The organism is Paraburkholderia elongata (assembly GCF_013177735.1).
Lineage (GTDB): Bacteria > Pseudomonadota > Gammaproteobacteria > Burkholderiales > Burkholderiaceae > Paraburkholderia > Paraburkholderia elongata.
The window spans coordinates 1-56,821 of the sequence record NZ_WOEZ01000292.1; the positions used below are offsets into that span (position 1 = coordinate 1).

Sequence of the window (56,821 nt, forward strand, 5' to 3'; positions counted from 1 at the left end):
GATGTGTATAAGGGGATGCGCTGTAACACCAATCCTTTGCGGCTTTTACGCTCGGGAATTTCACAATGACCATTCCTTCAATCGGATCACCTTCAAGGACTTCGTGCTTTCCATCGGCTACGAGCACTTCGATAGGATGATCCTTCATCGTTGCTTTGATTCCAGTCCGATATTTTTCGAACTCTTTGTGATCGATGGATTTAATTCTAGTGAAGACAATGTATGCGGACATGATCGTTCTCCTACTTTGTTAATCGATTACCGAAATTCCAATGAAAACCCTTGGGCCGTAGCCCGCGTTATTAACTAAGAAGGCGTTTTACTTGTTGCCGCCGTTCGCAAAGATGATTTCTCCCGTGAGCCAGCCCGCATCATCCGAGGCAAGAAATACGGACACACGTGCGATGTCCTCGGGTTGGCCGACGCGGCCCAGCGGAGTACTTGCGATTATCTGCTTCTTAAACTCCGTTCCCATGACGCCTGCCGCGTGCGCACCCTCCGTTTCGGTTCCACCGGGACTGAGAGCGTTAACGCGGATTTTCTTGGGGCCGAACTCTTTTGAGAGCACGCGCGTCAAGCCATCGACAGCGCTCTTTGTCGCCACGTAGATCGAAAGGGTCGGGTCGGCAGCGACACTCTCCGTCGATCCGATGTTGATAATGCTGCCGCCTTCCGCGCCGAAGGCCGGCAAAGCGGCTTCGATCATGAGGAACGTGCCAAGCACATTCGTGTTGAACTGACGGTGAAACTCCTGCTCGCTGAACTGCTCGAAGGGCGCAAACGAGAAGACGCCCGCGTTGTTCACGAGCACATCCAGACGGCCGAAGGTATTTTTCGCCTCCGCGACGAGGCGTTGCGCGTCGGACCTCTGCGCCACGTCGCCTTGCACGGCGATAGCTCGCCCGCCTTTGCCGGTGATCTCGCGCACCACCCGTTCCGCGCCCGCTTGATCGCGCGCGTAATTCACGATCACCACCGCGCCTTCCGCGCCGAAGGCTTTTGCAATGCCCGCTCCGATTCCTTTTGAAGCGCCTGTCACTATCGCAACCTTATTGTCGAGCCGTTTCATGATGCATCACCTCGTTTGAACACCTCGTTTGTCGGTGATGCAAATCTATCAATTCCACCAAGCGCGGACTAGACGTTAATATTGGATAGCATCGATCCCATTGGGGAATGGATCAGTCGTCCATTTCGGCGAGCAGCTCAGCCAGAAAGTCAACAAACACGGCGACTTTGCTGGGCAGACTGCGGGACGCGGGTCGCACGGCACTGATCGGAATTCTGGCCGGCTCACAATCGCGCAGGATTCGCCGCACGGTTCCGGCGCGTATGTCGGCCGCAAAAAGCCAGTATGGCGCCTGGGTGATACCGAGGCCGGCAAGGACCGCGGCGCGTTGCTCTTCGCCATCATTGGTGCGAAACGATGCCGCCGCCTGATGGGATACCACCCCGGCGCGGCTGGCGAAGGTCCAGGGTCGCGGTCCATCCCGTGAGACAAAAAACACGCCGTCGTGGCGGTCGAGATCGCTCGGTCGCTTCGGCACTCCTCTGCGTTCCAGATAGTCCGCAGACGCTACGGCGACGAGGGCGAACTCGCCGATTTTGCGCGCGATAAGGCTAGAGTCCGCAAGGGCGCCATTGCGAATGGCGAGGTCGATGCCCTCGTCAACGAGATTGATCGTCCGCTCGGAGACGAGCGACTCGACAACGACCTTGGGATAGCGAACGCGGAACGCAGGGAGTTGCGGCACGACATAGAGTCGAGAGAAGGCGGGCGCGGCGCTGACACGCACCACGCCGGACGGCGAGACCTGTCCCGAACCGATGCGGGATTCCGCTGCCTCGAGATCGCTGATGAGTCGTACGGCAGATTCGTAGAAGTCGCGCCCGGCCTCGGTCAGGCTCAGGCTGCGGGAGGTGCGCATAAGAAGCTGCGCACCGAGATGTTCTTCGAGCGCGGCAACCTGTTTGCTGATCGCCGGCTGCCCTGTCCCAAGCTCACGCGCAACCGCTGAAAAGCTCCCGCTTTCTACGACGCGCACGAATATCTTGATGCCTTCGAGCCGATCCATCCGATCCTCCTACGGGGAATTGGTTATCTTACTAAGGAATAGATCATGCATGATCATGGGCAAATCTATTCCGGAATTGAGGGGGCCTCTCCGGGCCGTTTTGCGGCTCTTGTGACGAAGCATGAGGTAGTTACCTTGGGAAAGCTCGGCGAGGAAAGTGCCCAGGCTCTCGGCCGTGCGCCCGTCGCCGCGATGTCCGGCTTCCAGATAGCGGTCGTTCACGACTGTCCGGAACGGGTCGAACTGGGACGGCCATCATGCAGCTATTGCGTCAGCGCGCCCCTCCGCGCCGGTCCGCTTAGCTTATCGAGTCGGCTGAAAACGCGATGTCCTTCTGTGCTTCGAGCACCCGCAGGCGCTCAGCCAACGCAGCCCTGATCGAGTCGTAGGCACCGCCGCCAAGCGTCAGGCGTAACGGCGGATGTACCGAGTCCGCCGCGACGATCATTGCGGCGACCGTCTTACCGGCATCGCCCCGAATTTCAAAGCTGTTGGACGCAATTGCCCGCCTGACGTCGCCCGCCGGGGTGTCGTCGTACTCGGGCATCGGCACCGCGTGATCGAGACCAGCACCGAACTGGGTGCTCGTCGCCCCCGGCTCAACGATCACGAAGTCGATACCGAATGGCGCCACCTCCTTCGCCACTGACTCGACGAAACCTTCGATGCCCCATTTCGTAGTGTGATACAGGCTGAAATTCGGGTAAGCGACCTGTCCGCCTTCGGACGATACCTGAACGATCCGACCGCCGCCCTGGCGGCGAAGGTGAGGTAGCGCGGCACGAATGACCTGAATCGATCCGGTGAGATTGGTGGCGATCTGCCGGTCGATCTGTTCATCAGTCACTTCCTCGGCCGCGCCGAATAATCCGTAGCCCGCGTTGTTCACGACCACGTCGATACGGCCCATCGCTTCGAATGCGGCAGCGATATTCGTGTGCACCGCGCGGGTGTCGGTGACGTCAAGTGTCAGTACATGCAAGCGGTCGCCGTACTGTTTTTTCAGTTCATCGAGCGTTCCCTCGCGCCGCAGCGTTGCGACGACCCGATCGCCGCGTTGCAGCAGACGCTCGGCGAGTAGCCGGCCGAGGCCCGACGACGTGCCGGTGATAAGCCACGTCTTCATCATGGTGTGTCTCTCCATAAAGTGGATGAAATGGCATTGCCTGACTACCAGTCTAGGTACCCGTCATTGGTCAGAGAAGGCTCTATAGTGCGTATGACCCCGTGAAAATTCGCCACCAATGACCAAGCCGACACTTGCCGATCTCACCGCGTTTTCCACTGTCGCAGCGCATCGGAGCTTCCGCCGTGCCGCCGATGCACTCGGCGTTTCGCGCTCCTCGCTAAGTCACGCCATGCTCGCACTGGAGCGCGAATTGGGCGTGCGCCTGCTCAATCGCACGACGCGTAGCGTGGCGCCGACAGAGGCCGGCGAAGCATTGCTCGCGCGGCTTGCGCCCGTGCTCCGCGATCTTGACGAGGCACTGGATGCCGTCGCCGATTCGCGTGGCAATCCGAGCGGGACGCTCAGGATCAACGCCAATGAGAGTGCGGCGCGGCTGTTGCTGAAAACGGTGGTGCCGTGTTTTCTGAAGCGCTTCCCCGGCATGGCGCTCGATCTGGTCGCAGAGGGACGGCTCGTCGATATCGTCGAGCAAGGTTTCGATGCCGGAGTACGGCTTGGCGAGTCGATCCCGCGCGACATGGTGGCGGTGCGCATCAGCGATGATCTTCGCTTCGTAGTCGTTGCCGCGCCTTCGTATCTCGCAGGACGAACGCCGCTCATCACGCCCGACGACCTTCATGGCCACGACTGCATTCGCCAACGGCTGCCGAGCGGCAAGCGCTACCGCTGGGAGTTCCGCAAGCACGGGCAGGAAGTGGCGATCGATGTTCCCGGTGTACTCACGCTGGATCACAACGGGCTGATGGTTGAGGCCGCGTCCGATGGTTTGGGCCTCGCGTATGTACCGGAGTCCACGGCCCGCGACTGGCTGGACGACGGCCGGCTGGTTACCGTGCTGGAAGATTGGTGCCCGTTCATCCCTGGGCTCTGCCTGTACTATCCTGGGCATCGCCACGTGCCTGCTGGTCTGCGGGCGTTCATAGACGTGCTTAGGGAGGTAAATCACTAACGCATGTGAATGTCCGTCGTGGAGGATCCTGACCGACCGCTCAGCTCGCGTGCCGCAGATCGTCGACGGGCAGGGGGCGGCCATCTCCGGCCGCTCGCCCACGCTTTCACACGGACGTTCGAGCGCCGGCTCCACCGAGACTGCGGACCGTCGCACGCCGACAGTCACCAGCGCATCGTTCGCCATACGCTTTCTCGGAAGTAGTCCTTTCGCAATGACCGCTCCCGAGCAAAGCGAACAGGCGCTATCGACTCGACGGGCACTGGCGCTGCAGTCGAGGGAATATTCGAAGTGCAGGCTCAGACTTACAGTCAGCCACCACCTTGGCGACGCCCGCAAGTCGACTTAATAGGGCACTCCATGAAGCAACGGCTGGGTTTTCTACGGAACCGGAGTCAGAATTCACCTCGCTTTTGTCCGATATTTCTCTAGATGCAGCCTATGATGATTGTCGCGACGCAATCTTAATGCGCGGCTGACTCACAAAGTCGCCAATGCGCTGGCTTTCGTGAGGCTCGTCGGCACGCGTCTGCCGAGACCAGTCGGCAAATGATCGTTGGTGGAGCAATTCACTATCACAACGTCGGTCGCTGTCGCGACTGTGTTGCCTCGATCGAGTCACCGACGATATTGACTTGCATTCCCGAATAGACGGCCGTGTTGGTGGCCTTCCGTCCTTTAATCGCTGCCTGCGCAAACGGCGAGCCAGACATACGCAGGGCATCGTCGGCGTGCTGTCGCTCGCCGACGTAATCGACGAACTCGGCTGCGACCGGGCGCTGCTCGCGAGCATCGGCCACTTCCATCAGAACCGCGAGAGTCCGGACAGCGTGCAGTCATTGCCGCATGCGCGACACTGGAGCGAGCGGCCGTTTGTTAAGCACTGGATTCAGGCGCCTCAGCACCGCGCGGCCCGCCGCCGGTGCGTCTGCCGAAATCGTGCGACGGGTGCAACAGATGGGGACCCGTCGCGACACGCTGAGGGAGCGACCATGCGCGCACTCGACATCATGACGCCGTCCGTCGTCACCGCCACACCGGACATGACGATCCACGACGCGGCAAGACTGTTCGTCGATAATCGTATCAGCGGCATGCCGGTCGTCGACGCGAACGGACAGGTCGTCGGCATCGTCAGCCAGGGCGACCTGCTGCATCGCGTGGAGACCGGCACCTGCCGCGGAAAGCGCGCGTGGTGGCTCGAACTCCTGTTGTCGTCGCCCCGCGAGCAGGCTGCGAGGTATGTGAAGGAGCACGGACATGTCGTCGGCGACGTGATGTGCGACCAGGTGATTTCGATTACCGAGGACATGCTGCTCCAGCAGATCGCGGACCTCATGGAGCGCCGGCATCTCAAACGCGTGCCGGTGCTGAAGGACGGCAAGCTGGTCGGAATCGTGAGCCGCTCGAACCTGATCCGCGCACTCGCGAGCGTCGCGCTGGCCGTGGACTCGGCTTCGCACGACGATGTGAGCCTGCGCGACGCGATAGTCCTGGAAATGCACGGGCAGCGCTGGGGGTTGCCGAAACAAGGCGTGCTCGTCAAGGACGGCGTCGCGCATCTATGGGGCGTGATCGAGTCCGAGGAGGAAAAGCGCGCGATCCGCATCGCGGCCGAGGGCGTGCCCGGCGTCAAGCACGTGGAGAGTCACTTGGTGTTTCCGAGCGTGATGCCGTCGCTATAGTCCGCAGGCGGTCGCAAGACGCGTGCAGGGCCGTTCGACCAGGAGCTGCGCCGGCTCGTCGACGCCGAAGGCGTGTGGGCCCATTGCATCGGGATGGCCGACGCGATGAACGGTGCGAGTTGGCCGGCCGCTTGCGACAGAGGCTCAATGGCGCGTGGCGGTGCTCGAGATCGCGCGTGCCGGACGCGAACAACGAATGCGGCGAGCGGCTCGCGCGATCACGCAAAAACAGCGCGACCGCCTGTACATCGTCACCGACAGCGAATGTGTTCGTCGCGCTCGCGACGAACTGCCGCCTCCATATTCGGCAGAGACAGGCCTGTTTCGGTCGTTCATCGGAACGCGCTCAGATAGCCGCTCATTTACTGCATGCGTTAGACCAGTATGGACGATGAAGGGAACGTCCGTTGTACTCCGAGAGCCGTCGTAATTCTGTTCCCGTTTGGAACGGCAGCTCCGGGTCGATAGGACTCATTCGTCGCACGCTGGATTCCGACCGCCGTCCAGAGACCGACAGTAGCCACGAAACGCCCGGGCGTCTAACTCCTCCATTGCCGCCCAACTCCCCGATTGCAATGTTCGCGATACGAATCTAGACATTACAAATATGAAGTCGCAGGTCGATCGGCAGAAGCCTAATGATTGTGTCGCGATAACACAAATGAAGCGATAGAATTTATGAATGAGTAGGAATGCTTACATGACCAGCGAATAGCATTGCTCCGCTGCGGTTTTTGTGCCGCCGTCGTTCTGCATCGGCCCTTTGCGGATCATGTGCGTTGCCGGCGCGGCGCCCGGCACCGCTACGTTTTTCAGTGGCGATCAACGTCGATCTTTTTGACCATTGATCTGCGCGGCGCAATCAGGCGGTAACCGCTAGAATTGCGGCTTTAGCCCGGAATACGCCAATGTCTTTTGCCTCGCTTGGCCTGATCGATTCCTTGCTGCGTAATGTGCAGGACCTCAATTACCAGACACCTACGCCGGTGCAGGCCAAGGCGATTCCTGCTGTGCTCAGTGGCAAGGACGTCATGGCTGCGGCACAGACCGGCACTGGCAAAACGGCGGGTTTTGCGCTGCCGCTGTTGCAACGGCTAGTGCAACACGGCCCGGCGGCGTCCAGCAACCGCGCGCGTGTTCTGGTGCTGGTGCCCACGCGTGAACTGGCCGAACAAGTGCTGCAAAGCTTTATCGATTACGGCAAAGGCCTCGACTTACGATTTCTGGCCGCCTACGGCGGTGTGAGTATCAACCCGCAGATGATGAAGTTGCGCAAAGGCGTGGATGTGCTCGTTGCCACGCCGGGCCGTTTGCTAGATCTCAATCGCCAGAACGCAGTGCAGTTTGATCAAGTACAAACGCTGGTGCTGGATGAAGCCGACCGCATGCTGGATCTGGGCTTTGCGCGCGAACTCAACGCCGTCTTTGCTGCCTTGCCCGCTCAGCGCCAGACCCTGCTGTTCTCTGCCACGTTTACCGATGATATCCGCGCCATGGCGGCGGGCATTCTGCGCGGCCCGGTCAATATCAGCGTCAGTCCGCCCAATGCCACGGCCAGCAAGATCAAGCAGTGGGTGGTGCCGGTGGATAAAAAGAACAAGCCTGACCTCTTCATGCACCTTGTGGCTGAGAACAACTGGGAGCACGCGCTGGTGTTCGTCAAAACCCGCAATGGCGTGGATTACCTAGCGGCCATGCTGGATGAAGCGGGCTATGCGGTCGACACCATCCACGGCGACAAACCGCAACCCGCGCGCCTGCGTGCGCTGGAGCGCTTCAAGACGGGCGAAGTACATATGCTGGTAGCCACCGATGTGGCTGCGCGCGGGCTGGATATCGACGACCTGCCGCTGGTAATCAACGTTGATCTGCCGATCGTGGCGCAAGACTATGTGCACCGTATTGGCCGTACCGGCCGCGCGGGCGCCAGCGGCGTGGCGGTGTCCCTTGTGTGTGCCGATGAAGCGCCGCAACTGGCCGCGATTGAAGCGCTGATCCGGCAAACGCTGCCCCGTGAAGAAGAGCCGGGTTTTGAAGCCGAACACCGCGTGCCGCAAACTAGCGCGACGGGCCAGATCATCAAGAAACCCAAAAAGCCTAAGAAGCCCAAAGTGCCGCAAGCTGCGCCGGGTGCCATGCAGGTGCTCAGCAAAAAAACGCGCCCGCAAAGTGGCGAAAACAAACGCAAGCCAGCTGCAGGTTCACGTAAGCCGGCTGGCAAACCTGCTGGTGGCCGCGGCAAACGCCAACCCTGATCCGTGGGGACGAGTAACGCCAACCCTGGAACAGGCTGGCGGTTTGCGGCCCGCTGGCAGACAGCGGCGCGGCTTCGGCGTGCATCAGGTCGGCGGGTAACGGCGCACTGAATCCAGGATCCATAACAACCTCGGGGCCGAACGGACGTTGAAATCGTGCGTAGCGAGCGACCGATCGAGGTCGTCTCTGGCGAATGTGTCCGCTTCTCACGCGAAAGCCGTCATTTGATCGGCTCATCGCGAACTACCGCTTTGGGTTGCAAGTACGCATCCGCTTGCAGCGAAACCTGGCATTTGCGGTTGCTGAGGTGCGAACGTCCGGAGAGCACCCTGTAGCCGCCTCACCAACACCGTTACCTGAATGTCGGTAATGGCCGAGTTGCTTCCACCGGATGTCCAGCAGGTTCCGAAGTGCACCGGCCGTTGGAATGATGGCTTGGTGTGTCTCGCGGACGACAACGATTGGCCGGCTGCCGTCTCACGCGTCCGGGCGAACCCGACCCACAAGGCGCAGTCGGTCGTCCTGGTAACGGACAGTCGCACGTGGTGCCGAGAAACGGTTCATAGTTTTAATTCGTCTCACGCCCGATTTCAGTGGAAGTAGGGAGCCTCCAGACGTTCGCGCCACAACGGGGGGCGCGACGACCAACATCGCGTGCTCACCACCGGTGTTTCTGGTGTTCGATTCACGACGCTCGACAGGTGATCGCATAAAATGAACTAGTCCGTTGCAATACGCCCAAACGCAATCCCCAGGCATACAAATCCAGATGACTCAGGCCTTTGCAATCTGGGATGCCATCTGATTTCGTTCGCCATCGTTTCTCTCCAGTCGGGGCACCACGTCCTTATGTCGAGAATGACCACAAATGCGATGAGCCGCCGGCACCTGCTGACGCTGATCGGCAAGAACCTCGGCGCGGCCGCCATGATGCAAGGCATGGGCACGTTGGGGTTCGCCGCTACCTCGACCTACGCCGGACCGATCAGACTCGATGGCGCGCCCAAAGGAACGCGAATTCTCGTGCTCGGCGCGGGCATGGCTGGCCTCGTCGCGGCCTTTGAGTTGAGGAACGCGGGCTACCACGTGCAGGTGCTCGAGTACAACGACCGCGCAGGCGGTCGGGCCTGGACTGTCAGGGGCGGTGATCGTTATACAGAACTTGGCGGTGCCATCCAGTACTGCGATTTCGCTGACGGGCTTTATCTGAACCCAGGGCCGTGGCGCATTCCGTATCACCACCAGGGCGTACTCGACTATGCAAAACGCCTGAAGGTGTCGCTCGAGCCGTTCATCCAGGTCAATTACAACGCATACCTGCATTCGACGGAGGCTTTCGATGGCAAGCCGCAACGATTCCGGGCGGTGCAGACCGACTATCAAGGCTATATCGCCGAGCTGCTTTCCAAAGCAATCCGCAAGGACGCGCTCGACGATGCGTTGTCAGTCGAAGATGCGCATCTGCTACTCGAATCGCTGCGCCAATGGGGTGCGCTCGGTCCGGATGGTCGCTATCAGGCGGGCCGGCGAAGCAGTGAACGCCGCGGATTCGCGACCGCGCATGGCGGTGGGCTGATGCTCGAGGCCGTGCCGTCGAATCTGCTCCCGCGCGACCCCTTGCTTGCATCGCGTTTGTGGCAATGGCTCTCGTCTGGAAACGAGCAGGACTTCCAGAGCGCCATTTTCCAGCCCGTCGGCGGCATGGACAGGATTGCCCATGCGCTTTATTCGCAGGTCGCGGGCGCTGTAGTGTTCAACGCCAGAGTCACGGCCATCTTGCAGGACGAGCAAGGCGTCACAGTGCGCTACACCGATACGACCACCCGGACCGAACGGAACGCGCACGCGGATTGGCTGGTGTGCACCATCCCGCTCTCGATTCTGAGTCAGATCGACATTGCGGTCGGGCCGGCCATGCGCGCCGCGATCGATGCGGTGCCCTACGAGACATCGGTGAAAATCGGGTTGCAATTCGGCCGGCGATTCTGGGAAGAAGACGACCAGATCTACGGCGGCATCACGCATACTGACCTGCCGATCTCGACGATCGGCTATCCGGCAACAGGTTACGGATCGACCGGTCCTGCGGTGCTGCTCGGCGCCTACATGTGGGGGCCCGCCAGCTATGAGATGGGTGCACTGCCCCCTGCCGAACGGATCGCGGTGGCATTGAGCCAGGGCAGCCAGATTCATCCGCAGTACGCGCGCGAGTACCAGAACGGTTTCGCGATGAGCTGGAGCCGATCACCGTTCACGAATGGCTGCTTCGCCGCATGGACGGATGCGCTGAGACAAGCGCATTACGCGAATCTCTGTCAGATCGACGGACGGATCGTCCTTGCCGGAGAGCACGCTTCCCATATCCCGGCATGGCAGGAAGGCGCCGTGCTGTCGTCGCTGGATGCGATCACCCGGTTGCATCGGAGAATCGTCAATGGATAGGCCGACGCTGATCCTCAGCGTGATGCTGATGGCCTGGCTGTCGGGAGGCGCGACGGTGTCGGCTCAGGCCGTGGCCGAGGACGCACCACGCACCTTCACGATTTCTCCGGGCGACCGCTTCACCGAAGAAAGCGGCGAAGCGCTTTACAACGCTACCTGCGCCGGATGCCATATGCCGGATGGAAAAGGCGCACAGGGCGCGGGTCACTACCCGGCGCTCGCTGACAACCCGGCAGTCGAAGCAGCACCCTACGTCATCGTCAACGTACTGTACGGCCGAAAGGCGATGCCATCGTTTGGCGACGCGATGAATGACGATCAGGTCGCGGCTGTCGTCAACTACACGAGAACCCATTTCGGCAATCGATTTGCCGGAAGTGTCACGCCGAGCCAGGTTAGAAGTCTGCGCTGAGTTCACGTGGCATGGCTGTCGATGCGCGGCCTCTTTCCCGCTTGCCATCAATCAGGCCGTCACATCACACCGCAGTCCCGTAAGTGCGCCCAAGCAGACGCAGACGACTTTCACGGATGACGCCTGGGGATCGCCGATGGACGCGGGCAATTCGCCGCTGTCCTCGCTGCAGCTCGCGGTGTTGCTTGAAGGATTCAACTGGCAGGCGCTCAACGATGCCGCACAATCTGCATACGCGCGCACTCCGTAACGTCAGGGAGGCTCGCCGCACGGCGGGCCTTTTTCACTATTTCACCGCATACCCGTCAGTGCATGACGCGCTGTCGTCTGCGCGCGTTCACGGCATTCGCGATTTCGCCTGTCGGGATTGAATGCGTTGCGCCTAGTCAACAGCCGATACGCGACGTCATAAAAAGTTCTTATCTCCCACAGCACACCGTCGTGCCGGCCAAGCGGTAAAAGTCTTCGATGGAAATCCGATGCTGCCGGTGATCGCGCAATTCAGTGTTGCTCGAGATTTGCGCAGACTGCAAAGATAGACTCGCTCGATCCCTTACCGGATCTTGCGGCGAGGCACGAGACGCAGCGGCGCGGCCCGGAAGGGAAGTGCGGTTCCTATGACCCAGAGGAGCCGAATTCCCCCACTTCCGATGGATGATCAAGTGAAAGTCAACCCTCTAATTCTTGCGTCTGCAGCAATGTGGGCCACGGTGGCCCATGCGCAGAGCAGCGTGACGCTATACGGTCTTCTCGATGCCGGCGTGACGTATACGAACAATCAACATGTCAGCGGCACGACAGGTCACAGCAACGTGCAGGCGACCAGCGGCAATCTCAATTCCGACCGATGGGGGCTGCGCGGCAGCGAGGACCTCGGCTCCGGTATGCGTGCCATCTTCACGTTGGAGAACGGTTTCAGCATCACCAACGGAAAATTGGGCCAGGGTGGCCGTATGTTCGGCCGCCAGGCCTGGGTGGGTCTCGCGACAGACCAGTACGGCTCAGTGACGCTAGGGCGTCAATACGATTCGGTAGTCGACTATCTTGGACCCATGAGCCTGACGGGCACGCAGTATGGAGGCACCCAGTTCGCTCACCCGTTTGACAACGATAACCTCGATAACTCGTTTCGCGTCGACAACGCGATCAAGTATGCGAGCGCGAACTATAGTGGCCTGAAGTTCGGCGGCGTCTATGGCTTTTCAAACCAGGCCGGCGCCTTTGCGAACAACCGTCTGTACAGCCTGGGCGCGTCATACACCGCTGGTCCGTTGAACGTCGCGGCGGCCTACATGGAGATCAATCAGCCCGGGATGAATAGTGCCGGCGCCCTGGACGGCACCAGCACTTCCGCCGACGCACCGTTCACCGCGCAACGCCAGCGCGTCTGGGGCGCGGGCGCGAACTATTCGTTTGGCGCCGCAACCGTCGGACTGGTATGGACCCAGACGAAGCTCGACAGCGCGACCACGATCAGCACGGGCTCGCCATCGAGCCCCACGAAGTTCGGCAGTGCAAGCGGCCTTAGCTTCAACAACTATGAACTCAATGCACGCTACGATCTGACGCCGGCGTGGCGTATCTCAGGCGCCTATACATTTACCGACGGCCGCCTGAGCAACGCGACGACGAGCGCCAAACCCAAGTGGAACCAGATTAGCCTGCTGAGCGACTATGCGCTCTCCAAGCGGACGGATCTCTATCTCGAAGGCGTGTATCAACATGTCAACGGCGCGAGCGGTACCGTGTTGAACGGTGCGTTGATCAATGGCATCGGCGCACAATCGGCGACAAACACGCAAGTTGCGGTGACCGCAGGCATTCGCACCCGCTTCTAACTCCCGGCCCTGACAAGACGCGGCCCTCCCGCCGCGCTTCCTCACGATTTTTCATGATCGAAAACGCACATGATCCAGAAAAAATTAGTCATCCTGTCGAGTCTGATTGCAACGCTATCCGCATGCGGTGGCAACGGCTCATCGACGCCAGCCGCGACATCGGCGGCTATACCTGTCCCCGCTTCGGTGACCGCCGCTCAGTCGGGCTACAAGATTTCGGTTTTTGCCAAGGCGCCCGGCACGCTTCTGCCCGACGATCTCGTCCAGCACGGCAGCAACATCTTCGCCATTGCGCAGGACAACAATAACAATCCGGACGGAACAACCGTCGCCGGTACGTCGCCGCAGAGCCAGGTGATCGAGTACGATCTGAACGGCAATGTCGTCAAGACGTTCAACATACCGGGGCACCCGGACGGCATCATGGAGTTCGATTCGCAGACGGTGTGGGTCAGCACCAATGAAGACGCGAACCCGCTTCTGATCGTGATCGATACCTCGGCCAATACCCAGACAACGCTCGCGCCCGACGTTACGCCGGCACATGGTGGCGGACTCGATGACATGAAGAAGCTCAATGGGGTGGTGTATGTGTCCGCATCGCATCCCACATTGGGAGCCGCTACTGTAACGGCGCCTAAAGGCGTGAGTTCGGTGCCGTCGGCTTACACCGTCACCCTGAATCCGGACAACAAGACGTTTCATCTGACGCCCGCTCTGATGGGCAATGCGACAGCGACGAACATTGCAACGAATACGCAAGTCACGCTTAACATGACCGATCCGGATTCGATGGCGATCGACCCGGCCGGCGACGTGGTGGTCGATAGTCAGGCTGACGCCGAACTCGTGTTCCTGAAGAACCCAGGGGCGAGTCAGTCGGTGAGCGTGTTGCCGCTTACGTTGTCCGGCAACGCTGCACCGGTGGACGACACGCGTTGGGCACCTTCAGGCAGTTCGTTCATGCTGCTGTCGGACAATAAAACTCAGTTGATCTATCGCATCGATGCAAGCGCTGGCTTTACGGCCGGAACGGCGTACACCTCCGGCCAGGGCACGCTGTTGCAGCTCAACACTTCGACGGGGGCAATGACACCGATCTATACCGGGATGGGTTCCCCGCACGGAATGATCTTTGTAGGCCAGTAGCCGGCCCGCTGCTGTCCATTCGGCGCACGCGATGCAGTGCGCTGGATGGACAGCCGAATGGGGGTTCTTCGATGTACGCGATCGCTACCTTCATTGCTTCACCTCGCTAAAAGGGAACATGACGATCGAAACTCATTTGAAGGGAGCCTTCTCCGGTTCAGCTGCATACCTGTCCCGGATCGCGTTCACGCAGTGAGTGAATCGCGTGCGGAAACCAACGGGATCGACGCTCGGCGGTGTGAGTCCATCCGAAGTAACTTTTAATCCATTGGACGTACGGGTGACATCAAGATCGAAGGAACTGCCCGGCTCGTCCTCGAGAATCACCGTCTCGCGCACATCGTGGCTCTCGGAGCGGATGATCGCCTGGCATCCCTGGCGAAGCCCGCCCGGAGCATGAGCGTTGCCGCTGCCCGGGGCGATGTTATCCGGAGCGGCGCCGTACATCCGTAGTGCTTCGAATTGGGCAGGTGTCCCGGCGGCAACGAATGCGACGTCGGCCTCTGATATCCCGCTGCTACAACCGGTTACCAAGCTGGAAATTGCAGCCAGCATGATACAGGCGAAAGCGCATCGGAGACTTGGTGTGTCGTGGCGTAGCATGGTTGATCCAGAAAATCGCGGTACGTGTTGGGTAGCGAGTTATCGAAAATGAACGTCAACAGAGAACAGCTCGGTCAAGTCCGCGCGCACCGTGCAGCGGCGCCCTGTTTCAGTCGTGTTGATGCTGATAAACAGCTGCTTCAACTGATCTCGTTTAGCACTCGGGTTCATGAAGCGAACACTCTCGATCTGTGCGTCGGTGATGTTGTCAGGAGCAGACAGAACCGGACTGCACTGGAGGCTGATCGATTGTCCGTTGTATTCGCTAGCGATTCCAGTTGTTGTTGCGTCATCAATACCTTTTACAACTGTTGAGCGATCAATCCGGACCTCATAGAGATCGTGCGCAAATGAACCTGTCGTGACGCATAGTTCGGCAGACTTACCAACGTGATTGGTGATGTTCACGATACTGCACGTTGCCTTGCCCGGAAGTGGGTCGAGCGTTGGGATACCAGCCGTAGGCGTCGCAGCGTAACCGGAAACGTCAATGAAGGCGACTGAGGTAACAAAAACGCTGAGCGACGCAATTAATTTTCTTTTCATTTGTATTCGATTTGGGAGATATTGAGCAGATCGCTCAGTTGATCGCAGCCGTGATCGCGCTCCAGAAGCTCGCGTCTTCGTCACCCAGGGCCCACATCGACACGCCTGCAAGATCGAGTGTCTTCGCGAACTGCGCTTTCACCTGAAGACCCTGCGCCGTCTCGTACCAGACCTCATGCGCGCTGCCGTCCGAAGCGGTGTAGCTGATATGAGCGGAATTGGTTGTGGCATCCCACTGCGGGGTCGCGCCGGTTGAAACGAGCAGCGTCGGCGTGTCCTTATACGCAACCGAGGTACCTGAACCAGCAGTCAGGTTCCAGTCATATCCATAGGCCGGCAAGCCCAGCAGTATCTTGTTCGCCGGGATCTGGGTAGCGGCGTACTGCAGCGACGCCAGCATCCAGTCGCTACCCGCGACCGGTCCCGGAGCCCGGTTGGGAACGGTTTCGTCGTAGGTCATCACCTGGATCAGGTCTGCGCTCCGGCCTAGCGCCGCATAATTGTATGGCCACGTCCACGTATTGGTTGCATCGTCACTCGTCTTGGCCGGCACGCTCAGTAACAAGGTGGAGTGGATGGCATGTAACTGGACGGCCAGGTCGGTGACAAAGCTGGTGTACGCGTCGCGGTCTGCGGGATCAATGCCTTCGAAGTCGAGGTTGATGCCGGTGAGGTTTGCCGTCTGGGCGAGCGCGACGATATTCTGGAGGGCGGTGGCACGGTTGGTCACCAAGGCGCCGTGGGCAATGACCGGATCAAAGTCCGTCGCACCGAAATTGGAAATGCTGGCATACGACGCCCTCCCCGCAGCCAGGTCGCTGGAGAGGAGATTCACAGGAAGCGCCCCGCTTAGGGTGCCGTCAGCCGCCACCAGGACGACGTCCATCGACACGGCGGTGATCGGTGTGGCAGCGGCTGTGGCGGAGACCATGGAGTCGCTGCTGCCGGTAAAGTATCCGAGTACCTGTTTGGCCTGCGCGGAGACCGGCGTGGATGCGGCGGGGGCACTGACCGCTGGGGTACTGGCCGCTGGAGCATTGGCAACTGGAGCGCTAGCAGTTGGGATGGAGGTGCTTGTCGCCGACGTGCCGCCACTGCCACCGCCACATCCGAATAGTGCGAGCGTGGCGCCGACAGCGCAGATCAGACTGACTACTTTCATGGCGGCCCCGTTAGACTCGTTCGTAGACGAAATTAACGGTCCGTTGAGCAAAAACTTGAATCCGAGGGAGAAACGGCGCTTCGTGACTGGCAAGGCTGTTCCGCGACGCAACGGCCAGCCGGCGACGAAAGTCATCGACCTCGGCTGAGCCTGTTCGATCACAGCAGGGGTAACGTAAGTCTGATGTGCTCCGCGAATACCGTGGTCAGGTGGGAGGGACGCTCCCGCTCGAACTTTAGGGTAATGCCTATGGTGGGCAACGGCGGAAGCGCAGGATCGCCATTGAGTATAGAGAGATCCGGGGCGACGGCAGTCTGTGTGATGACGGCAATGGCCTGCCCCGAGCGGACGAGAGCCGTGAGGCCGGCAAGACTGCTGCTCGCATAGGCGATTCGGTAGGCCCTGCCTGCGCGTTGCAGCGCTTCGCGGGCCGCAACGTGGTCGAGCGTGTCCGGATCGGAAAGCGCCAGCGGCAACGGGTCGAAGTGCGCGGAATCCAGCCCCGGATAGCCAACCCAGACCAGCGGTTCGCGGCGAATGATGTCGTCATTCGGGGCATCCTCCGGCAACGAAATCATGGCAAGGTCCAGCGCATGCATCTCCAGTTGTTCGAGCAATCGTGGGGTGGGGGCGCAAATCACCTCCACCAGGGCATGCGGGTGCTGGCTTGAGAACTGACGCAGTAAATGCGGGAGGAAAACGGCGGCGTAGTCGTCCGGGCAGCCGAAGCGAATCGTCCCCGACAACCCTTTACCGGAAAGATCGGCCATCGCCTCGTCGTGCAGTCGCAGAATGCGTTGGGCGTGGATCAACAGGCGTTCGCCGGGATTCGTCAGCACCACCCCACGACCCGTGCGCTGGAACAGTGGCTGTTCGACGATTTCTTCGAGGCGCTTCATCTGCTGACTCAGCGCAGACTGCGTTCGACCGATCCGGTTGGCCGCACGACAGAGCGCCCGAACTTCGGCAACGACGATAAACGAACGCAGCAGATCGATTTCGAGTGAAAGACTCAAGATATTAGGCTCGCTTCTATCTTCCATAAGAACTATTCGATTCTATGAAAGCAGAGAGCCATCTAGACTGCAAGTTATTCTCGCGACTAACCAAGGAGAAGCAAGGTGTCCCGGAACGACGATGCAACTTTTTGGCGCAACGCCAGGCAGCACCTCATCCGCTATGGCGGCACCTTCGAGCCGATGATCATTGAGCGCGCCCAGGGCAGCTTCGTCTATGACGCGGACGGCCGCGCGATCCTGGATTTCACCTCGGGGCAGATGAGCGCGGTGCTTGGGCACAGCCATCCGGAGATCGTGTCGGTTATCAACGAATACGCCGGCAAGCTTGATCACCTCTTCAGCGGAATGCTTTCGCGACCGGTGGTCGACCTGGCGACCCGGTTGGCCGACATCACGCCTGACGGACTCGACCGGGCACTGTTGCTCAGTACGGGCGCGGAGTCGAACGAGGCCGCCATTCGCATGGCGAAGCTGGTCACCGGCAAATATGAAATCGTCGGTTTTGCGCAATCCTGGCATGGCATGACGGGGGGCGCAGCATCCGCAACCTACAGCGCCGGTCGCAAGGGCGTCGGTCCGGCAGCCGTCGGCTCCTTCGCGATCCCCGCACCGTTCCGTTACCGGCCGCGTTTCGAGCGCAATGGTGAATACGATTACCTGGCAGAACTGGACTACGCCTTCGATCTAATCGATCGTCAGTCCAGTGGCAATCTCGCCGCGTTCATTGCAGAGCCGATCCTCAGCTCCGGCGGGATCATCGAGCTGCCGGAAGGCTACATGGCCGCACTGAAGCGCAAATGTGAGGAGCGCGGCATGCTGCTGATCCTCGATGAAGCGCAAACCGGAGTAGGACGCACGGGCACGATGTTCGCCTGTCAGCGCGATGGCGTCACGCCCGACATTCTCACCCTGTCGAAGACGCTGGGCGCCGGCCTGCCGCTCGCGGCCGTCGTGACCTCCGCACAGATTGAGGAGCGGGCCCATGAATTGGGTTACCTGTTCTATACGACCCATGTGTCCGATCCGCTTCCCGCCGCCGTCGGTCTGCGGGTGCTGGATGTGGTCGAGCGCGAGGGGCTGGTTGCGCGTGCGAACCTGATGGGCGAGAGACTCAGGCGCGGCCTTCTGGATCTGATGGAACGCTTTGAGTGCATCGGCGACATTCGCGGAAGAGGGCTGCTTCTGGGTATGGAGATCGTCAAGGACCGCCACACGAAGGAGCCGGCGGATGGGCTTGGCACAAGGATCACCCGCGAGTGCATGAACCTGGGGCTCAGCATGAACATCGTGCAGTTGCCCGGTATGGGCGGTGTCTTCCGGATCGCCCCTCCGTTGACCGTTCATGAGCATGAGATCGACATGGGCCTGGAACTGCTCGGGCAGGCGATTGAGCGTTCGCTGTAATTACCTTGGTGTCCGTTGATGAGCGACGAGCGGCCGTTCGATAGTCTGCTTTGAGGCCGCGATCGCTACCTTCATTGCTTCGCCTCGCTAAAAGGGAACATGACGATCGAAGCTTATTTGAAGGGGGCCTTTTCCGGTTCAGCAGCATACTTGTCCCGGATCGCGATGAGCGTTGCCGTTGCCCGGGGCGATGCTATCCGGGACGGCGCCGTACATCCGTAGTGATTCGAATTGGGGCGGCGTCCCGGCTGTAACGAATGCGACGTCGGCCTCTGATATCCCGCCGCTACAGCCGGTTACCAGGCTGCAATTCGCAGCCGACATGATGCCGGCGAAAGCGCTTCGGAGACTTGGTGTGTCGTGGCAGATTCTTTAGATAAATAGCAAGTGGCGCAGGGCCGGCTAGCGGAGGTTCGTCAAACCGACCACGGCGGCCCGCGTGTCACCACCCCGTCTACGGAAGCTTCAAATTCATTACACGTATAGCGCTCACTCAATACAGACCATAAATAACTTTTACTTTCCGATTTTCCGTCGCGCCGCCATTGTGTGAACCATACAGCCGGTCTATAGCCACAATTCATGCGCTGCGCAGCAGCATCCATGGGAAACGTGGCTTTCTCTTCACATGACGCTTTCTTAAGATTCCTTAAGAAATCGCTCGGTGATCGTTGTCGATCAAGAGCGGAAGAATTTTTAGTACTCAGGCCGATCCCGAGACCGACGGTCAGGCCAATAAACGGAAAGGAGACAAATCGATGGCAAAGTGCTTCATGACCTTGATGTTGCTCACCGCGGCCGCATTGGCCGGCTGCGGAGGTGGAGATAACGTCAGCGGACCGACACAGCCGAAGCTACTGACGAACATCGCCGTGCCCAATGCTTCGAGCCCACCATTCAGTTTCGACATCGGCTACATCGAGGCCGGCAAGTATTATCTTACCGACCGCAATAACAAAGCAGTCGATGTCGTGGATACCAAATCGAACACGTTGATCGCACAGATCCTGGGACCATTCATCGGCGCCGGCGCCACGACAAACGAGTCCGGTCCCGACGGAATTGTAGGCATCACCGGCACGAACACGATCTATGTCGGCGACGTCGACTCAGTCAAGGTGATCGATACGGCTGCGCAAAAGACGGTCAACACAATTACCATCAGTAATTCCGGATCGCGCGTCGATGAGGGCTGCTACGACCCAGATGATCATCTCGTGATGTACACGAGCCCCGGAGACTCGCCGCCGTTCGTCACGTTCATTTCCACGCTGACACAACAGGCGGTGGTAAAGCTTCCTTTCAACGGCTCGTCGGGACTCGAAGCGTGCACCTATGACCCTGCCTCGAAGAGCTTTTTGATCAACAATGACGGGACCTCCGCCAATCCCAATGGCGAGCTCGATGTCATCACTGCCAGCTCGGCGGTGGCGGGAAGTCCTTCTGTCAGCAAGTCGTTTCCACTAGGGAAATGCGGACCGGCGGGAATCGTGCTTGGCCCGAATAACGACGTGCTCATTGGATGCGATCCACCGGCCGGGAACCCCCTCATCACGCTGATCCTCGATCGTACGAGTGGCGCAATTCAAGCCACCGTGCCATTTGGCGGAGTGGATCAGGTCAACTACGATCCGGCTTCCAACCGCTATTTCCTGCCGGCCCGGCACTACGTCACGAGCGGTACCGCTGCCGCGTCAGGATTTAGTCCGCAGATGGGCGTAATCGACGGCGCGTCACGGCGGTTGCTCTTTCAGATTCCTGTCGGCACCGGCGCACATTCTGTCGCCATCGACAGCACGCTCGGGCAAGTGTATGTGCCCTTCCAGGCCGGCGCGACAGGATTCCCCAACGGCGGCATCTCCGTGTTCTCGACCCACTAGTCTTGCCGATGTGAGTCGTAGTCTAGCGGGCCAGATTGGATGACGATTGCCGCAGATAGGTCTCAACAATGGTTGGATGGGCGCTCCCATCAACGCTCCGCGATCCGGTGGGTTGCCGGTCCGGAGCGCCGGTGGTTCACGCGTATTCCTGCTTCCATTGCCGATAACGCCGCTTTGGCTCGACGAGATCGAGCCAAAACGTGGCGCTCGATAGCTCGCTGCGAGGCAAGCCACCAGCAAAAGATCCTATTTGCGCGAACGGAACAGTTTGACGACTGTGCCCGGATGACCGGCCGAATCAGCGTACGGTGCGCTGCGCTCGGCCTCATCCGCCGCCTCGTAGCTTGCGAACAGCTGGCACACGGCCCCCGCGTCGAGACAGCCATGTAGCAGCTCGCGGAACTGGTGGTCGCAGAAGCGCTGCGCCACGTCAGCCAGCAGGCGCAGATGCGTGGTATTTGCCCATTCCGGGACTAGCAGGATGACCACGTCGCTCACAGGTTTCCCATCTGGAGCATCGAACGGAATCGGCTTCGCGGGCCGGACATAAAACGCCATGGCGTGGCGCAGCATTTTGATTTGACCGTGCGGAACGGCGACGCCCTGGCCGAGGCCAGTCGAACCTAGCGCCTCACGCGCCATGAGCCCCGCGGTCACGCTTGTTGCCGGCAGACCATAGTGTTGTTCGAAGAAGCGGCCAAACCGTGCGAAAAGGGTCTCACGGTCCGCTACGTCCAAGCCAAGCAGAACATGTTCCGGAGAAAGCAGTTGCGCAACGGTGTCCCCTTTTGCTGCAGATTCAGCTGGATCATCCGGTGAATCGACGCGCGGCTGGGGCTGGGCATGCATCAAATCCCGCCAGGCGTCGGTTGGCGCGTCGGGGATTTCAAGCAGTTGCCCTACCTCCGCAGCCGGCGCCAGATGCGCGAGCCGTTGAATGGCCCCGTTGACCGCGTCCTTGGGCAGATAGAGCGATAGCCGCACGCGGCCTGTTCCGTGCAGAGGCGCGACGCGAATGGTCCATTGCTGATCGCCGCAGTCTCGGATCAGCGCCTGGCGCAAGGGTGTGGCGTGTTGGGCGTCGAGAGTAACGCGCATCATCACATTGCGGCTCGGCGCGGACCGCGATTGGCCGTGGGGCGATGCTTTACCCAATCCAAAAAAACTCCGCAGACCAACCAGTGCGCGTGTCATGCCGGCCCCCTGTCCGTTGTTTGTTATCAGGCTACGCGAATCGGCGTTAACCTGGCATAAAAATCGCTGCTATCCGCAGACAGTTTTGCTCGACATGTGCGCGTGTCAACACTTCAGCCAAATCGCCTGCATGACATCGGTGCAGGACGCCATGCAGGCGGATCTAATCATGCAGGCGCTCCATAACGCCGGCGTAGTTCGAGATTGACAGCGAGCACATTCACCAGCGGGTCGCCGACCAGCCCGCCGATCGGCGCATGCTCCTGCTGATGCAACACGGCATTGATCTCACCGCGCACCATCGCCGGGTCACGCTTCGTATCCTTGGCCCACGCGGCGGCTACGCGATCGAGCTGGTAAGTCGCGTTGGCCAGCGTGATGTCCGGGTCCAGTCCCGACCCCGACGTTGTGACGAAATCGCCGGGCACTTCCTGCAACACCACATCCGGGTGATCCTGGCGCCACGTGTCGAAGAAGATCGACTGAACGTCCGCGCCGTCCTTCACGGGTTCGATCGTGGTGACGCTCTTGCCATCGCTGCCGGTGCGCGTCACGCTCGACGGAAACTGCCCGGGATGCTCGGCCGAGAACCTTTCGAAGAACACCACGGCCAGATCAGCCGCCTTGGGGTTCGGCGTAGCGGGATTCGCCGCTATCCATTTCTTGACCACCGCGGGATGTTGCTTCGTCCAGTCGTCGACATACTTGCCGTGTGACGGATCTGCGTTGACCCATGCCTGCGCGAGACTGTTATGCGCGTCGGCCCATTGGGCGACGATATGCGGTTGGCCGCCCGCATGATCTGCCTGGAACCAGCTTTCCACATCGGGGGCAACGAGTTGTCCTGCTTTCGGTCCACCGGCATAGCGTGCGATCGGCCCGAGCAGCCGGGCGACGCGGTCGCGCAGCTGATAGTTCGACGCGCTGAGCGTAGATGAACCCGAAGCCGACGCGTCATATGACACCGCCGACGGACGCGCCTGGAAATACTCGTCTTTCGTAAACGGTTGCGCGATCAGCAGCGAGCCGACCGGCTTGCCGTCAGGGCCGTCGACGATACTGCCGTTCGCCTGGAATGGGAAGGCAGTCTGACCGATGATCCACAGCACCGCAGGATAAACGCCGCAGACAAGGACAGTAATGAATCCCAGCAGCCACAGACTCTTTGACAGATAGCGCAGCATGGCTTTCTCCTTCTTGCGCGACTGTTATGCGACCAGATGCAAGCCGACCATGACCACGTCGATCAGCTTGATGCCGGCGAACGGCACGATCACGCCGCCCAGCCCCCAGACCAGCAGGTTCCGCCGCAGCAACGCGTCGGCGCCGAGCGCGCGGTATTTGACTCCCTTGAGCGCAATCGGAATCAGCAGGGGAATGATCAGCGCGTTGAAGATCACCGCCGACAGAATCGCCGAAGTGGGCGAATGCAGATGCATCACATCCATCGCGCCGAGCCATGGCAGCGTACCGGCAAAGAGCGCGGGAACGATGGCGAAGTACTTCGCCACGTCGTTCGCAATCGAGAACGTGGTGAGCGCGCCGCGTGTCATCAGCAGTTGCTTGCCGATTTCGATCACTTCGATGAGCTTGGTCGGATCGCTATCGAGATCGACCATGTTGCCGGCTTCCTTCGCGGCCTGGGTACCCGAGTTCATCGCCAGTCCGACATCGGCTTGCGCCAATGCCGGCGCGTCGTTGGTGCCATCGCCCATCATCGCGACGAGCTTGCCTTCGGCCTGCTCCTTGCGCAGATACGTGAGCTTCGCTTCCGGCGTCGCCTCGGCAATGAAGTGGTCGACGCCCGCGAGCCGGGCGAGCGTCGCGGCAGTCAACGCATTGTCGCCGGTGACCATCACCGTATAGAGGCCCATCTTGCGCAAATGCTGGATACGTTCGCGGATGCCCGGCTTCAGAATGTCTTCGAGCACCACGACACCCGCAATCTCGTTGCCGTTCGCCACCACGAGCGGTGTAGCGCCCTGGTCGCCCGCATGCTTGAGGAGCGCAGCGAGTCCATACGGCACCTCGCCGCCGAGCTGCTGAACGTAGGCAATCAACGCATCCGGGGCGCCTTTGCGGATCACGCGTCCATCCGGCATGTCGATGCCGCTCATACGGCTCTGCGCGCTGAACGGGATGACCTTTGCGTCGTGCGGTACGCCGAGCGCCGCATAAGGCACCAGCGACGACACGACCGTCACGATGCTCTTGCCCTCGGGCGTCTGGTCGCCGGACGAGGCCAACGCCGCGAGGCGCTTCAGTTCGCCCTCGTCGTAAGCGCCGACCGGCATGAAGGCGGTGGCGCGACGATTGCCTATGGTGATGGTGCCGGTCTTGTCGAGCACGACGGTGTCGATATCGCCGGCGACCTCGACGGCTTTGCCGCTCTTCGCGATGATGTTGGCACGCAATGCCCTGTCCATCCCCGCGATGCCGATCGCGGCAAGCAGCGCGCCGATCGTCGTCGGAATCAGGCAGACGAGCAGTGCAACGAGCGTGGGGATATCGGTGCCGAGACTATGAAGCGGTTCCGAAAGGCCGAGATAGCTCGTCATGTATTGCTCGGCGTTCAACGCCATCGGCCACAACGGCACGACGACGATCAGAAAGATCAACGTAAACGCAGACAGTACGAGCGTAAGAGCGATTTCATTCGGCGTGCGCTGGCGCACCGCGCCTTCGACCAGCGCGATCATCCGGTCGAGGAACGTCTCACCCGCTTGCGCCGACACGCGCACGGTGATCTCATCGGAGAGCACGGTGGTGCCGCCGGTCACGCCGGAGCGGTCGCCGCCCGCGTCGCGAATCACCGGCGCGGACTCGCCGGTAATTGCCGATTCATCGACCGACGCCGTGCCTTTGATGATTTCACCATCGCTCGGAATGACTTCACCCGAGCACACGATCACAAGATCGCCGCGTTGCAGTTTGATCGACGAGACGGTCTCGCGCGAACCGTCAGGACGCAGGCGGTAAGCGATGGTGTCGCGCCGTGCGCGCCGCAATGCATCCGCTTGCGCCTTGCCACGCTCTTCGGCGATGGCAGTCGCGAAGTTCGCGAACACGACCGTCAGGAAGAGCCAAACGTCCAGCGCAATGAAGTAAGTGAGCGGCGCCTGGCTATGCGCGGCGCCCATCGCCATCTGGATGATGAAGACGAGCGTCAGCACTGCGCCGATCTCAACCACGAACATCACTGGATTCTTCCACTGGATGTCGGGCCGCAACGAGACCAATGATTGCCGCAGCGCCGCGCGCACCAGCGGCGAGGTGAACAACCCGCCGGTCGCCGATTTGCGCGGCGGACGGGGGCCGGCCGTCATCCCGGCTGCCGGTCCATGCGCGACTTTTGCTGTTTCCATGATGGATGCTCCTCGATCCAGTAACGCAGCCAGTTCAATAGCGATAGAGGCGTGCCGGCTATCCGCCGAATGGAATCGGTCCGAGATGCTCCGCAAGCGGTCCGAGCGCGGCGACCGGCAGGAACAGCAGCGCGCCGACGATCATGATCGTGCCGAGCAGCAGGAAGCCGAAGGTGGCGGTGTTATCGCGCATCGTGCCGAGCGTGGCGGGTGCGGCTTTCTTGCGGCCCAAATAGGCCGCCATCGCGATCGGCGCAACGATCGGCAGATAGCGCGAGAACAGCATCACGAGGCCGGTCGCCGTATCCCATTGCACCGCGGTCGGTGCCGGACTCGGGTTGCTGTTCAGGCCGTAAGTGGTTGCGAGTCCATCGAACGCCGACCCATTGTTCGCCGACGCCGACGAGAACTGATACGTGATCTCGCTAAAGCCATGTGCACCCGGGTTGGCTTCTGCCTTGGTGCCCCAATCGCTCGCAGAGAAGAGGCCCGTCGGACCCAGGATCAGGATCGGGTGCACGAGCAGCGCAATCATCGCGAGCTTCATCTCACGCGCGCCGACCTTGCGCCCGAGATACTCGGGCGTGCGGCCCACCATCTGCCCGGCAATGAACACGCCGATGATCAGGAACAGCAACAGATTGATCATCCCGACGCCCTTGCCGCCGAATACGCAATTGATCCACATGCCGATCAGGGGCGAGAGGCCCGCCAGCGGATTCAGACTGTCGTGCTCGGCGTTCACGGCACCGCATGTCACATCGGTGGTGATCGCGGCGAAGGTCGCGCCCGCCGACGTGCCGAAACGCAGCTCCTTGCCTTCCAGGTTGCCGAGATGCTGCTCGACCGGCAAGCCGGGGAGCGGCGCGATTGTCAGCGTACGATGTGCGCCCGGCAGCGGATAGCTGCGCGCCACCGGATGCGCGGTGAAGGCGGCGTTCGGTTGGAGCGTGTCCCAATACACCGCCCAGGCGATCAGCCCGATCATCATCGACAGCATGACGCTGTAGATCACCACCGCGTGCCGCAGACGGCCCAGCATGCGTCCATACATCAGCACGAGCGAGAACGGGAAGATCATCATCGCGAGCGTGGTGACGAAGTTCGAGCCGGCACTCGGGTTCTCATACGGATGCGCCGAATTCATGCCGTAGAAGCCGCCGCCGTTCGTGCCGAGCATCTTGATCGGAATCACTGCCGCAACCGGACCGACGATCAGCATCTGCTGCTTGGGCTGGCCGTTGTCGGCGGTACCCATCGCGGCCGGCTCGAGCGTCGTCACCTGCTGGTCGCTCGCATACGTCATCGGCATGCCCTGCTGGATAAAGATCACGCCGACGATCAGCGCAATCGGCACGAACATGTAGACCACGACGCGCCACATGTCGACGAAGAAATTGCCGACCAGCTGCTCGCCGCGCAGCGCACGAATGATCGCCGTCAGCGCGCACAGGCCGACCGAAGCCGACAGAAACATGTTCGGCAGGATGAAAAAGATCTGACTGAAATTGGAAAAATGTTGATCGCCTGAATAGTGTTGCAGGTTCGTATTGGTCATGAACGAAATGACCGTGTTGAAGATCGTCGACGGCGCCAGCATGCCGCGGCCCAGCGGATTGAGCGGCATCAGCGGTTGCAGCGACAGCACGACGAAGCCGAACACGAACAGCGCCGCGTTAAAGACGAGCAGCGAAATCGTATACTGCTTCCAATCCTGCGGGCCGCTGTCGAGCTTCGACTCGAACCAGCGCAACGGACGCGGCGCATGGAATCGGCCATCGAGGATCCACGCCATGTACCGGCTAAGCGGAATCGAAATGGCGATCGCCGCCACCAGGATGAGGATCGGTAGAGTCCACATGAGCTTCCCCTTCCACGCAGAAGGACAGCAGATTGCGTCGCGCGCCGTTCAGAACCATTCAGGCCGAACGAGTGCGACGAACAGATAGATGAAGGTCAACGCAGAGACCGCAGCAGCGAGCCAGGCCATGACGGTCTCCTCAGATCCTGTCGCACGCGTCGACGAACGCGAGACAGAGCGCGAGACTACCCACTCCAAGCACGAACATGAGCGGCAGCCAGATCAATAGATTCATGACGATCCCCTGATTTTCGTGGACGACACCGTGCCGCGCCGAGGCGGTGGCGGCGGTGCCCCAACCTGTTTTGTCAGGTTTGCTAAAGGTATAGGGCGCGGCGAATAAAAATGTCGTAAATCCGGATGTGTCGGAGAACCACATGACCGGTCCGATTCCATATTGATGAAATGTTTACGCATCCGGCTTCTTTTCTGTTGGCAAATTGACGCGCGCCGCCCTGCAATACAGATGGGCCACATTAGTTTCCTGGGTGGCTCCCGGACGTGGACACCCGGTGATCATTCGGTCCGATTGATTGGCCCATTGATCAACCAGTTAGAACCGGCGTCCGGTAGTTGACGGAGGCGACATGCTCACGAACGCGAACCTGCAGACTGGTTTGTTCGTCATTGTCCTGCTCATCCTCGTCAAACCGCTGGGCCTCTACATGGCCCTAGCCGCAGAGGGTAAGGCGCCTTTGCTATCCCGCATCGGCGGTCCGTTCGAAAAGCTGATCTATCGCGCCGCCGCTATCGACCCCACGGTCGAGATGAACTGGAAGCGCTACGCCGTCGCGTTGCTGCTACTCAATTTCCTTGGCGCGCTCGTTCTGTATCTATTGCAACGCGCGCAAGCCTGGCTGCCGCTCAATCCGCAATCCTTCCCCAACGTAAGCGCCGACTCCGCATTCAACACGGCGATCAGCTTTGTGACCAATACCAGTTGGCAGGGCTACGCAGGCGAGACGACGATGGGGTATCTGGTGCAGATGCTCGGCATCACGGTGCAGAGTTTTCTGTCCGCGGCGAGCGGCATCGCCGTGCTACTTGCGCTGATCCGCGGTTTTGCCCGCCGTGGCGCCCAGACGGTAGGCAATCTGTGGGTCGATCTGACGCGCTCGACGCTCTATATCCTCCTGCCGCTTTCGCTGCTATTCGCGGTTGTGTTCATAGGGCAAGGCGTCATCCAGAACTTCGTTGGCTACCGGCAGGTGCAAACGCTGCAAGTGACCACGTGGCAGCAGCCGAAGCTCGACGTGCAGGGCAATCCGGTCCTTGACACGGCAGGCCATCCGGTTAAGGAGACGTTGACCACGCAGCAGCAGCTTCTGCCGATGGGGCCGGTCGCGTCGCAGGAATCGATCAAGCTGTTAAGCGGCGACGGGGGCGGATTCTTCAACGCGAACTCGGCGCATCCCTACGAAAATCCCACGCCATTCACCAACTTCCTGCAGATGCTTGCCATCCTGCTGATTCCTGCGGGGCTTTGTTATACCTTCGGCGTGATGGTCGGCGACCGGCGACAAGGATGGGCCATGTTAGCCGCGATGATGGCCATGTTTATCGCAGCGGCCGCGATCACGATCCATGCTGAGCAGAGCGGTGGCGCACAACTGACAACGGCCGGCATGGAATCCGGAGTGTCGATACTGCAACCGGGCGGCAATATGGAGGGCAAGGAGACACGCTTTGGCGTCGTCAGTTCGGCGCTCTATGCGGCCGTCACGACAAGCGGTGGCGACGGCGCAGTCAATACGATGCACGACTCGTTCGCGCCGATCGGCGGCCTTGTGCCGATGGCGCTGATGCAGACCGGCGAGGTGGTCTTCGGCGGTCCGGGATCGGGTCTTTTCAGCATGATGGTGTACGCGATGCTGGCGGTGTTCGTCGCGGGCCTGATGATCGGGCGCGCGCCGGAGTATCTCGGCAAGAAGATCGATGCCTACGAAATGAAGATGGTCGCTGTGGTGATTCTTGTCACACCGTTCCTCGTGCTGGTCGGAACCGCCATCTCTGTGTTGCTGCCGGCGGGACTTGCCGGAATCTCGAACCCTGGCGCGCACGGCTTCAGCGAGATTCTTTATGCGTTTTCATCGGCGGCGAACAACAATGGCAGCGCCTTCGCGGGCTTGTCAGCGAACACGCCGTACTACAACACAATGCTCGCGCTGGTGATGTGGTTCGGACGCTTCGCGGTCATCGTGCCGGTGCTCGCGATCGCCGGGTCGCTCGCCCCCAAGGTGCGACGCGTGCCCGGCCTGGGCACGCTGCCGACACACGGTGTTCTGTTTGTGGGTTTGCTTATCGGGACGGTTGCCATGGTTGCGTCTCTGACTTATCTCCCGGCGCTTGCACTGGGGCCGATCGTCGAACAATTGACCATGAATGCGACCCACTAGCCAGGCACCTGACTTGCTAAGGTCGCGCGGCCGCCGGGACGATCGATTTCTCTTTTTACGCCTGGTGCTCAGTCCCTGTGTGGTTTTTTCGCGACTTCCGCTCGACCCGGATACGACAACAGGCACGTCCTGCAAGCCTCGGCAAGGCGATCGAAACACTTCATACAAAAGACCCGATTTGCACTCGCGGCGAGCTTGGATAGCATAAGGAAACACGTCAGCGTCCCCAACGTTCGGCGTGTGTGTTTGTTCGCCGCAGCATCGTCTGCGGCTTTTTTTGCCTCGTGAAGAAGGCATCGGTCGACTTGCTGTTCGGAGCATTATTCTCGGCCACGTTTTTCGCGTTGGGAAACCCGACTATTCTTGCCGCGTCGCCCCAACCGTCAAGAAATCTGCCCCCATATCAGGATGGCCACAGCAATCTCCGGACGGACGACGGCATCAACCGCCCGACGCTACCAGGCTTTCGCGGCGCGGAGGGTTTGGGCGGCGCGATCTACTACTTCCGCCCTGATTGGAGCGTGGGCGGAGCCTATATGTACATGAAGGGCAACGATGTGCTGAATAACAATCACGCGCATCAGATCTCCGCGGTCCTTGACCATACGCTATCGAGGCGCACCTCTGCGTATCTGATGTCGGTCTATCCGCGCACCAACGCCGGTGCACAGGCGCGGATCAATGGGATTAACGACCCGAACGGCTCGCGAGCGGTCCGTGAACACTAGCAGCCGAAAGCCGTCACTCGCCGTATATCATCAAGGCTCCGTGCGAACCCAAACACACAGGAGAACACCTTGCAGGAAAGTCGTCTTTGTCTATATGCCGATGCTCAGTTTGCAAGCCCCTACGCCATGTCGGTTTTCGTTGTTCTTAACGAAAAGCGATTGCCGTTTGACCTATCGACGGTGGATCTCGGGAATGATGCCAATCATGAAGCGAGTTATGCAGCCAAGTCGTTGACGCAGCGCGTTCCCACGCTGACGCATGGGGACTTCACTTTGTCGGAATCGTCAGCAATAACCGAATATCTCGATGATACGTTTCCGGAAACGCTCGTATATCCACAAGATAAATTTCTTCGAGCGAGGGCGCGCCAGGTGCAAGCCTGGCTCCGCAGCGATCTGATGCCCATCCGACAGGAGCGCTCGACAGAGGTTGTGTTCTACGGATCGCAAGGAGCGGCGCTTACGCCAGCAGCCGAAGCAGCGGTCCAGAAGTTGTTTTATGTAGCTGAGGCTTTGCTTCCCGGAGATACCGCAAATCTATTTGGAACGTGGAGCGTAGCCGATACAGATTTGACGTTAATGCTCAATCGCCTCATCCTGAACGGCGATCCGGTACCTACCAGGTTAATTGCTTACGCTACGCGTCAGTGGGAAAGACCATCTGTGCAGCGATGGGTTAATTTGAACCGTCCTCCGCTTTGAACGGGCGAAACCGATGTCCGCTGTCCATCACAGGAGCACGAAAATGGCGCTTCTCAGCTTGGTCCGGTTCTCTGCGTGGGTTGCCTTGACGTGGTTGCCTTTCGCCATTGTTTCGCCACACATCGCCCTGGCAGACGAAGAGTTGGACACTAGCGCCGGCAAGAACGCCCTCGCGTCGGAACCGAAACTCAATTGGGCCGATCGAGTTCGCCAGGCCAAAGTGCGAGAGGGCGAACCGATCGTCCTGATCGTGCATTCGGCAAAGGACTGCGTTTTCTGTCGACGCTGGGAAGGTTCATTAGGCGGAAAAGGCGATTTTGAATCGTGGGCCAAGACTCATCCAGACGTGCATCTTTTCATTGTGGAACGTGAGGCCATTGCAGTTCCCGAAACTCTCGACAGCTATCCACCGGTTGTACAGTGGCTTTTCGAGCGGCGACAGCGACTAGACAAGTTGTCGCCCGGGACTCCAACGTTTGAAATCTTCGTTCGAAGAAAAATAATCTGGCAGTCGTATGGCGTGCACTCGTGGGATCGAGATGTGTTTCCGGCACTGAAGGATCTGGACAGTCGTCGCTTGCCTTCAGGAGCCGAATAAATATCAGTGCGGTGAAAGGGACGGGCGTGACCGGCGGGAAGGAGGATGCTCGTACAAACGTGCACGTTCGGGCGTAAGACCCGGACGTGCGCCGTTGCCCATGCGATATTTACTGGCAGGCTTTCCCGTGATCGGCGTGGAAACCCTTTGCTTTTGCATCCGCCTCAGTCATGTATGCACCAGTCTTCGTCTTGCCGTAGTACTTGTCGGTCGGGCAATGGTAGACCTTGGTGCTGGTGTTAACCCAGACCTGGCCGGGGCCGCCACCGGCTGCTGCCGGTTTTGCGCTGCTCGCCGCGGTCGGCGCGACCGGAGCGGCAGCAGAGGCTGCGGTTGCGGCTGCGGGCGCGCTAGCGGCCCCTGCTGCGGCACCCGATGCGCCGTACCACGTCTTGACGCCCTTATGACCCGCGCAGGCGCCCTTTTTTGAAGCGCCCGAATAGGACGTGCCGTCCTTGCAAAGGGCTGTCGATCCGGCCGGCGCGCTAGCCGGGGCCTGCGCATAGCTAGCAGTTGCAGCGAGCAATCCGGCCGCCACTGCCATGGAAAGAAACGGTGTTTTCATCGCTGATCCTGTAGGTGTGAGACGAGGTAGTGTCGATCAGTGTCGCGCGACCGCACGCCACTGTTCGATATAACGCGACGTCCGACCATCCCGCTGACAGGTTCAGGTCTGCAACATTGTTAATTTTTGCAAGATCAAACCGGCAGCCGCGATTCAGCTGGTCCTCGGCCAACGCCACGGCGTCAACGCCAGCCGCAATGCGAACCGGGCACGATGGGTCGTTCGCCGCACGCCACACGGCCTTTTCATCAATAAACCGGGGCTTGCTGGATTGGTCGCCCCTCACGGCGATGCACGTACCCGGTGCGTCGCCGGTCGCAGCATGTTCTGGCTGCACCATGACATGCATCGCCAATCGTTTGCGGGGTGCATAACAACGCGCGCGATGCCCGCGGAATCAACCCGGCCCGATGCTTGCTTTTATGCAGGCAAAACATTTCCAAGCTACCGGGACCAAACCATGTCGAATCCGCTCGAAATCGTCGAACTGACGCATCACGTCAGGAAGCTCGCGACGGGGAAAATCTCCGATATCAACGACATCAATCGCGAGACCACTTTCCTCGCACTCAACGCCTTGATCGAAGCGGCGCGCGCCGGCAATGCGGGCCGTGGATTCGCAGTCGTGGCGAATCAGGTCAAGCATGTGTCGGCACGGATCGGCGAAATCACCACGGTGCTCAATCGCGAACTCGCCGGCTCGCTGACCAAGCTGACCGATCTCGGAGACAGCATGATCGAACGGCTGCGTTCGCACGAGGGTCAGCGTTGCGCCGATCTCGCGCTGAATATGATCGACGTGATCGACCGCAATCTGTACGAGCGCTCATGCGACGTGCGCTGGTGGGCCACCGATTCCGCGGTGGTCGATTGCCTCGCCAATACGAGTGCCGAAACGCGGGCGTATGCATCGCGCCGTCTGTCGGTGATTCTCGACAGCTATACCGTGTACCGTGATTTATGGATCATCGACGCGGCAGGCAATGTGGTCGCGAACGGCCGGCCGGATATGTATGCGGTGCACGACCGCAAAGTCGCTGAAGCCAGCTGGTTTCGCGATGCGATGAAAACGCCTTCGGGCGCGGACTTTGTTGCGGGCGATATCGAGGCGCTGCCGCTTCTGAAGCACGCGCACGTCGCGACCTATGCGACGGCGATCCGTGAAAACGGCGCGGTCGACGGCAAGCCGCTCGGTGCGCTGGTGATCTTTTTCGATTGGGCGCCACAAGCGTCGGCCGTCGTAAAAGGCGTGCGGCTCACGGAGGAAGAATGGCGGCGCACGCGTTGCATGATCGTCAACGCGTCGCATCGCGTGATTGCGAGTTCGGACGACAAAGGCGTGCTCGATGAACAGTTCCGTCTGAATACCGACGGCCGTCCAGCAGGCTTTTATCAACTGACTGATGGCCGCACCATATCGTTCGCCGCCACCCCAGGCTACGAGAGCTATCGCGGCTTGGGGTGGTACGGCGTGATCGTGCAGTCACCTCCGGCTTAAGCCTTCGCTTTGACTCTCGCGGTTGCCCCGCGAGCGGCAGATCAATCGCGCAGCTGCAGCGCTTGCGACAGCGAGCGCGGCGGATGGCCGGTGCCGTAAAGGATATTGGTAATAACCCAGCGCGCGCCCTGCGGCGCCAGTTGCATCTGGGTTCTGGCGACAGTGGGGTCACCCTTCAATTGCCAATCCAAGGTGACCCGCGCGGTCTTGTGAGTCTGCCGTACTCGAGCGATCCGATAGCTCGAAACGGCATCCGGGATACCCACGACCACCGAAATCTCGGCAAAGGGCGGCTTGCTGTCCGGATAGGCTTTTTCCTGCCGATCATTCTCGGCCCGCGCGTCAGCCATCGAGCGCAGTAAGCCCTTGCTGAAAGAGGATTCGAAGGGTTCGTCGCCGGCGTGTGGCAATCCAACCGAGCCGTCCTTGATGGTCCAATCCGCAACCGCTCTCGTCACCGACCGAGGCGTGCTCGTTTCTGCATTGCCCGCTTGCAAATAGAGTCCCAATAGCGCGGCACCGGCTATCTGATGAAGCTTCATGGCGTACCTTCCCCTCTGCGTCAAACGTCCTCATGCCGCGCCGCTAAGCGTGCATGGCAAGCATCTCATTGCCCTGCACGAGCGGTAAGCGACTCACTCACTAACGTGAACAACGCCGCCGGAACCGGCTGCATGAACGTCAGCGAGATTAGGACTGGCCTTTGCGCGACGGGTTCGCCTGTGCGACGTTTTGCAGCGCGAACGGTGTATCGCGCAGACGCGCCGCCGAGGGGTTCACGTACGCGTAATCGATGCGCCGCCATCGACTAGCGAAGCGGTGCCGGTCACGAAGGACGAGTCGTCGGACGCGAGATAAAGCACCGAGCGGGCGAGTTCTTCCGGCCGTGCGACCCGCTTGAGCGCATGCAACCCGGTCACGAAGGCCTGCGACTCCGCGGTGTCGTTCATGCCGCGATACATCGGTGTGTCCACGGCGCCGGGCAGAATGGCGTTGACGCGCACACCTTGCGGTCCATACTCGGCAGCAAGCGCCTGCGTCAGCCCAATCAATCCGGCCTTGCTCGCAGCGTATGCCGCGGTGCCCGGGAAAGCGAATGAGTAGCCGACGAACGTCGACGTGAAGATGATTGATCCACCGCCTTGCTTCACCATCTCGGGGATCTGGTGCTTCGCACCCAAAAACGCGCTCGTCAGATTGGTCGCTAATGCGGCCGACCACCCCGCCTCTGACACGCCCGTGGTCGGGCCCATTTCGCCCAGCGTGCCGGCGTTGTTATAGGCAATGTCAAGACGGCCGAAGCGACTGACGGCGAGCGCGACCAGCGCTTTCGCGAAGTCCTCTGACTGCACGTCGCCCGCCAGAAACGCGGCCTCACCGCCTTCGCTGACGATCTCGGCGACGAGCGTTTCAAGTTCGGCTTCACGGCGCGCCGCGACCACGACTTTTGCGCCTTCCGCGGCGAACAGTTTTGCGGTGGCACGGCCAATTCCCGCACTGGCGCCGGTCACGATGGCGACTTTTCCTGTCAAGCGTTGCATGTTCAATCTCCTGCTGCTGTTGGTTGGCCAGTGCCCGATGCCTTGGTCCGTGAGAAGGACTATAGGCTTCAGCTACAAATGCAGAAAGGCATAAAACATGGGTATATCATTCAGCAATTGTGAATGATCGGAGAAGCACATGGATCGGCTGCGTGCTTTTGAAGTCTTCGTAACCGTGGTCAGCCGCGGCAGCTTCACGCGTGCAGCCGATGCGCTCGAGACGTCGCCCGCCAACGTGACCCGCTACGTGAATGAGTTGGAAGCGCATCTCGGCACACGCCTCTTGAATCGCACTTCACGCAGGCTTTCTCTCACCGATGGCGGCGAGACCTTTTACGCGCGCTGCAAATCTATCCTCGACGACGTCGCCGAGACTGAGGGGCTTGTGTCATCGGCGTCGGTCGAACCGCGCGGCCGGCTGCGCATCAATGCGCCTGTGAGCTTTGGGATTCTGTATCTGGCGCCACTATGGCCCGAGTTCATGCAGAAATATCCGGAAGTGGAACTCGACGTTGCGCTGATTGACCGTGTCGTCGATATCGTCGATGAAGGCTACGACCTCGCCATTCGCATCTCACGCGCTGGTTCAATTAACCAGGCAGCCCGCAAGCTGGCGACATCGAGAAACATTCTGTGTGCATCGCCAGCGTACCTGGCGCGTTGCGGATTCCCTGCAGCGCCAGCGGACTTGATCGAGCATCGATGTATCGGCTACTCGTATGCGGCCACCGGCGACGAATGGCAACTGATCGACAGTGAGCGCAAGGCTCACCCCGTGAAGGTCAACTGTCACATGCATACCAACAACGGCGATACGGCGCGCGCGGCGGCACTCGCTGGGCAAGGTGTGATCTGGCAACCCACGTTTCTGGTCGGCAACGACCTACGCACCGGCAAGCTCGTTCAGGTATTGCCTGAGTATCGCTTGCCCGACATCGACGTACTTGCTTTGTACCCGAGTCGTCGGCATGTGAGTGCCAAGATACGCGCGGTGATCGATTTCCTGGTCGATGCGTTCGGCGGTGTGCCGCCATGGGATCGGGCTGACGGGGGTTGAGCGGGTGTCCTTGTGTGGATTTCCCGTTAAGAGCGCCGCTCACTCTAGCCGTTCGACAAATTGCGAGCGGTCGAACGGTGCCTCGTATGGTTCCGGCCAGAATTCGACGATCTTCGTGATACTGCCATCATCGACCGTGAAGAAGGAAATTGCTCTCGCACGTAGCACCCCATCGGTGACCGAAACATCCGACACCGCCTCACCGTCGCCCCCGACAATACGATTGATCGTGAAGACCCAAGGGCCTCGCGCCGGATATTCGGTGTTTAGCAAAGCAAAGTTAGTCGCGCCCCGGATACGCTCGTTTGATTGCGGCCACTCCAGAACAAAGTCTTGCGAAAGAACTTCCTTTACAGCGAAAAAGTCGTTTGTCGCCATAAGGCGCCAAAACTCTTGAACCACATGAACAGCGCTATCGGATGGTTTGGTCATAGTTCTGAAAGGTCGAATATTTTGCTCCTGGTTCGTGGTGCTAGGGCGACACGCTACGACTTTTTCAACAGTATCGATATCCAACGTCATCCGCGAGTTCGCGCCCGCCCCCAGTCCCGCTCCTGAGGCATATCATGGTTAAGACGCCACCCTGACCGACAGGTCGACTGGCGTGACCAACAGGAGAAGCAGCAATGGCCAAATCCGCGGATGTGATCGTGATTGGGTCCGGTGGACTTGGAGCGGCTACAGCCTATTATCTGGCTAAACGGGGCACCCGCCGGGTCGCGCTTCTCGATCGACACGAAATCGGCTCACAGACATCTCCACGAGCGGCTGGCATGGTCAATTGCTTGCGCAAGAATGACTTGATGATCAACTTGATCACGTCGGCGGCAAACAAGATCAGGCGATTCTCTGCGGACACCGGCCAACCTCTGGATTGGGTGCAGTCGGGTAGCCTCAAGGTTGCGCGCCGTCCGGAAGATGCCGAGGTCATTCAGGAGGACATCCAGCGCGGTCGGCGTCACGGCCTGGACGTGGAGGAGCTTTCCCTTGACGCGGCCCACCGGCTCAACCCGTTTCTTGAAACGACGGGAGTTGCGGCGGTGATGCGCATCGGCGATGACATGTATTTCAATCCCGCCCAACTAGCCGTCGGCTTCGCGCGTGCGGCGCAGGCGTACGGTGCGGAGGTACTGCCGAAGACTCCGGTCACGCACGTCCTGATCGAGGATGGCGAGGTCACCGGTGTCGACACCACGCGCGGTCGCATACGCTCCCCGGTTGTCGTCGATGCAGCCGGCGCCTGGACACGACAAGTGGCCGAAGCCAGCGGAATACAGGTTCCCCTCATCACGACAGCGCAGCAACTGTTCGTCACCGAGCCGGTCCCCGATGCCCGAGCAGAATTGCCGATGATTCGGATTATGGACGCCGCCGTCTATATGCGGCCCTGTGATGGTGGTTTTCTCTGGGGGGTCTACGAGGACGACCCGACGTTCTTCGACATGAATGACTTCGACACCAACTTCGACATCAAGGATCTGTCGCTTGATGCCGAGGTGCTCTGGCACTACGGTCGAGACGTCGAGGCTCAGCTTCCCGTCCTTCTCAAGGCCGCGGTACGTGAGCATCGCGGTGGGCTGCCAACGATGACTGCCGATGGGCAGCACATTGTCGGGCCAGCGTCCGCAATTCGTGGATTCTACTTTGCGAGCGGCTGCAATGTCGCGGGCCTGTCAATTGCCCCGGCACTGGGCGAAGCGCTTGCCGCCTGGATCATCGACGGCGCGCCTCCAATTGACCTGACGCCTCTTTCGGTCAGCAGGTTTGGCGCCGGGCCATGGCCGGACGATGAGTTGAAGAAGCAGGCAGCGTGGCAATATCGTCATTTCTATGGCGCGAGATAACTCCGTCATCGACGCATCCCGCAACGGCCGTATCGGAGGCGAACGGTTGTCTTAGGCCGGGCCGAATGGCCACTCCGGGTGACGACGCGACTGGCATGATCCGCGCACAAAGGTCCATGTCGGCTGACTAAAGTCTTCTGTCTGATTGCGCTGAAATCGGGAAGATATCGTCTGGCTGCCGCCGTTCATTCCCTCATAGAGGTCGCCGCAAGCTGGTCCTGTGTCCAGCTTTCTATTTCTGTGAACCCCGTCTTTTTTTTCCCGGCGGACGTTGTCAAGTGAGCGGCCCATCGGTGTCGCCGGGTTCGATATCCGGCTGTTCCAACCGGTGCGCATGCCCCTTGCCTGCTATCGCATCCAGAATCAGTTCTGCGATGATTCTGCCGGACGAGTGCCCTGTTTGCTGCACGACGGACGTCACCGTGCGAGGGGATGCGACGTCGGACGGCACACCGTCGTAGACAATCAGCGAGATGTCCGTGCCGAGCCGCTTCCCGCTGTCTTTGATCGCGCGAAACGCGCCAACGCCGGCGATGTTGTTGTCCACCAGCAAGGCGGTTGGCGGTTCGGCACGTTCAAGCAGTGCACGCGTCCCTTCGTACGCGTGCACGCGGTCAAACGCGCCCTCGATCATCAGCGAAGCGTCCGGCTGAATCTTCGCCTCGCCTAGCGCGCTCAGAAATCCGGCACGCCGTTGTGCCGCAAAGCTCATTGTTAGCGGCGCACTAATCAAGGCAATCCTTCTGTGGCCGAAGGCGATCAGACGTTGCGTCGCGGCGCGGGCACCCGCTTCGTTGTCGAAGTCGAACCACCCATAAGGCACCAGGCTGTTCGTCCGTCCATAGGCGATGAACGGAAACTGGCGTGCCTGTAGAAACTGGATGCGCGCATCGTCGATCTGAGTCCGCGCCACGATCAGACCATCCACCAGCTTGTTTTCGACCAGGCGGCGGTACGTTTCGAGTTCCGCATTCGGCCGGGCGGAGACGATGATCAGGTCCAGGTCGCTCTCTCCGAGGCGCTCTGTCATGCCCGCCACCACTTCCCCGAGGCGCGGATCGCCAAGATCGTCCGTCCCAAACGGGTAGATCATGCCCACTGCCTCGGCGCGGCCGGTCGCGAGCCGGCGAGCGGTCGGGTCCGCGTGGTAGCCCAGCGCGTGCGCCGCCTCGATGACCCGCTGGCGCGTTGCTTCATTGACGTCGTCGTATCCGTTTAGCGCACGGCTAACGGTCGTGCGGGAAAGTCCGAGCGAATCGGACAGCGTTTTCAGACTCACCTTCAAAGTTTCACCTTTGGAATTTCCTGTTTTGCGCGTGGCCGCCCTTGCAGATCAGCACTTCTCCACCACCGGCCAGTCGCCATGGTACCTCAAGCCAACGCAAACGTTTGACAATCAAAACCGGTTTGAATTAAGATCCAAACCGGTTTGGAAACTTTTGGCTTCGAGGTATTGGAGCCATTCATCCTGACACGGGCGCGCGAGAGACCATCATCTGTAGCCCGCTAAAAAAGAGACGTCCGGCGCCCTACTGTGGCGAGCAAGCCGCTGCATTCGGTTGCCGGAACGATCCAGCCCCATCCACCTCGCCGGCAAAAAGGGCGAGTGAAGCCAACCAACGTAGTTCGTTTCATTGTTTCACCGCAGTGAGCTTTCTGTTATCCCCAGCACCCGGTATCTCGAGGTTCTGAATCAGATACTTCGTAGAGCTAAGTCAAATGGCAGCTTTCCCGCCGTTCCGGCGGTTTCGGGCAGCCTTCGTTGCGCACTTACCTTAGGATGTGACACCCGATGAACAGACTCCGATCCTCCCAATCCCAGTCAACTCGTGCCCGCCTGCGTTCTACCGTAGTTTGCGGCTCCCTGCTCGCTAGCGCGGCAGCGCCTGCGCTCGCGCAATCGTCGGTGCCCGGTTTTCCTGCGCCGACGCCGCACACGCAGCAGGCCTATGACCCGGAAAGCAGTTTCACGATGCGCTGGACCCGCGCCGATATCCGTCAGATCAAGGCGCAGTCGCATACGGCAAGCGCAGTGGACAAGAACTCGCTGCCTGCGTCGCTGACCATGCCCGACATTCCGCAGGACTTTCCACTCATCAATTCCAATGTGTGGGTGTGGGACACATGGCCGCTGGCCGATCTGAGTGCGAACCAGTTGAGCTTCAAGGGCTGGGAAATCATCTTCTCGCTGACGGCAGATCCGCACGCAGGCTACACGTTCGACGATCGCCATGTGCATGCACGCATCGGCTTCTTCTATCGCCGCGCGGGCATTCCGGCGTCCCAGCGTCCGGCCAACGGCGGCTGGACATGGGGCGGCCATCTTTTCCCGGACGGTGCGAGCGTCAAGGTATTCGGCAACGCCCCGATGACGAACAACGCGGAATGGTCCGGCTCTGCGCGCCTGATCCATGGCGACAATGTGAGCCTCTACTACACGGCACTGTCGTTCAACCGCTCTGCGCCAGGCGGCTCGGACATCACGCCGCCAATCGCGATCATTTCACGCGCGGATGGACACATTCACGCGGACGACAAGCACGTCTGGTTCACCGGCTTCGACGACCACAAGGCCCTGTTGCAACCCGATGGGGCGATGTACCAGACGGGTCAGCAGAACGACTACTATTCGTTCCGCGATCCGTTCGTGTTCACCGATCCGGCGCATCCGGGCAAGACCTACATGGTGTTCGAAGGCAATACGGGCGGCCCCCGCGGTGCCCGGACGTGTACCGAGGCGGACCTCGGATACGCGCCCAATGACCCGTACAAAGAAGACCTCAACACGGTGATGAACTCGGGCGCCGTGTACCAGAAGGCGAATGTCGGTCTTGCCATCGCGACCAACAAGCAGCTCACCCAGTGGAAATTCCTCCCGCCGCTGTTGTCGGCGAACTGTGTGGACGATCAGACGGAACGCCCGCAGATCTACATGAAGGACGGCAAGTACTACCTCTTCACCATTAGCCACCGCGCGACGATGGCCGCCGGTGTAGACGGGCCGGACGGCGTGTACGGTTTTGTGGGCAACGGCATACGCAGTGACTTCTTGCCGTTGAACGGCGGCAGCGGCCTTGCGCTCGGCAACCCGACCGACTTCGACGCTCCAGTCGGCGCTCCTTACGCGGAAGATCCGAACCAGAACCCGCGCGCGTTCCAGTCTTATTCGCACTACGTAATGCCGGGCGGCCTCGTCGAGTCGTTCATCGACGCCATCGGTTCGCGACGCGGCGGTACGCTGGCGCCGACCGTGAAGATCAAGATCGACGGCGCGTCCACTAGCGTGGACCGTGCCTATGGCAAGGGCGGTCTCGGCGGCTACGGCGATATCTCTGCGAACACGGCCGCGCAAGGCAACGACGAGGGCGGCAATCACGGCTCCAGCGGCGGTTTGCGCTACGGTGCCGCAGCCGGCGATGGTAATTCCGGCGAGTAAGCGGCTCTGAAACGGCGGGAGCAGGCGAAGACTGCCTGCTCCCGCACAACCGCAACCGCAGTGAGCGGACGAGCGATACAACGATGAACCGCTGGATTCCCAACCTGGCTGCCCACCACGGGCCGGCCTATCTAGCCGTGGCGGACGAAATCGAAACGGCGATTCGCGCAGGACACTTCAAGGCGGGCAACAGACTGCCCTCGCAACGCCTTCTCGCCGATTTCCTCGGCCTTCACGTCAACACGGTGAACCGCGCGATGCGCGAAACTGCGCGCCGTGGCTTGACTGCCGGCAGCAAACGCAGCGGCACGGTCATTCTCGAGCGATCCGCCTGAGCAGATGATCCTTTCCGACCGCTGCAAGGAGAAAACAACCCTATGCGTGACTCGCGACACCCCTTCCTCCGCCGACGCCTTCTGCCGTCGTTGCTATGCGCCGCGCTAATGGCTTCGATTACAGAGAGCGCTGCGTCGTACCCATTGCCGGCCGCGAGCGATTCAGACACATCGCAGTGGCGTTCCGCGCTTCACTACACGCCCCAACGCAACTGGATGAACGATCCCAATGGATTGGTCTACGACAAGGGCATCTATCATCTCTTCTATCAGTACAACCCGAATGCAAATGTCTGGGGCGACATGTCGTGGGGACATGCCACCAGCCGAGATCTCCTCCACTGGACCGAGCAACCGGTCGCGATGCGCGCGAATCAAACCGAGGAGATCTTTTCCGGCTCAATCGTCGTCGACACGCATAACACCGCCGGATTGGGGCCAGCGAATTCGTCGCCACTCGTGGCGCTTTATACGAGCGTGTACAAGGCTGGCTCCGGACATCCGCCGGGCACCCAGGCTCAGTCACTCGCGTACAGTCTGGATGACGGCCAGACGTGGCAGAAGTACTCACGCAATCCGGTCCTGACGCTCAACCCGGAATCGAATAACTTTCGCGATCCTAAGGTTTCGTGGTATGAGCCAGGCGGCTACTGGTTGATGACTACCGTTGTCGCCGACGCGCACGTGGTCAAAATGTACCGGTCCGACAACCTCATTGACTGGACGTTCCTGAGCGACTTCACGCTGCCGGACATTCCTCATCAAGGGTCATTGTGGGAGATGCCCGATCTCTTCCCCCTTCCTCTCGATGGAGACAGTCGCAATCAGAAGTGGGTAATGATCGTCAACGTCAACCCATGGTCGATTGCCGGTGGCTCCGGCGCGATGTATTTCGTCGGCGGCTTCGACGGCAAGACGTTCACGCCGGAGCATGTGCCGACGGCCGGCTCCGATCCTTCACGATATCAGTGGCTCGACCATGGCGCGGACTATTACGCAGCGGGCACTTTCGCCAGCGCGCCGGGCGGCAAGGCTATCACGATCGGCTGGATGAGCAATTGGGACTACGCGGCCCGCATACCGACCGCGCCGTGGAAGGGTGCGATGGCACTTCCCCGCATGCTGTCGCTGAAGACAGTGGACGGCATGCCGCGACTGACGTTCGAGCCGGTGCAGCAATACGCGTCCCTCGTACGCGAGGGTGCCACGACGCGCATAAAGGAGCGCACGGTTTCGTCCAGTACACAGGAACTCGCGCCGTCCACGCGAGGCACCGTGCAGAATATCGATCTGACGATCACGCCGCGTTCAGCACAGCGTACCGGCCTCATCGTGCGAGGTTCGGCGAATGGCGCTGTCGGCACCCGCATCTTCTACGACACCGGCACCCAGACGTTGACGGTTGACCGTTCAAGCTCCGGCAAAACCGGTTTCTCGGATGCGTTCAGCAAACAGCACATCGTCAATCTGCCGCTGGAGAACGGGAAGTTGCGCCTCACTGTTGTTGTCGATATGAACTCAGTGGAAGTGTTTGCGGGTGGCGGCGAAATCGTCGTTACGGATCTGATCTTCCCCGCGCTCGACGACGATCGTTTGTCCCTTTTCGCCGACAACGGTACGGCGACATTCAGCGATATATCAATCACCGATCTTCCCGATCCGCACAGCACCCGGCACGCGCGCTAGCAGGCGTGGACCGACTTATGGCTTATTTTTATCTCGATCCCGAAGTTGCCGGTGGTTTGGGGAAGCATAGCGTTGTCGACTTAAGTGCAATCCGTCGCTTTCCCGAGACATCAAATTGCTGTTCCGTCGCCGCCCCGGAGCCGCGCTTCGAATCTGGTCATAGCAGCCGTTCCTCGCTTTCAGACCCCTTGGACAAGATACCATTACAATCCAGCACTTCGATCCGATAACGGTGATTTGCGCCATGAGATACCTCCTTGCATCGACACTCGCGGCGGTCATCGCGGCCACAAGCACGGCCGCGATAGGCCAAACATCCGGGGGCAGCGATACACCCAAACTGGAGTGCGCCATCGGGTATGTCACCGGCGTGGGTGGATCGGCACCGAGCTTTCGTGAATACCTGGCGACTCCCGATAGAGACAGGTATCGCTACCTTGCAGACCACCCGATCCAATGCAAGATTTCCGACGAGGGTCGCGCGTCTGCCTGTATTGGCGTCACAAGCCTTCGACATGAAAAAGTCAGCGTGTACGACGACATCGACAACGCGACGATGGCCGTGGTCGCGCGCGTGGAACTCGACCAGGGGACATACCCGGTGATTATCGTTGTGCGAAAGCAGGACGTGCAATGCGAGGAGTAAATGCCGTTACGGCGCTAAGCGCCACCTTGCGTGCCGACCCTCCTTGATGTAGGGGCGAATACCCTTCAGAAGTCGGCCCGTCATGTCAATACGGCGACGTCAACGCAACTGCATGGCGCCGCTCGGAGTACAGATCGTTTGGGTGCCATGCGGGGATTGTCGGCAGTTCACGCGGCTGCCTTCAGCGTCCACAACTGGCCGAACAGGGTCCGACGGGTTCCTCAGCCTTCCAGCTCAATACGGTATCGCAGAGTCTCAGCGAATCCATACGCCGCCGTCTTTCTGAAACGCTCGACCAAAACACCGCCGCAAGCTGCGATGACCTTCTGCGAGGCTATGTTGTCAGGATCGACGGTTAGCTCGACGTACGCCAGGCCCTGCCGCCTCGCTTCGCCCAGCATTAAATTGAGCGCCTGCTTGGCGTAGCCGTTGCCTCTCTTCCACGGCACGATTGAGAAGCCGATATGGCCGAGCACATAGGGCGGCAATTCGGCAGTTCCAGCTTGCCAACGAAATCCGATCGAGCCGCTAATGTCGCCGTCCCAAATCCATCGAACGATGCCAGGCAGACGGGCGACGGTCGAGCCATCGGGCAAAGGAATCGGTCCACCCGACGCGGTCGGATCATCCAGGCCGTCGACAAACGCATCCGCGTTCATTTTGATAGCGTGCAATTGTTCGCGCGCAGCTGCCTCCTTGCGAACGTTGTCAGGTGACCATCCCGCCTTCAGGGCAGCAACGTAGCTTGGCAGCAATGCGGTCGTTGGCTTCAGCAGTTCAATTTTGCTCATTTGAGTCGATACGTGTCAGAGAGCAATGATTGTCAACGGTTTAAACGGTTCCGTCGATCGTCCCTTCCTGGCCGATCCCAGTCCGCCGGCAAACTTCCGCGGATGACTGCAATTGGCCCGCGAGTCGTTCGCTGTGCGCTACCGCAAAACAACTACTGATATGCTTGGCAACCTACACTAGTGCGCTGCGAGCGGACTAGTGGCTCAACATAAAGTCCGGCCGTACGGGGTAGATCAAAACTGGACGAAAATCAGCGATGAGCACGGCACTGAACGACGACCCGCAACACACTGCTATACCGCTAAGCCGCTTGTTGTTGCCGCCGGAGCCGCCCACGCTTGCTCCCGGCATCGTGCACAGCAATTTCAGCGTTCAAGGCGACGCCCGTCAAAGCTTCCTGGCCTGGCAGGAGCGCATGAGTCCTGTCTACGACATACAGCCTTCCTCGAAGCAAGCTGAGGATACGTTCGTTGCATCGCTGTCCCGTTACACGATCGACAATCTGAGCTTCTTCGACTTCCGCACCGCGCCGAACCTGGCCGTGCGATCGTTGGGCAGGGTTTCGACCGAGAGCGTTCGCGACATCACCTTTAGCGTATTCCTTGAAGGGCCACCGGCGCAGTTCCTGGGCGGCAAGCCACGCTCCGACGCGCAGCCCATACCGCAAGTCCCAAGTATCCTCGCGCTGGATATGGATCAGCCATGCACAATCCGGAGTTTTCATGGTCGGATACTGCTTCTTTTTGTGCCGCGCGCCCTGGTGGAAAGGTCGTTCCCTGATGCCGCCTCGCTGCATGGGCGCTGGATCCACGCCACTACCCCTTTGACACGCATACTGATTGAGCATCTTGTGGCGCTAAAGCGACAAATCGTCGGACTGAGCAAGGAGGAAGCGCATCAGTCCTTTCTCACTGCGGTAGAGCTACTCGTCGCAGCTTTCAGCCGTCAAGCGGGTCTTTCCGGCAACGGCCGCGCGGCGGTACGTGCTGCGGTCTATGGACAAGTGCGGCGACATGTCGAGGCCAATCTGCACGATCCGGATTTGTCGCCTGACAGTGTGTTGGCATCGCTGCATCTCTCGCGCGCCAGCGTGTACCGTCTCTTTGAGCATGAAGGCGGCCTTGCCGCTTATATTCGCAGCCGCAGGCTGCGAATGGCGGCCGATGAGCTGGTGCGCTTTCCGCATGTGGAGGTACAGGACATCGCCTCGGGGTTGGGTTTCAATGATGCGTCGAGCTTTACGCGTGCGTTCCGTCGCGCCTTCGATATCGCGCCACGGGAATTGCACGAGTACGCGCCGTTGCTCCAGCGCGAACATCCAAGACGGGAGCGCTTCACATAGACAGGCAATGTTGAACAGGTTGGATATCGGATTAGCGGTTTAGCGGTCGAGGGTGCTTCTGACCGACTTGCTATTGCGCGGCCGTGAGCTTGAGTCCCGGCCGCGACGCTTGTGACGTTTCCTGTTGACCTTTACGCTGATCGGCCACCTGCTCGATGCCGTTTTTTATAACCTCCTCGCAAAAGGCCAGGCGTGCACGGTAGTAATCCGCATGCATTTGCGCATCGAGGATTCGCTGCTCTGCCTGGAAAAGCTCCAGACGCAGTTCCCGCAATGCCTTTTCGGCTTGTTTCTCCGGGGTGAGTGCGTTGTGCACAGCCCAGTTTGCGATCCATCTCAACATGGCGAAGTCCTCGTGTCGTTGGATGCTCTTCCTCTGCCACGACAAAGGCTATCAAAATACGATTCAGGCGTGTGTTAAATAATGTTTGTGCATCACCTGTCACAAAAACGACACCTGTCGTCGATCGGTAGCACGCGACCCGAAGCGGTCTACCCGTTAGTCCCTGAACGGCCAGTTGATCGGAAACGCTGTGGGTCTCGAAGGATAACCCCTCAATCTTTGCTCTCTTTGGGAAGGTCCACGATAACCTTATTGGTGCCGGCCGCATACAGGCGCTTGCCCTTGCGTGGGTAGTCGCAAACGTCATGCTCCAGCCTCTGACCGGCGACGATCAGAACGAGAGGCATGTGACCAGTATTCGACAATGTATGTGCAGCGCCTCCGCGTGCAAAACCCATGAAGTCCCCTGGTCCAACTTCGTGTACCTGATCGTCAATAATCGCCTCGCCGTTGCCTGAGAGGATGTAGACACATTCCTCTTCGTAAAGGTGGCGATGATATTCGGTGGACTCTTTCCCCGGCTGGAGCGTTACGAGGTGAAAGCCGAACTGGGTGAGCCCGGTCATTTCACTCAGCGACCTTTTAAGACGAACTGCTCGTTCATTCAATGGATGGACGGAGCGCTGGGGCTCCATTGCGTCGATTTCGATTGCCTTCAACAGCTCGCGTGCTTGATTCGACACTATTCGCCTCGTCTCTAACGGGTACTGCTTTTTGTGAAAGTCAGCTTAGATTGTCAACGGTCTTTTCATCAATGTCGAATGACCACGTGGTCGCACTGAGACAGACGACGACCGGCTCAGATCGACCCACTGCCGTCATTCGATGATTGCCCACGAACGTCTCAAATTCAGTCTAGCGCTGCCATTCGCGGGAGCGTGACTGAACGTTATCGTGAACGGCCGCTATGTAGAACGTCGCTTGCCTCCACTCTACCCACAACTGCCCTTCGACTCGCGGGAAAACAGACGTTCGAGAAATGTGCTTTTCGGCTGGCGGTGATCACTCGGTAGAATGGCGTCGGTGCCGATCGCAACCAAGGCGGCCCCAGCCAAAACCTGAACCGGCGTAGTCCCTCATGACCTTGTTTCAAACCGTGACAGTCCTGATCGCGCTGACTGCGTTGGGTGGCTATCTGAACCACCGCCTTCTACATTTGCCGCCCACGATAGGCCTCATGGCAATTGCGCTGGTGTCCTCTCTCGTGCTGGTCGTCCTGGGGGAGACCGGCATTGTCGAAGTCCACAGGTATGCCCGTTTCGTTCCCAGTATCGATTTCAGCGATCTGGTATTTCACGGCTTTCTCGCTTTTCTGCTGTTTGCCGGGGCGCTGCACGTGGACCTGGGTGATCTGTACAAGGTTAAGTGGACCGTCACCATCCTTTCGACGCTTGGCACCATCATTTCCACGTTTGTCATCGGCGCCTTGTTCTGGTGCGCAGCTTATCTGCTGGGATATGAGCTGCGCTTCATCTTCGCCTTGCTGTTCGGCGCACTGATCTCTCCGACCGACCCCATTGCCGTCCTTGGCATCATCAAGAAAGCCGGCGCGCCGAAGGATCTGGAAACCCGGATCACTGGCGAGAGCCTGTTCAACGACGGTGTCGGCGCGGTGATCTTTCTGACGATCCTTGATATTGCTACCGGTCGGAGTGAGCCGAGCGTTGCGAGCGTGTCGTGGTTTTTTGTCCAGGAAACGCTTGGCGGTATCGCGCTCGGCTGGCTTCTCGGCTGGATTGTGTTTCGCCTGCTTCGCAAGATCGACGACTATCAGGTCGAGGTTCTGCTTTCCATCGCGCTATGCATGGGTTCGTATGCGCTTGCCGACGCGATTCATATGTCAGGGCCGATCGCCGTGGTCGTCGCCGGGCTGTTCCTGGGCAACAACGAACGAAACCTCGCGATGTCCGAACAGACGCAAAAGTATCTAGAGACGTTCTGGCAACTGATCGACGAGATTCTGAACAGCTTGCTGTTCCTGTTGATTGGGCTGGAAATTCTCGCGATCAAAGAGACTGGAACCTATCTCGTCCTCGGATTATTGGGCATTGCGTGCGTATTGATCGGGCGCTCCATCAGCGTCCTGATCCCGATCAGGATCATGAGTTTCGTTTTGTCGTTCCCGAAGGGCACCACCACACTGCTGACATGGGGTGGCCTGAGGGGCGCTCTTTCCATCGCGCTTGCCTTCCTGCTACCCCCCGGTCAAGAGCGTGAGTTAATCCTCACGACCACGTATATCGTTGTGATCTTTTCGATCCTCGTTCAGGGGCTGACCTTCGGCCCGCTTCTCAGAAAAATAGTTCCTCCGGCGCAGGACGGCTGACGGTCTGCAATTGTCAGGGGTGCTATCGAAAAAACGCCTTGAGAGAAACTCCGATCGTCCGCGCCGCACGCAATCGTCTGAAACAGGCCGACTCCTGACGCGCTGCGCGTATCGATTGATGGGTTATGGAAAGCGGAGTTCGGTGGTCAGCTCAACGCGTGGGATAACTTACGATGCCGGATGCGACAGGGCCGCGTGCGGATTAGCGTGATCCGGGCGCAGGATCGGACGTCAAAACTAGTGTGTTCCACGATCCCGTGAGTAGCGGCGCAACCTGTCCAAGCCCATCAAAAATGCTAACGTAATCGCTCCGAAGGCGAGAATTGCGCCGATGTAAAGCAGGTCCATGGTGTGTCTCCTAACGTTGTTTTGTACCTTTCATGTTGGCTACAAATTCGTAAAAGGTGCGTTAAGAGATTGAGGAGACTTGTAAACAAAGAGCAAAAGCCGGTCGAATGTTCGGGCTAACTTCGAAGATCTCTCGTCGTCTCAGAACGGGTCGTTCAGAATTCCCTGTGAGTGAGTCAAGTTGGGTGGTTTGCGCCTGCCGCCCACGGGCAGAAGTCGACCCTGAACTGCCGGTCGTGTTCCGATATTGTTTAGGTTTGTAGGATGCCTGCCCTTGACCGTACGCATGGGCGCGCGCCACAGGGGCATGCGGGCAGACGTCGTACAAACCTAAACAGTCGCTGCCTGCTGGCGATCGGCAGCACGCGACCCACTCCGGCCCGACGTACGTCCTTCAGGGCTGTCCGTTCCTGAGCGTACATGAGACCCTCATGCAATCTTTGCTGCTGCCCTTCGACAGGCGCGACTCGACGAACAGGTCAGCGCGTGCGTTCGCGTTACGCTGTCGGATCGCTGTCCTCGTTGCGCCGACCCATCACCTCAACGTAATGGGCAATACGACCAGCGGAATCCCGTCAAGATGCAGGCGGCGCTGAAGGCCGAGTGCGGTCTGGTTGTGCAGCAATTCGCTGAAACGTCGGTTGGCCGGTAAGATCAATTGATTGGTGAAACAGACACATCCCGGAAAACGAGCGACCGAATCTCGTATAAGCCGCTCCAGCTCCGCGATGACATCGGTACTGTGACCTACCATGCGGCTTGTGCCGAGCCCCGCTCTCCAGCAAATGGCCTCAAGTTGTTCCAGCGAAGTCTCAAGTCTCTCGTGCTTGCGCCGGAGCGCCTCTGGCGCGCCAAGCGCGTCCGCTTGCACCTTGACGACGCTGACTAGCACGACGCTCCGGAACCGCCCAGGAAAGAGGCGCTGAATCCATAACAACGTGTGAATCGCGGAACCCCAATGCTCGGTCACGAGGAGGACCGCCGCCTGATCGCCTAGTGTCGACGGGCTCGCACGAGCCGCAGCCAGTTCGTGCGTAGGCAACGCAAAGAGCGCATCCATTTCGTTGCGCCGCTCCTCGACCCAACGATAGTGACGCCGTACGGCAAGGCAGCCGCCGATTACCAACAGGGTCACGCACAAGGTCGCCCAGCCACCCGCGTAGAACTTCTGCGTCAGCGTCACCAACAGTATCATCGCAGCAATCGCAAAGCCGGCACCCGCCACGGCGAGGCGCAATGGCCAGTGGCGGACCTCACCTCTGCGTGTCCACCAGTAGCGGCACAGGCCGGCTTTTGCGAGCGCCAGGCTCAGGAATACGTTGATGCTGTACAGCACCACCAGCACACCCAGTTCGCCGTGGGTTGCTATCAGGATGACGAGCGCGCAGCCGCCGACGAACACTACGCCGTTCTGCCGTACCAGACGGCTCGACAGGTTGCAGAACCGATGCGGCAACCACGAGTCCGTCGCCATGCTGCCCAGCAGCGACGGCGCAAAGATCAGGATGGAATTGGCGGCCACAAACAGGATCGCCCCTTCGAGGGCAAGTACGGCCAGCAGCAACGCGCTTCTCGCAAACGGCCCAAATGGCAGCCTGGCGATCACCGTCCCAAACGCCACGGCGTTGAGTGTTTGTCCATAGACGGGCCGCACGCCCGATAGGGTATAGAGAAGAAGAATGCCGCCCGCGACGAAACCGAGCGCCAGTGCGACGGATAGCAGGGTCGTCCGCCCGGTCCTATATCGTGGCTTGGCGAGCAGATTGACGTTGTTCGCGATCGCCTCGATGCCGGTAAAGGAGCTTCCGCCGAGGGAATAGGCGCGCAGCAACAGCGCGGCAACCAACGGCCAGCCGATCTGCTGCGACAGACTCTGGGCACCGGTCACGGTATGGGCCACCGCAATCGGCATACTATGCGCCGACGAGCCGATGCCGTAGACGATCAGGAATCCGTGGCTCAACAGAAACGCCAGGACGATGGGTAGCAGGAAGCGGATCGCCTCGCTCACCCCACGCAAATTCAGCGTGACCAGAAGCAGCAGCAGGCCGATCTCCACCGCCAGCTTGTGTGCCTGGGCGCCCGCGGGCAGTACGCTGAACAGGCCGTCGGTGCCGCTCGCCAGCGATACCGCGATCGTCAACACGTAGTCGACTAGCAGTGCCGAACCCGCGATAAGTCCAATACTGGGCCCGAGGAGTTGCGACACCACCTTGTAGTTGCCACCCCCGGACGGAAACAGCGCGATGATCTGCGTGTAGGCGAGCGCGAGGATGATGAGGGTCGTGGCGGTCGCAACGGCCAGGACCGGCCCAAGTTCCGGGTGACTACCCAGCGCGAGGAAGGCCTTCTCCGGTCCATAGCAGGCGGACGACAGCCCATTCGCGCCGAGCCCCGCTGACGCGAGTACTGCCGTCAGCAGGATGCGCCGTCGCGTGCCGGGGTCGTCGGGATTGTGCGGCGGTCCCACGAGCCAACGCGGAAAATGCCTCAGGTTGAACATGAGTCTGCTCAGAATGAGACCGCGACAGTCGATGCCGCGCTTCGTACTTCAGCTTACTCCACTGCGCACGATGCAAAGGACCTGGTCTATCATCTCCCCCACCCACCGGTCGACATCCGAGACGCGCCACTTGAGGTCCAACAGGCACGAAAAGCGAAACCTGCGCTATACATAACCGTGAGCGGCAGTGACACGCGAATGTCCGGTGAAGTGGACCTTAGAGACGTTCGCTTCGCTGGAGCCAAAGTCCACTCTTGGCCGCTGTGTGACGTCGATCAGCGATTCCTGTCATCGGCGGAGTCGATCGCCGAATAGCGCGGTGTCCGTATCTGGCCCATGTTCGCCTCAAGATAGCAGGGCATGTCCCGCGTGGCACAGCGAGAACGGAAGAAGCAATCGAGACCCACGGCTCCGTCTAGTGGGTACCACCGGGTAACGTCATTGCTACGCACGCGCGGCGTTAGGCAGTGATTTCGCGCGCGATGATCTCGACCAACTCAAAATGCAGCGTCACCAGCTCGAAGTGGTCATGCAGGTCCAGGTGCGGCAGGCAGCGAATATGGCACTCCCGAAATTCCTCTGCGCTGGAAAATGCTTCGCCACGCCAGACTTCTTCCGGAATGTTCCCGAATTCGATCGTATATACATTGGTGGCCTTGATGATGCAGCGAAGCCGCTGCTTCAAATCATGGACTTCGATAACGTCACCCGGTGCGTAACTGCCATCGCCATATTCGCCGTACGGCTTGTAATATTCTGCGACCGTGTCGGCGGTGACGGTCTTCTGACCATCCATGACGGCGCGCGGAAGACTGTCGTCGTTTTCGTCAGCCCCCCAAAACGTCAGTCTCTTTCTTCTGTTCATCTCGCATCCTTGTGCGTTGCTGCTTCCTTAATCGCTCGATTCCAAGCAGCGTTACGAATGTCCCTCTCCGGCCGCACTGGGTCCGACGCAGATGTCGGAGCATCGCCGCGCGCGGCGTCTATGCGAGTGGCATAAGACGACCCTGAAAAAACGTTGGGAATGCCACGAAGCGAACGTTTGGGGTCGAGCAAAACTGCCTTTCAAACTTTCGCGCACTCTTGCTCTGCACCACTGCTCCCACCACAATTGCGCTTGCGTTATTGCAATACCTGTCCGTAACGGATCCGCCGAGATGGTTCTTAATGCAGTCCTTCCGGAAGTACTACGCTTTGCGCTATGAACAAGAAATTGATTCTCGACAGTGTGTTTGGCACACTTGCATTCTTCGCCCTCGTATTTACGCCGGCGTGGACGTTCAATTATTGGCAGGGCTGGGCGTATCTCGCCACTTCTATTGGGGCATCCCTTCTCTATACGATCTATCTCATCATATACGATCCGGCACTCCTGGCTCGGCGCCGGCAGGTGGGTCCGTCGCATGAGAGCGAACCGGCCCAGAAAATCATAGTACTGTTTATCATTGTGGCGTTTGTCGCACTTGTCGTATTGCCACCGCTCGATTGGCGATATGCATGGTCGCCCGTGCCGTGGTATGTATCAATCATCGGCGATGCGCTCGTAGCGTTCTCATATTATGTGTTTTATCTTGTCTCCAGAGTCAATAGCTATGCGGCTGCCAATGTGCGCGTGGAAGAGGGACAGAAGGTTGTGGACACGGGTGTGTACGCATGGGTGCGTCATCCGATGTATTTTGGCACGCTGTTTCTGATCATCGGTACGCCGCTTGCGCTTGGCTCTTGGTACACGCTCGCGCTGACACCCGTTCTTCTGATTGTTCTCTATTTCCGCATAAAGAGCGAAGAAAAAGTGCTCGTTCGCGATCTCGTCGGCTATATCGAATACCAGAACAAAGTGAAATATCGCTTGATTCCGTTCGTTTGGTAACAACGACCATGACAACACTTAAAAGCATTCGAGAAGCGGGACTCCCGCGACACGACAAGTATTGGATCTATTTGCGGTGACCGCATTGAAGTAAATGGGGGGCCGTATCGTATCGCTGCTTCTGGCCGGGTGCCGCCTCATGCGATTCCCATATCAGCTTCGGCATCGCACGGCAGCGACTGGCAGCAGGCGACCCTCTCCGGCCGTTCGCCTCGTATGAACGCCACGGCAGCTTCCAGGCTATAACGGTCGTTCACGCGGTCATCTCTGCCAGCGCGTACTCGACACTGAGCGGTCCATCGCACCGCAGGTGATAATATCCGTTGAACCTTAAGCAAACGCATTACTCACGAGTTGCCTTGTAAACCCGTTCGACGTCCGGAACGTTGTGGACGTTGCATCGTGGCGAGCAGCCCGAACAATTGAGCGGTGCGGCGTGTAACTTCGCGCACCGGGCGAGATCGGTGGCCGTTATGATAGCCATGTGGCCCCCGGCAAATGAATACGTATTTCACGTATTTTCGTCAAGGCCAGTACCAATCGCATCGGCGACACCTGCAATGAAATCAGGGGCGGACTGACAGACCCACTGCATGAGACCTAAAAAAAATTGTCAAGATGTTATGTCACCCGGGCACGCGGCTTGCCTGAGCTTTTTGAAAACGTTAAAACCACGCCTCATTAACTGACATGTGGTCTATGGTGCTATCACTCCGCTACTTGGGAGTTTTGGGAATCTGCGCTTTGTTCGCGGCTTGCGGACAGATTGCGTCCGAACATGCTGCGTGCAGAGCTGATTCCTGTCGCATGCGACACGAGATGTTGCAATCCGGCGAGGCGTCATGGTATTCGGCAACGTTCCAGGGGCATCTGACCGCAAACGGAGAACGCTATGATGGCGGCGCATTAACGGCTGCCCATCGAACATTGCCGCTCGGCAGCTATGTGCGCGTCAGTTCGTTGGCAACAGGAAAGTCGGTTGTCGTGCGTATCAACGATCGCGGACCATACATCAAACACCGAATTATCGATCTCTCTTATGCCGCGGCGAAGACCTTGGGTTTGACAGACGCACGGTCGATGCAAGTACGGATTGAACGTGTAGAGAGCACGGCGAACACACAGACGGAGTCGGACGGCGGCGGAATCTTGACGACGGGAAACGGCAGTCGGTAGAAAACACGCGGGGCGTCAACGGCAGCTTCCATCGTGCAACGGTCATCCTTGCCTACATGCTGGCCGACCGGGGAGGCCCTCGCAGTCATCCGCTATCTCGCGATAGTCCATCATTCGCACCGCGCGATTCTGAATGCGCCTGCCTTTTGTCCGATATTCATCTGGCATCTGCGAATATCGTGGACTACGCTACTTTTTGCTATGCGACTTTAAAGCGTGGCTGACTCACGAAGTCACAATTGCGCGGACTTTCGTACACCCCTTCTGCACGTGCCTGCCGACACCGAGCGAAAAATGACTGCTTGGTGAAGCGTTTCGCCATTTATTTACTTTGGCCAACGCCGAGGCTTTCTCGCATCCCACGCGGGAACAGCCGACCGCATCGACGGCCCCTGGTTCACTTATCGCTCGTTTCCGTAAACGGCGGCAGCCAGGTATTACTGCAGCGATTTTTAATTTCATTTGTTTGAATTGGACGCCTCATCCCGCTAGGCAATAGGCCCCTGCGCGCTGTGATGTTACGCGCCTGATTGGGTGACAAGGAGACGACCATGAAGATCAAGCATTTAAGCATTTTGTCAGCAACCGCCGTTGCACTTCTCTCGCTCAGTGGCGCCGCGCAGGCCGACGGCCCCGACGGCCACGGCAGCCCCGGCGGCTCCCGCGGCCTTTGCTCGAATGCAACCCTAAAGGGACCGTATGGGTTTACCGGTCACGGAGAGATTCTTGGATTGATAGGACCGGATAATAAGGTTCATCCGTACGCCTCTACGTCGATCCTTGATGACGTCGCCCTGGTGACGTTCGACGGCGCAGGCAGTTTTACGCGCACCGACTTCGGGGTTATCGGCGGGCTGCCGAAAGGGGGGCAGACTACATTTAATCCGAACCAGAAAGGAACCTACACGGTGAACTCCGATTGCACCGGCACCATGCAAATCGTCTATACCGCCGGCGGAGCCGTGCCGGCCGGCGTCGAGACTGATCTGAACATCGTCGTCGCTGCCGACGGGACGCTCATCGAATCCGTTGTCTACAGGGCGGTCACCGTGTCAGGCGAGAGCGGGGACAGCAAGGTGACGTGTCCACAGTATTGCGAGCAAGGTGTGCAAGAAAGCTTTGAGGGGAAAAAGGTCGTGGTCTACGGCTTCCGCTAGTCGAGTCCTGGATGGGCTCACGCTCGCTAAGGCGCTTGCCATGAGTGGCGCTGAGCCCGACCTTGGGCGCAGGTTTTCGGCCCTTTAATTCCCGCGCCTTCTGGCCTGACGATTGGGTCACTTCCCCGACCTATCGCGATACGGCGGCCGCCGGTGCTCGCGTTGCCGGCGGACACCGACGCCACCAACATGATCATGGCTGCGCCGGGAGGCCAAGCGTCGATCATATGATCACGAGCGTAAGTCCGTTCATCGGAGCGCGGCGGATGTTCGAACGTCCGCGTGAAGGTCCTGCTGAACGTCTCTTGGTGGCCGAACCTTGCCGATCGTCGCGTGCTCGACTGTGCGTTGATACGAGCGGCGGCACGCGACCCGCAACAGCCTCTCGCGGTGGCCGGGACCGACGTCTCAACCTGACCGCAGAGCAGACTCCCGCAACGATTTTTCGGCGTCGGCAAATCAGGATGCCTTGCATGAACGTGAAGTCAAATGCCCTGATAGCCGCGGCACGATGCTGTTACGCAAGTGCGCCGCGGCAAGGGTTGCGCGGCTTACTTCAGACGCGCTTGCAACTCGTTGGCAAGCTGCCTGGTTGCGGCTTTGGTCGGCGCGTCTCCGGCGAGCGCGTTAAGCAAGCCAAAGTCGTGGATCGTGCCGTTGTAGCGAATCGTGGTGACTTCATTGCCCGCAGCGTCGAGTTTGCGACCGTAGGCCTCGCCTTCATCGCGCAGCACGTCGAACTGCGCTACCTGGATCAGCGCTGGCGGCAGACCTTTCAGCTGATCCGCTGAAGCACGCAACGGTGAAGCGTAAATCTCGTTACGCTGTTTCGGATCCTTTGTATAAGCATCCCAGAACCACTTCATCATCGGCCGGGTCAGGAAATGGCCTTCCGGATAGGTG

52 protein-coding genes and 1 pseudogene (1 of these 53 cut by a window edge) are annotated in these 56,821 nt (G+C 59.7%); 26 read left to right on the top strand and 27 right to left on the bottom strand.

Annotation, left to right across the window (positions count from 1 at the left end; genetic code table 11):
* The 4 genes from GNZ13_RS47230 to GNZ13_RS47245 form a co-directional block, all read right to left on the bottom strand.
* A partial coding sequence (locus GNZ13_RS47230; RefSeq protein WP_172177973.1) for a DUF1330 domain-containing protein occupies positions 1 to 232 on the bottom strand: 232 nt, incomplete at its 3' end.
* Between the two features lie 87 nt (positions 233 to 319).
* On the bottom strand, positions 320 to 1,069 hold the full coding sequence (locus GNZ13_RS47235) for an SDR family NAD(P)-dependent oxidoreductase (protein ID WP_172177975.1): 750 nt from the start codon (positions 1,067 to 1,069) through the stop codon (positions 320 to 322).
* A gap of 112 nt (positions 1,070 to 1,181) precedes the next feature.
* Positions 1,182 to 2,075, bottom strand: coding sequence for a LysR family transcriptional regulator (locus GNZ13_RS47240; RefSeq protein WP_172177977.1), 894 nt, complete (start codon positions 2,073 to 2,075; stop codon positions 1,182 to 1,184).
* 298 nt (positions 2,076 to 2,373) lie between these two features.
* Positions 2,374 to 3,204: an SDR family oxidoreductase gene (locus GNZ13_RS47245; protein ID WP_172177979.1), complete on the bottom strand. Its 831-nt coding sequence runs from the start codon at positions 3,202 to 3,204 to the stop codon at positions 2,374 to 2,376.
* A 115-nt stretch (positions 3,205 to 3,319) separates the two neighbouring features.
* Between GNZ13_RS47245 and GNZ13_RS47250 the strand changes: the two genes are divergently transcribed.
* Positions 3,320 to 4,213, top strand: a complete 894-nt coding sequence (locus tag GNZ13_RS47250; protein ID WP_172177981.1) for a LysR family transcriptional regulator — start codon at positions 3,320 to 3,322, stop codon at positions 4,211 to 4,213.
* 575 nt (positions 4,214 to 4,788) lie between these two features.
* Here the strand turns inward: GNZ13_RS47250 and GNZ13_RS47255 are convergent.
* On the bottom strand, positions 4,789 to 5,019 hold the full coding sequence (locus GNZ13_RS47255) for a hypothetical protein (RefSeq protein ID WP_172177983.1): 231 nt from the start codon (positions 5,017 to 5,019) through the stop codon (positions 4,789 to 4,791).
* 186 nt (positions 5,020 to 5,205) lie between these two features.
* On the opposite strand from GNZ13_RS47255, the gene GNZ13_RS47260 reads away from it, so the two are divergent.
* The 6 genes from GNZ13_RS47260 (at position 5,206) to GNZ13_RS47285 (ending at position 13,995) form a co-directional block, all read left to right on the top strand.
* Positions 5,206 to 5,898 (top strand): CBS domain-containing protein, encoded by a 693-nt coding sequence (locus GNZ13_RS47260; RefSeq protein WP_172177992.1) that lies wholly within the window; start codon positions 5,206 to 5,208, stop codon positions 5,896 to 5,898.
* A gap of 908 nt (positions 5,899 to 6,806) precedes the next feature.
* Positions 6,807 to 8,153: a DEAD/DEAH box helicase gene (locus tag GNZ13_RS47265; RefSeq protein ID WP_172177994.1), complete on the top strand. Its 1,347-nt coding sequence runs from the start codon at positions 6,807 to 6,809 to the stop codon at positions 8,151 to 8,153.
* Positions 8,154 to 9,027: 874 nt separating this feature from the next.
* Positions 9,028 to 10,596: a flavin monoamine oxidase family protein gene (locus tag GNZ13_RS47270; RefSeq protein ID WP_236002506.1), complete on the top strand. Its 1,569-nt coding sequence runs from the start codon at positions 9,028 to 9,030 to the stop codon at positions 10,594 to 10,596.
* Positions 10,589 to 11,008 carry a c-type cytochrome gene (locus GNZ13_RS47275; RefSeq protein ID WP_172177998.1) on the top strand — a complete coding sequence of 140 codons (420 nt, stop codon included), beginning with the start codon at positions 10,589 to 10,591 and terminating at the stop codon, positions 11,006 to 11,008. Before GNZ13_RS47270 ends, GNZ13_RS47275 begins: the two co-directional genes overlap by 8 nt.
* A gap of 662 nt (positions 11,009 to 11,670) precedes the next feature.
* Entirely contained in the window at positions 11,671 to 12,846 is a 1,176-nt protein-coding gene (locus GNZ13_RS47280; RefSeq protein WP_328807408.1) for a porin, read from the top strand.
* A 69-nt stretch (positions 12,847 to 12,915) separates the two neighbouring features.
* Entirely contained in the window at positions 12,916 to 13,995 is a 1,080-nt protein-coding gene (locus tag GNZ13_RS47285) for a hypothetical protein (protein ID WP_172178002.1), read from the top strand.
* A gap of 132 nt (positions 13,996 to 14,127) precedes the next feature.
* Here GNZ13_RS47285 and GNZ13_RS47290 read toward each other — a convergent pair whose 3' ends face one another.
* The 3 genes from GNZ13_RS47290 to GNZ13_RS47300 form a co-directional block, all read right to left on the bottom strand.
* On the bottom strand, positions 14,128 to 14,550 hold the full coding sequence (locus GNZ13_RS47290; RefSeq protein ID WP_172178004.1) for a hypothetical protein: 423 nt from the start codon (positions 14,548 to 14,550) through the stop codon (positions 14,128 to 14,130).
* Between the two features lie 87 nt (positions 14,551 to 14,637).
* Positions 14,638 to 15,144: a hypothetical protein gene (locus GNZ13_RS47295; RefSeq protein ID WP_172178006.1), complete on the bottom strand. Its 507-nt coding sequence runs from the start codon at positions 15,142 to 15,144 to the stop codon at positions 14,638 to 14,640.
* 34 nt (positions 15,145 to 15,178) lie between these two features.
* Positions 15,179 to 16,075, bottom strand: a complete 897-nt coding sequence (locus GNZ13_RS47300) for a glycosyl hydrolase family 18 protein (protein ID WP_172178008.1) — start codon at positions 16,073 to 16,075, stop codon at positions 15,179 to 15,181.
* Here GNZ13_RS47300 and GNZ13_RS47305 point away from each other — a divergent pair.
* Positions 16,074 to 16,454 (top strand): hypothetical protein, encoded by a 381-nt coding sequence (locus tag GNZ13_RS47305; protein WP_172178010.1) that lies wholly within the window; start codon positions 16,074 to 16,076, stop codon positions 16,452 to 16,454. The genes GNZ13_RS47300 and GNZ13_RS47305 overlap by 2 nt on opposite strands.
* 10 nt (positions 16,455 to 16,464) lie before the next feature.
* Here the strand turns inward: GNZ13_RS47305 and GNZ13_RS47310 are convergent, their stop codons facing one another.
* Positions 16,465 to 17,349: a LysR substrate-binding domain-containing protein gene (locus GNZ13_RS47310; RefSeq protein ID WP_172178012.1), complete on the bottom strand. Its 885-nt coding sequence runs from the start codon at positions 17,347 to 17,349 to the stop codon at positions 16,465 to 16,467.
* A gap of 78 nt (positions 17,350 to 17,427) precedes the next feature.
* Here GNZ13_RS47310 and GNZ13_RS47315 point away from each other — a divergent pair, with 78 nt between their 5' ends.
* Together GNZ13_RS47315 and GNZ13_RS47320 are read left to right on the top strand one after the other, a co-directional pair.
* The gene (locus GNZ13_RS47315; protein WP_172178014.1) at positions 17,428 to 18,729 is read left to right on the top strand and encodes an aspartate aminotransferase family protein; all 1,302 of its coding nucleotides are present in this window, start codon (positions 17,428 to 17,430) and stop codon (positions 18,727 to 18,729) included.
* A gap of 671 nt (positions 18,730 to 19,400) precedes the next feature.
* The gene (locus tag GNZ13_RS47320) at positions 19,401 to 20,609 is read left to right on the top strand and encodes a YncE family protein (RefSeq protein WP_236002507.1); all 1,209 of its coding nucleotides are present in this window, start codon (positions 19,401 to 19,403) and stop codon (positions 20,607 to 20,609) included.
* A gap of 246 nt (positions 20,610 to 20,855) precedes the next feature.
* On the opposite strand, the gene GNZ13_RS47325 is transcribed toward GNZ13_RS47320, so the two are convergent.
* From GNZ13_RS47325 to GNZ13_RS47350, 6 genes are all read right to left on the bottom strand, one after another.
* Positions 20,856 to 21,671 carry a PTS sugar transporter subunit IIA gene (locus GNZ13_RS47325; protein WP_236002508.1) on the bottom strand — a complete coding sequence of 272 codons (816 nt, stop codon included), beginning with the start codon at positions 21,669 to 21,671 and terminating at the stop codon, positions 20,856 to 20,858.
* A gap of 299 nt (positions 21,672 to 21,970) precedes the next feature.
* A complete protein-coding gene (locus GNZ13_RS47330) occupies positions 21,971 to 22,987 on the bottom strand; it encodes a potassium-transporting ATPase subunit C (protein WP_172178018.1) in 1,017 nt (338 codons plus the stop codon).
* Between the two features lie 24 nt (positions 22,988 to 23,011).
* Complete coding sequence (gene kdpB, locus GNZ13_RS47335) at positions 23,012 to 25,168, bottom strand: potassium-transporting ATPase subunit KdpB (RefSeq protein WP_407945712.1); 2,157 nt, start codon at positions 25,166 to 25,168, stop codon at positions 23,012 to 23,014.
* 58 nt (positions 25,169 to 25,226) lie between these two features.
* Entirely contained in the window at positions 25,227 to 27,029 is a 1,803-nt protein-coding gene (gene kdpA / locus GNZ13_RS47340) for a potassium-transporting ATPase subunit KdpA (RefSeq protein WP_172178020.1), read from the bottom strand.
* A gap of 48 nt (positions 27,030 to 27,077) precedes the next feature.
* Complete coding sequence (kdpF, locus tag GNZ13_RS54525; protein WP_074286152.1) at positions 27,078 to 27,158, bottom strand: K(+)-transporting ATPase subunit F; 81 nt, start codon at positions 27,156 to 27,158, stop codon at positions 27,078 to 27,080.
* Between the two features lie 10 nt (positions 27,159 to 27,168).
* Positions 27,169 to 27,408: a hypothetical protein gene (locus GNZ13_RS47350; protein ID WP_172177971.1), complete on the bottom strand. Its 240-nt coding sequence runs from the start codon at positions 27,406 to 27,408 to the stop codon at positions 27,169 to 27,171.
* Between the two features lie 208 nt (positions 27,409 to 27,616).
* Here GNZ13_RS47350 and kdpA (GNZ13_RS47355) point away from each other — a divergent pair, with 208 nt between their 5' ends.
* The 4 genes from kdpA (GNZ13_RS47355) (at position 27,617) to GNZ13_RS47370 (ending at position 31,453) form a co-directional block, all read left to right on the top strand.
* Positions 27,617 to 29,425, top strand: a complete 1,809-nt coding sequence (gene kdpA / locus GNZ13_RS47355) for a potassium-transporting ATPase subunit KdpA (protein WP_172178024.1) — start codon at positions 27,617 to 27,619, stop codon at positions 29,423 to 29,425.
* A 284-nt stretch (positions 29,426 to 29,709) separates the two neighbouring features.
* Entirely contained in the window at positions 29,710 to 30,153 is a 444-nt protein-coding gene (locus GNZ13_RS47360; protein WP_172178026.1) for a porin family protein, read from the top strand.
* Between the two features lie 69 nt (positions 30,154 to 30,222).
* Entirely contained in the window at positions 30,223 to 30,855 is a 633-nt protein-coding gene (gene yfcF / locus GNZ13_RS47365; protein ID WP_172178028.1) for a glutathione transferase, read from the top strand.
* 43 nt (positions 30,856 to 30,898) lie between these two features.
* The gene (locus GNZ13_RS47370) at positions 30,899 to 31,453 is read left to right on the top strand and encodes a hypothetical protein (RefSeq protein ID WP_172178030.1); all 555 of its coding nucleotides are present in this window, start codon (positions 30,899 to 30,901) and stop codon (positions 31,451 to 31,453) included.
* A 109-nt stretch (positions 31,454 to 31,562) separates the two neighbouring features.
* Here GNZ13_RS47370 and GNZ13_RS47375 read toward each other — a convergent pair whose 3' ends face one another.
* Both GNZ13_RS47375 and GNZ13_RS54530 read right to left on the bottom strand, forming a co-directional pair.
* Entirely contained in the window at positions 31,563 to 32,018 is a 456-nt protein-coding gene (locus GNZ13_RS47375; RefSeq protein WP_172178032.1) for a hypothetical protein, read from the bottom strand.
* Positions 31,960 to 32,367, bottom strand: a complete 408-nt coding sequence (locus tag GNZ13_RS54530; RefSeq protein WP_407945713.1) for a hypothetical protein — start codon at positions 32,365 to 32,367, stop codon at positions 31,960 to 31,962. Before GNZ13_RS54530 ends, GNZ13_RS47375 begins: the two co-directional genes overlap by 59 nt.
* 111 nt (positions 32,368 to 32,478) lie before the next feature.
* Between GNZ13_RS54530 and GNZ13_RS53690 the strand changes: the two genes are divergently transcribed.
* Positions 32,479 to 33,516 (top strand): methyl-accepting chemotaxis protein, encoded by a 1,038-nt coding sequence (locus GNZ13_RS53690; protein WP_172178034.1) that lies wholly within the window; start codon positions 32,479 to 32,481, stop codon positions 33,514 to 33,516.
* A 41-nt stretch (positions 33,517 to 33,557) separates the two neighbouring features.
* On the opposite strand, the gene GNZ13_RS47390 is transcribed toward GNZ13_RS53690, so the two are convergent.
* Both GNZ13_RS47390 and GNZ13_RS47395 read right to left on the bottom strand, forming a co-directional pair.
* Positions 33,558 to 34,058 carry a hypothetical protein gene (locus GNZ13_RS47390; RefSeq protein WP_172178036.1) on the bottom strand — a complete coding sequence of 167 codons (501 nt, stop codon included), beginning with the start codon at positions 34,056 to 34,058 and terminating at the stop codon, positions 33,558 to 33,560.
* A gap of 234 nt (positions 34,059 to 34,292) precedes the next feature.
* Positions 34,293 to 35,057: an SDR family oxidoreductase gene (locus tag GNZ13_RS47395; protein WP_172178038.1), complete on the bottom strand. Its 765-nt coding sequence runs from the start codon at positions 35,055 to 35,057 to the stop codon at positions 34,293 to 34,295.
* Between the two features lie 139 nt (positions 35,058 to 35,196).
* On the opposite strand from GNZ13_RS47395, the gene GNZ13_RS47400 reads away from it, so the two are divergent.
* Positions 35,197 to 36,114 (top strand): LysR family transcriptional regulator, encoded by a 918-nt coding sequence (locus tag GNZ13_RS47400; RefSeq protein WP_172178040.1) that lies wholly within the window; start codon positions 35,197 to 35,199, stop codon positions 36,112 to 36,114.
* Positions 36,115 to 36,153: 39 nt separating this feature from the next.
* Here the strand turns inward: GNZ13_RS47400 and GNZ13_RS47405 are convergent, their stop codons facing one another.
* A complete protein-coding gene (locus GNZ13_RS47405; RefSeq protein WP_172178072.1) occupies positions 36,154 to 36,546 on the bottom strand; it encodes a nuclear transport factor 2 family protein in 393 nt (130 codons plus the stop codon).
* 194 nt (positions 36,547 to 36,740) lie between these two features.
* Between GNZ13_RS47405 and GNZ13_RS47410 the strand changes: the two genes are divergently transcribed.
* Positions 36,741 to 37,958, top strand: a complete 1,218-nt coding sequence (locus GNZ13_RS47410; RefSeq protein ID WP_172178042.1) for an NAD(P)/FAD-dependent oxidoreductase — start codon at positions 36,741 to 36,743, stop codon at positions 37,956 to 37,958.
* Between the two features lie 274 nt (positions 37,959 to 38,232).
* Here the strand turns inward: GNZ13_RS47410 and GNZ13_RS47415 are convergent, their stop codons facing one another.
* A complete protein-coding gene (locus GNZ13_RS47415; RefSeq protein ID WP_172178044.1) occupies positions 38,233 to 39,243 on the bottom strand; it encodes a substrate-binding domain-containing protein in 1,011 nt (336 codons plus the stop codon).
* A gap of 507 nt (positions 39,244 to 39,750) precedes the next feature.
* Between GNZ13_RS47415 and GNZ13_RS47420 the strand changes: the two genes are divergently transcribed.
* The 4 genes from GNZ13_RS47420 (at position 39,751) to GNZ13_RS47435 (ending at position 44,061) form a co-directional block, all read left to right on the top strand.
* The gene (locus tag GNZ13_RS47420; protein WP_172178046.1) at positions 39,751 to 41,394 is read left to right on the top strand and encodes a glycoside hydrolase family 68 protein; all 1,644 of its coding nucleotides are present in this window, start codon (positions 39,751 to 39,753) and stop codon (positions 41,392 to 41,394) included.
* 83 nt (positions 41,395 to 41,477) lie between these two features.
* Complete coding sequence (locus GNZ13_RS47425) at positions 41,478 to 41,729, top strand: GntR family transcriptional regulator (protein ID WP_172178048.1); 252 nt, start codon at positions 41,478 to 41,480, stop codon at positions 41,727 to 41,729.
* 42 nt (positions 41,730 to 41,771) lie between these two features.
* Positions 41,772 to 43,415: a glycoside hydrolase family 32 protein gene (locus GNZ13_RS47430; RefSeq protein ID WP_172178050.1), complete on the top strand. Its 1,644-nt coding sequence runs from the start codon at positions 41,772 to 41,774 to the stop codon at positions 43,413 to 43,415.
* A gap of 244 nt (positions 43,416 to 43,659) precedes the next feature.
* Entirely contained in the window at positions 43,660 to 44,061 is a 402-nt protein-coding gene (locus GNZ13_RS47435) for a hypothetical protein (RefSeq protein WP_172178052.1), read from the top strand.
* Between the two features lie 221 nt (positions 44,062 to 44,282).
* On the opposite strand, the gene GNZ13_RS47440 is transcribed toward GNZ13_RS47435, so the two are convergent.
* The gene (locus GNZ13_RS47440) at positions 44,283 to 44,852 is read right to left on the bottom strand and encodes a GNAT family N-acetyltransferase (RefSeq protein WP_172178054.1); all 570 of its coding nucleotides are present in this window, start codon (positions 44,850 to 44,852) and stop codon (positions 44,283 to 44,285) included.
* 311 nt (positions 44,853 to 45,163) lie between these two features.
* On the opposite strand from GNZ13_RS47440, the gene GNZ13_RS47445 reads away from it, so the two are divergent.
* A complete protein-coding gene (locus tag GNZ13_RS47445) occupies positions 45,164 to 46,195 on the top strand; it encodes a helix-turn-helix domain-containing protein (RefSeq protein ID WP_236002510.1) in 1,032 nt (343 codons plus the stop codon).
* 70 nt (positions 46,196 to 46,265) lie between these two features.
* On the opposite strand, the gene GNZ13_RS47450 is transcribed toward GNZ13_RS47445, so the two are convergent.
* On the bottom strand, positions 46,266 to 46,538 hold the full coding sequence (locus tag GNZ13_RS47450; RefSeq protein ID WP_172178058.1) for a hypothetical protein: 273 nt from the start codon (positions 46,536 to 46,538) through the stop codon (positions 46,266 to 46,268).
* 212 nt (positions 46,539 to 46,750) lie between these two features.
* A complete protein-coding gene (locus tag GNZ13_RS47455) occupies positions 46,751 to 47,173 on the bottom strand; it encodes a cupin domain-containing protein (protein ID WP_172178074.1) in 423 nt (140 codons plus the stop codon).
* Positions 47,174 to 47,616: 443 nt separating this feature from the next.
* On the opposite strand from GNZ13_RS47455, the gene GNZ13_RS47460 reads away from it, so the two are divergent.
* A complete protein-coding gene (locus GNZ13_RS47460) occupies positions 47,617 to 48,864 on the top strand; it encodes a cation:proton antiporter (RefSeq protein ID WP_172178060.1) in 1,248 nt (415 codons plus the stop codon).
* 883 nt (positions 48,865 to 49,747) lie between these two features.
* Here the strand turns inward: GNZ13_RS47460 and GNZ13_RS47465 are convergent.
* Positions 49,748 to 51,715 (bottom strand): APC family permease, encoded by a 1,968-nt coding sequence (locus GNZ13_RS47465; RefSeq protein WP_172178062.1) that lies wholly within the window; start codon positions 51,713 to 51,715, stop codon positions 49,748 to 49,750.
* A 460-nt stretch (positions 51,716 to 52,175) separates the two neighbouring features.
* Positions 52,176 to 52,580, bottom strand: a complete 405-nt coding sequence (locus tag GNZ13_RS47470; RefSeq protein ID WP_236002511.1) for an ASCH domain-containing protein — start codon at positions 52,578 to 52,580, stop codon at positions 52,176 to 52,178.
* Between the two features lie 336 nt (positions 52,581 to 52,916).
* Here GNZ13_RS47470 and GNZ13_RS47475 point away from each other — a divergent pair, with 336 nt between their 5' ends.
* The 3 genes from GNZ13_RS47475 to GNZ13_RS47485 all read left to right on the top strand — a co-directional run bounded on the left by GNZ13_RS47475 (position 52,917) and on the right by GNZ13_RS47485 (position 55,918).
* Positions 52,917 to 53,585 (top strand): methyltransferase family protein, encoded by a 669-nt coding sequence (locus GNZ13_RS47475; protein ID WP_172178064.1) that lies wholly within the window; start codon positions 52,917 to 52,919, stop codon positions 53,583 to 53,585.
* 819 nt (positions 53,586 to 54,404) lie between these two features.
* Positions 54,405 to 54,761, top strand: a complete 357-nt coding sequence (locus tag GNZ13_RS47480) for a septal ring lytic transglycosylase RlpA family protein (RefSeq protein ID WP_154565409.1) — start codon at positions 54,405 to 54,407, stop codon at positions 54,759 to 54,761.
* 551 nt (positions 54,762 to 55,312) lie between these two features.
* Positions 55,313 to 55,918, top strand: a complete 606-nt coding sequence (locus GNZ13_RS47485; protein ID WP_172178066.1) for a hypothetical protein — start codon at positions 55,313 to 55,315, stop codon at positions 55,916 to 55,918.
* Positions 55,919 to 56,469: 551 nt separating this feature from the next.
* Here GNZ13_RS47485 and GNZ13_RS47490 read toward each other — a convergent pair.
* A pseudogene (locus GNZ13_RS47490) lies at positions 56,470 to 56,821 on the bottom strand (alpha/beta hydrolase) (its annotated part continues 191 nt past the right edge of the window); the annotation flags it as partial.

What these genes read in the sequence shown, in the direction of transcription:
- GNZ13_RS47235 (WP_172177975.1), bottom strand. Translation starts at nt 1,069, where the DNA reads ATGAAACGGCTCGACAATAAGGTTGCGATAGTGACAGGCGCTTCAAAA.
- GNZ13_RS47240 (WP_172177977.1), bottom strand. Translation starts at nt 2,075, where the DNA reads ATGGATCGGCTCGAAGGCATCAAGATATTCGTGCGCGTCGTAGAAAGC.
- GNZ13_RS47245 (WP_172177979.1), bottom strand. Translation starts at nt 3,204, where the DNA reads ATGATGAAGACGTGGCTTATCACCGGCACGTCGTCGGGCCTCGGCCGG.
- GNZ13_RS47250 (WP_172177981.1), top strand. Translation starts at nt 3,320, where the DNA reads ATGACCAAGCCGACACTTGCCGATCTCACCGCGTTTTCCACTGTCGCA.
- GNZ13_RS47255 (WP_172177983.1), bottom strand. Translation starts at nt 5,019, where the DNA reads ATGGAAGTGGCCGATGCTCGCGAGCAGCGCCCGGTCGCAGCCGAGTTC.
- GNZ13_RS47260 (WP_172177992.1), top strand. Translation starts at nt 5,206, where the DNA reads ATGCGCGCACTCGACATCATGACGCCGTCCGTCGTCACCGCCACACCG.
- GNZ13_RS47265 (WP_172177994.1), top strand. Translation starts at nt 6,807, where the DNA reads ATGTCTTTTGCCTCGCTTGGCCTGATCGATTCCTTGCTGCGTAATGTG.
- GNZ13_RS47270 (WP_236002506.1), top strand. Translation starts at nt 9,028, where the DNA reads ATGAGCCGCCGGCACCTGCTGACGCTGATCGGCAAGAACCTCGGCGCG.
- GNZ13_RS47275 (WP_172177998.1), top strand. Translation starts at nt 10,589, where the DNA reads ATGGATAGGCCGACGCTGATCCTCAGCGTGATGCTGATGGCCTGGCTG.
- GNZ13_RS47285 (WP_172178002.1), top strand. Translation starts at nt 12,916, where the DNA reads ATGATCCAGAAAAAATTAGTCATCCTGTCGAGTCTGATTGCAACGCTA.
- GNZ13_RS47290 (WP_172178004.1), bottom strand. Translation starts at nt 14,550, where the DNA reads ATGCTGGCTGCAATTTCCAGCTTGGTAACCGGTTGTAGCAGCGGGATA.
- GNZ13_RS47295 (WP_172178006.1), bottom strand. Translation starts at nt 15,144, where the DNA reads ATGAAAAGAAAATTAATTGCGTCGCTCAGCGTTTTTGTTACCTCAGTC.
- GNZ13_RS47305 (WP_172178010.1), top strand. Translation starts at nt 16,074, where the DNA reads ATGGAGTCGCTGCTGCCGGTAAAGTATCCGAGTACCTGTTTGGCCTGC.
- GNZ13_RS47300 (WP_172178008.1), bottom strand. Translation starts at nt 16,075, where the DNA reads ATGGTCTCCGCCACAGCCGCTGCCACACCGATCACCGCCGTGTCGATG.
- GNZ13_RS47310 (WP_172178012.1), bottom strand. Translation starts at nt 17,349, where the DNA reads ATGGAAGATAGAAGCGAGCCTAATATCTTGAGTCTTTCACTCGAAATC.
- GNZ13_RS47330 (WP_172178018.1), bottom strand. Translation starts at nt 22,987, where the DNA reads ATGCTGCGCTATCTGTCAAAGAGTCTGTGGCTGCTGGGATTCATTACT.
- kdpB (WP_407945712.1), bottom strand. Translation starts at nt 25,168, where the DNA reads ATGGAAACAGCAAAAGTCGCGCATGGACCGGCAGCCGGGATGACGGCC.
- kdpA (WP_172178020.1), bottom strand. Translation starts at nt 27,029, where the DNA reads ATGTGGACTCTACCGATCCTCATCCTGGTGGCGGCGATCGCCATTTCG.
- kdpF (WP_074286152.1), bottom strand. Translation starts at nt 27,158, where the DNA reads ATGGCCTGGCTCGCTGCTGCGGTCTCTGCGTTGACCTTCATCTATCTG.
- GNZ13_RS47350 (WP_172177971.1), bottom strand. Translation starts at nt 27,408, where the DNA reads ATGTGGTTCTCCGACACATCCGGATTTACGACATTTTTATTCGCCGCG.
- kdpA (WP_172178024.1), top strand. Translation starts at nt 27,617, where the DNA reads ATGCTCACGAACGCGAACCTGCAGACTGGTTTGTTCGTCATTGTCCTG.
- GNZ13_RS47370 (WP_172178030.1), top strand. Translation starts at nt 30,899, where the DNA reads ATGGCGCTTCTCAGCTTGGTCCGGTTCTCTGCGTGGGTTGCCTTGACG.
- GNZ13_RS47375 (WP_172178032.1), bottom strand. Translation starts at nt 32,018, where the DNA reads ATGAAAACACCGTTTCTTTCCATGGCAGTGGCGGCCGGATTGCTCGCT.
- GNZ13_RS54530 (WP_407945713.1), bottom strand. Translation starts at nt 32,367, where the DNA reads ATGCATGTCATGGTGCAGCCAGAACATGCTGCGACCGGCGACGCACCG.
- GNZ13_RS53690 (WP_172178034.1), top strand. Translation starts at nt 32,479, where the DNA reads ATGTCGAATCCGCTCGAAATCGTCGAACTGACGCATCACGTCAGGAAG.
- GNZ13_RS47390 (WP_172178036.1), bottom strand. Translation starts at nt 34,058, where the DNA reads ATGAAGCTTCATCAGATAGCCGGTGCCGCGCTATTGGGACTCTATTTG.
- GNZ13_RS47395 (WP_172178038.1), bottom strand. Translation starts at nt 35,057, where the DNA reads ATGCAACGCTTGACAGGAAAAGTCGCCATCGTGACCGGCGCCAGTGCG.
- GNZ13_RS47400 (WP_172178040.1), top strand. Translation starts at nt 35,197, where the DNA reads ATGGATCGGCTGCGTGCTTTTGAAGTCTTCGTAACCGTGGTCAGCCGC.
- GNZ13_RS47405 (WP_172178072.1), bottom strand. Translation starts at nt 36,546, where the DNA reads ATGACCAAACCATCCGATAGCGCTGTTCATGTGGTTCAAGAGTTTTGG.
- GNZ13_RS47410 (WP_172178042.1), top strand. Translation starts at nt 36,741, where the DNA reads ATGGCCAAATCCGCGGATGTGATCGTGATTGGGTCCGGTGGACTTGGA.
- GNZ13_RS47420 (WP_172178046.1), top strand. Translation starts at nt 39,751, where the DNA reads ATGAACAGACTCCGATCCTCCCAATCCCAGTCAACTCGTGCCCGCCTG.
- GNZ13_RS47425 (WP_172178048.1), top strand. Translation starts at nt 41,478, where the DNA reads ATGAACCGCTGGATTCCCAACCTGGCTGCCCACCACGGGCCGGCCTAT.
- GNZ13_RS47430 (WP_172178050.1), top strand. Translation starts at nt 41,772, where the DNA reads ATGCGTGACTCGCGACACCCCTTCCTCCGCCGACGCCTTCTGCCGTCG.
- GNZ13_RS47435 (WP_172178052.1), top strand. Translation starts at nt 43,660, where the DNA reads ATGAGATACCTCCTTGCATCGACACTCGCGGCGGTCATCGCGGCCACA.
- GNZ13_RS47440 (WP_172178054.1), bottom strand. Translation starts at nt 44,852, where the DNA reads ATGAGCAAAATTGAACTGCTGAAGCCAACGACCGCATTGCTGCCAAGC.
- GNZ13_RS47450 (WP_172178058.1), bottom strand. Translation starts at nt 46,538, where the DNA reads ATGTTGAGATGGATCGCAAACTGGGCTGTGCACAACGCACTCACCCCG.
- GNZ13_RS47455 (WP_172178074.1), bottom strand. Translation starts at nt 47,173, where the DNA reads ATGGAGCCCCAGCGCTCCGTCCATCCATTGAATGAACGAGCAGTTCGT.
- GNZ13_RS47460 (WP_172178060.1), top strand. Translation starts at nt 47,617, where the DNA reads ATGACCTTGTTTCAAACCGTGACAGTCCTGATCGCGCTGACTGCGTTG.
- GNZ13_RS47465 (WP_172178062.1), bottom strand. Translation starts at nt 51,715, where the DNA reads ATGTTCAACCTGAGGCATTTTCCGCGTTGGCTCGTGGGACCGCCGCAC.
- GNZ13_RS47470 (WP_236002511.1), bottom strand. Translation starts at nt 52,580, where the DNA reads ATGAACAGAAGAAAGAGACTGACGTTTTGGGGGGCTGACGAAAACGAC.
- GNZ13_RS47475 (WP_172178064.1), top strand. Translation starts at nt 52,917, where the DNA reads ATGAACAAGAAATTGATTCTCGACAGTGTGTTTGGCACACTTGCATTC.
- GNZ13_RS47480 (WP_154565409.1), top strand. Translation starts at nt 54,405, where the DNA reads ATGTTGCAATCCGGCGAGGCGTCATGGTATTCGGCAACGTTCCAGGGG.
- GNZ13_RS47485 (WP_172178066.1), top strand. Translation starts at nt 55,313, where the DNA reads ATGAAGATCAAGCATTTAAGCATTTTGTCAGCAACCGCCGTTGCACTT.